Source organism: Alteromonas sp. KUL150 (genome assembly GCF_009811475.1).
Taxonomy (GTDB): Bacteria; Pseudomonadota; Gammaproteobacteria; order Enterobacterales; family Alteromonadaceae; genus Alteromonas; species Alteromonas gracilis.
The window spans coordinates 115343-166164 of the sequence record NZ_BLIJ01000050.1; the positions used below are offsets into that span (position 1 = coordinate 115343).

At 44.0% G+C, this 50822-nt stretch carries 44 protein-coding genes, 3 tRNA genes, 1 other RNA gene and 1 riboswitch; of the genes, 37 read left to right on the forward strand and 11 right to left on the reverse strand.

The features are described 5' to 3' along the window. Positions 1–165: 165 nt before the first annotated feature. Together GVO62_RS12090 and GVO62_RS12095 are read right to left on the reverse strand one after the other, a co-directional pair. Entirely contained in the window at positions 166–2241 is a 2076-nt protein-coding gene (locus tag GVO62_RS12090) for a M13 family metallopeptidase (protein WP_159119458.1), read from the reverse strand. Continuing rightward, on the reverse strand, positions 2231–3496 hold the full coding sequence (locus GVO62_RS12095; protein WP_159119459.1) for a GNAT family N-acetyltransferase: 1266 nt from the start codon (positions 3494–3496) through the stop codon (positions 2231–2233). The genes GVO62_RS12090 and GVO62_RS12095 overlap by 11 nt, the downstream gene beginning before the upstream one ends. Before the next feature lie 116 nt (positions 3497–3612). Here GVO62_RS12095 and GVO62_RS12100 point away from each other — a divergent pair, with 116 nt between their 5' ends. The 10 genes from GVO62_RS12100 (at position 3613) to GVO62_RS12145 (ending at position 12157) form a co-directional block, all read left to right on the forward strand. Beyond that, complete coding sequence (locus tag GVO62_RS12100) at positions 3613–4071, forward strand: regulatory protein RecX (RefSeq protein ID WP_159119460.1); 459 nt, start codon at positions 3613–3615, stop codon at positions 4069–4071. A gap of 281 nt (positions 4072–4352) precedes the next feature. Further along, a complete protein-coding gene (gene alaS / locus GVO62_RS12105; protein ID WP_159119461.1) occupies positions 4353–6950 on the forward strand; it encodes an alanine--tRNA ligase in 2598 nt (865 codons plus the stop codon). Between the two features lie 133 nt (positions 6951–7083). Beyond that, the gene (gene csrA / locus GVO62_RS12110) at positions 7084–7275 is read left to right on the forward strand and encodes a carbon storage regulator CsrA (protein ID WP_012517705.1); all 192 of its coding nucleotides are present in this window, start codon (positions 7084–7086) and stop codon (positions 7273–7275) included. 469 nt (positions 7276–7744) lie between these two features. Further along, a tRNA-Ser gene (locus GVO62_RS12115) sits at positions 7745–7835 on the forward strand. Between the two features lie 41 nt (positions 7836–7876). Continuing rightward, positions 7877–7953: transfer RNA gene (locus tag GVO62_RS12120), tRNA-Arg, on the forward strand. 54 nt (positions 7954–8007) lie between these two features. Then, positions 8008–8084, forward strand: a tRNA-Arg gene (locus GVO62_RS12125). Positions 8085–8225: 141 nt separating this feature from the next. Continuing rightward, positions 8226–8702, forward strand: a complete 477-nt coding sequence (locus tag GVO62_RS12130) for an acyl-CoA thioesterase (RefSeq protein ID WP_159119462.1) — start codon at positions 8226–8228, stop codon at positions 8700–8702. 215 nt (positions 8703–8917) lie between these two features. Further along, positions 8918–9184, forward strand: a complete 267-nt coding sequence (locus GVO62_RS12135) for an OadG family protein (protein WP_105930268.1) — start codon at positions 8918–8920, stop codon at positions 9182–9184. 18 nt (positions 9185–9202) lie between these two features. After that, on the forward strand, positions 9203–11023 hold the full coding sequence (gene oadA / locus GVO62_RS12140; protein WP_159119463.1) for a sodium-extruding oxaloacetate decarboxylase subunit alpha: 1821 nt from the start codon (positions 9203–9205) through the stop codon (positions 11021–11023). 3 nt (positions 11024–11026) lie between these two features. Continuing rightward, positions 11027–12157: a sodium ion-translocating decarboxylase subunit beta gene (locus GVO62_RS12145; RefSeq protein WP_159119464.1), complete on the forward strand. Its 1131-nt coding sequence runs from the start codon at positions 11027–11029 to the stop codon at positions 12155–12157. Positions 12158–12242: 85 nt separating this feature from the next. Here the strand turns inward: GVO62_RS12145 and GVO62_RS12150 are convergent, their stop codons facing one another. From GVO62_RS12150 to pspF, 6 genes are read right to left on the reverse strand one after another with little or no spacing between them, the layout of a single operon-like run. Beyond that, positions 12243–13046: an ATP-binding cassette domain-containing protein gene (locus GVO62_RS12150; protein WP_159119493.1), complete on the reverse strand. Its 804-nt coding sequence runs from the start codon at positions 13044–13046 to the stop codon at positions 12243–12245. Further along, positions 13046–14041: a peptide ABC transporter ATP-binding protein gene (locus GVO62_RS12155; RefSeq protein ID WP_105930162.1), complete on the reverse strand. Its 996-nt coding sequence runs from the start codon at positions 14039–14041 to the stop codon at positions 13046–13048. The genes GVO62_RS12150 and GVO62_RS12155 overlap by 1 nt, the downstream gene beginning before the upstream one ends. Before the next feature lies 1 nt (position 14042). Continuing rightward, positions 14043–14936 (reverse strand): ABC transporter permease subunit, encoded by an 894-nt coding sequence (locus tag GVO62_RS12160; RefSeq protein ID WP_159119465.1) that lies wholly within the window; start codon positions 14934–14936, stop codon positions 14043–14045. Beyond that, positions 14923–15954 carry an ABC transporter permease gene (locus GVO62_RS12165; protein WP_173359461.1) on the reverse strand — a complete coding sequence of 344 codons (1032 nt, stop codon included), beginning with the start codon at positions 15952–15954 and terminating at the stop codon, positions 14923–14925. The genes GVO62_RS12160 and GVO62_RS12165 overlap by 14 nt, the downstream gene beginning before the upstream one ends. Beyond that, entirely contained in the window at positions 15951–17690 is a 1740-nt protein-coding gene (locus tag GVO62_RS12170) for an ABC transporter substrate-binding protein (protein WP_159119466.1), read from the reverse strand. Before GVO62_RS12170 ends, GVO62_RS12165 begins: the two co-directional genes overlap by 4 nt. A gap of 3 nt (positions 17691–17693) precedes the next feature. Further along, positions 17694–18815, reverse strand: coding sequence for a phage shock protein operon transcriptional activator (gene pspF / locus GVO62_RS12175; RefSeq protein ID WP_159119467.1), 1122 nt, complete (start codon positions 18813–18815; stop codon positions 17694–17696). Between the two features lie 219 nt (positions 18816–19034). Here pspF and pspA point away from each other — a divergent pair, with 219 nt between their 5' ends. From pspA to maiA, 7 genes are all read left to right on the forward strand, one after another. Continuing rightward, positions 19035–19718: a phage shock protein PspA gene (pspA, locus tag GVO62_RS12180; protein WP_159119468.1), complete on the forward strand. Its 684-nt coding sequence runs from the start codon at positions 19035–19037 to the stop codon at positions 19716–19718. Between the two features lie 75 nt (positions 19719–19793). After that, complete coding sequence (gene pspB / locus GVO62_RS12185; protein WP_105930157.1) at positions 19794–20033, forward strand: envelope stress response membrane protein PspB; 240 nt, start codon at positions 19794–19796, stop codon at positions 20031–20033. After that, the gene (gene pspC, locus GVO62_RS12190) at positions 20030–20476 is read left to right on the forward strand and encodes an envelope stress response membrane protein PspC (RefSeq protein WP_105930156.1); all 447 of its coding nucleotides are present in this window, start codon (positions 20030–20032) and stop codon (positions 20474–20476) included. The genes pspB and pspC overlap by 4 nt, the downstream gene beginning before the upstream one ends. A gap of 205 nt (positions 20477–20681) precedes the next feature. Then, complete coding sequence (gene phhA, locus GVO62_RS12195; RefSeq protein ID WP_105930155.1) at positions 20682–21482, forward strand: phenylalanine 4-monooxygenase; 801 nt, start codon at positions 20682–20684, stop codon at positions 21480–21482. 214 nt (positions 21483–21696) lie between these two features. Further along, positions 21697–23253, forward strand: a complete 1557-nt coding sequence (gene tyrR / locus GVO62_RS12200; RefSeq protein WP_105930154.1) for a transcriptional regulator TyrR — start codon at positions 21697–21699, stop codon at positions 23251–23253. Between the two features lie 366 nt (positions 23254–23619). After that, on the forward strand, positions 23620–24630 hold the full coding sequence (locus GVO62_RS12205) for a fumarylacetoacetate hydrolase family protein (protein WP_159119469.1): 1011 nt from the start codon (positions 23620–23622) through the stop codon (positions 24628–24630). Between the two features lie 209 nt (positions 24631–24839). After that, the gene (gene maiA, locus GVO62_RS12210) at positions 24840–25493 is read left to right on the forward strand and encodes a maleylacetoacetate isomerase (RefSeq protein WP_159119470.1); all 654 of its coding nucleotides are present in this window, start codon (positions 24840–24842) and stop codon (positions 25491–25493) included. Positions 25494–25538: 45 nt separating this feature from the next. Here maiA and GVO62_RS12215 read toward each other — a convergent pair whose 3' ends face one another. Further along, positions 25539–26006, reverse strand: coding sequence for an Lrp/AsnC family transcriptional regulator (locus GVO62_RS12215; protein WP_071817410.1), 468 nt, complete (start codon positions 26004–26006; stop codon positions 25539–25541). A gap of 307 nt (positions 26007–26313) precedes the next feature. On the opposite strand from GVO62_RS12215, the gene GVO62_RS12220 reads away from it, so the two are divergent. After that, positions 26314–27372: a Glu/Leu/Phe/Val dehydrogenase dimerization domain-containing protein gene (locus GVO62_RS12220; RefSeq protein ID WP_159119471.1), complete on the forward strand. Its 1059-nt coding sequence runs from the start codon at positions 26314–26316 to the stop codon at positions 27370–27372. Between the two features lie 86 nt (positions 27373–27458). Next, an RNA gene (gene ffs / locus GVO62_RS12225) (signal recognition particle sRNA small type) lies at positions 27459–27555 on the forward strand. Positions 27556–27577: 22 nt separating this feature from the next. Here ffs and GVO62_RS12230 read toward each other — a convergent pair. Further along, positions 27578–27862, reverse strand: a complete 285-nt coding sequence (locus GVO62_RS12230) for a late competence development ComFB family protein (RefSeq protein WP_159119472.1) — start codon at positions 27860–27862, stop codon at positions 27578–27580. Positions 27863–28132: 270 nt separating this feature from the next. On the opposite strand from GVO62_RS12230, the gene GVO62_RS12235 reads away from it, so the two are divergent. The 13 genes from GVO62_RS12235 to GVO62_RS12300 all read left to right on the forward strand — a co-directional run bounded on the left by GVO62_RS12235 (position 28133) and on the right by GVO62_RS12300 (position 43553). Then, positions 28133–29221, forward strand: coding sequence for a tryptophan 2,3-dioxygenase family protein (locus tag GVO62_RS12235; protein ID WP_159119473.1), 1089 nt, complete (start codon positions 28133–28135; stop codon positions 29219–29221). 811 nt (positions 29222–30032) lie between these two features. After that, complete coding sequence (locus GVO62_RS12245; protein WP_159119474.1) at positions 30033–32843, forward strand: TonB-dependent receptor; 2811 nt, start codon at positions 30033–30035, stop codon at positions 32841–32843. Positions 32844–32909: 66 nt separating this feature from the next. Then, positions 32910–34040 carry a prolyl hydroxylase family protein gene (locus tag GVO62_RS12250; protein ID WP_159119475.1) on the forward strand — a complete coding sequence of 377 codons (1131 nt, stop codon included), beginning with the start codon at positions 32910–32912 and terminating at the stop codon, positions 34038–34040. Positions 34041–34045: 5 nt separating this feature from the next. Further along, positions 34046–34318 (forward strand): hypothetical protein, encoded by a 273-nt coding sequence (locus GVO62_RS12255; RefSeq protein WP_159119476.1) that lies wholly within the window; start codon positions 34046–34048, stop codon positions 34316–34318. A gap of 51 nt (positions 34319–34369) precedes the next feature. Beyond that, positions 34370–35353 carry an aspartyl/asparaginyl beta-hydroxylase domain-containing protein gene (locus tag GVO62_RS12260; protein WP_159119477.1) on the forward strand — a complete coding sequence of 328 codons (984 nt, stop codon included), beginning with the start codon at positions 34370–34372 and terminating at the stop codon, positions 35351–35353. A gap of 4 nt (positions 35354–35357) precedes the next feature. Beyond that, positions 35358–37169 (forward strand): putative 2OG-Fe(II) oxygenase, encoded by a 1812-nt coding sequence (locus tag GVO62_RS12265; RefSeq protein WP_159119478.1) that lies wholly within the window; start codon positions 35358–35360, stop codon positions 37167–37169. 406 nt (positions 37170–37575) lie between these two features. Further along, positions 37576–38274, forward strand: coding sequence for a 2OG-Fe(II) oxygenase (locus GVO62_RS12270; protein ID WP_159119479.1), 699 nt, complete (start codon positions 37576–37578; stop codon positions 38272–38274). 335 nt (positions 38275–38609) lie between these two features. After that, complete coding sequence (locus GVO62_RS12275) at positions 38610–39371, forward strand: DUF3450 domain-containing protein (protein WP_105931773.1); 762 nt, start codon at positions 38610–38612, stop codon at positions 39369–39371. A gap of 6 nt (positions 39372–39377) precedes the next feature. Next, positions 39378–40736 carry a MotA/TolQ/ExbB proton channel family protein gene (locus tag GVO62_RS12280; protein WP_159119480.1) on the forward strand — a complete coding sequence of 453 codons (1359 nt, stop codon included), beginning with the start codon at positions 39378–39380 and terminating at the stop codon, positions 40734–40736. A 1-nt stretch (position 40737) separates the two neighbouring features. Next, a complete protein-coding gene (locus GVO62_RS12285) occupies positions 40738–41262 on the forward strand; it encodes a MotA/TolQ/ExbB proton channel family protein (protein ID WP_012517736.1) in 525 nt (174 codons plus the stop codon). 11 nt (positions 41263–41273) lie between these two features. Beyond that, the gene (locus tag GVO62_RS12290) at positions 41274–41672 is read left to right on the forward strand and encodes an ExbD/TolR family protein (RefSeq protein ID WP_012517737.1); all 399 of its coding nucleotides are present in this window, start codon (positions 41274–41276) and stop codon (positions 41670–41672) included. Between the two features lies 1 nt (position 41673). Further along, positions 41674–42285, forward strand: coding sequence for an energy transducer TonB (locus tag GVO62_RS12295; RefSeq protein ID WP_120960332.1), 612 nt, complete (start codon positions 41674–41676; stop codon positions 42283–42285). Positions 42286–42287: 2 nt separating this feature from the next. Then, on the forward strand, positions 42288–43553 hold the full coding sequence (locus GVO62_RS12300; RefSeq protein ID WP_159119481.1) for a tetratricopeptide repeat protein: 1266 nt from the start codon (positions 42288–42290) through the stop codon (positions 43551–43553). A 165-nt stretch (positions 43554–43718) separates the two neighbouring features. Here GVO62_RS12300 and GVO62_RS12305 read toward each other — a convergent pair whose 3' ends face one another. Continuing rightward, complete coding sequence (locus GVO62_RS12305) at positions 43719–45995, reverse strand: GNAT family N-acetyltransferase (RefSeq protein WP_159119482.1); 2277 nt, start codon at positions 45993–45995, stop codon at positions 43719–43721. A gap of 59 nt (positions 45996–46054) precedes the next feature. Between GVO62_RS12305 and GVO62_RS12310 the strand changes: the two genes are divergently transcribed. The 5 genes from GVO62_RS12310 (at position 46055) to GVO62_RS12330 (ending at position 50612) form a co-directional block, all read left to right on the forward strand. After that, positions 46055–46480 (forward strand): acyl-CoA thioesterase, encoded by a 426-nt coding sequence (locus GVO62_RS12310; protein WP_039233250.1) that lies wholly within the window; start codon positions 46055–46057, stop codon positions 46478–46480. Between the two features lie 131 nt (positions 46481–46611). Continuing rightward, positions 46612–46715, forward strand: a riboswitch (TPP riboswitch). Positions 46716–46770: 55 nt separating this feature from the next. After that, positions 46771–48861, forward strand: a complete 2091-nt coding sequence (locus tag GVO62_RS12315; RefSeq protein ID WP_159119483.1) for a TonB-dependent receptor — start codon at positions 46771–46773, stop codon at positions 48859–48861. 17 nt (positions 48862–48878) lie between these two features. Next, complete coding sequence (locus GVO62_RS12320; RefSeq protein WP_159119484.1) at positions 48879–49142, forward strand: YkoF family thiamine/hydroxymethylpyrimidine-binding protein; 264 nt, start codon at positions 48879–48881, stop codon at positions 49140–49142. Further along, positions 49142–49786 (forward strand): nicotinamide riboside transporter PnuC, encoded by a 645-nt coding sequence (gene pnuC, locus GVO62_RS12325; protein ID WP_159119485.1) that lies wholly within the window; start codon positions 49142–49144, stop codon positions 49784–49786. The genes GVO62_RS12320 and pnuC overlap by 1 nt, the downstream gene beginning before the upstream one ends. Beyond that, positions 49752–50612, forward strand: a complete 861-nt coding sequence (locus GVO62_RS12330) for a phosphotransferase (RefSeq protein ID WP_159119486.1) — start codon at positions 49752–49754, stop codon at positions 50610–50612. Before pnuC ends, GVO62_RS12330 begins: the two co-directional genes overlap by 35 nt. Positions 50613–50822 lie beyond the last annotated feature (210 nt).

The window sequence follows — 50822 nt, forward strand, 5'->3', positions numbered from 1 at the left end:
ACAATAAATTAAAAAAGGGCGGTAAGAAATCCTTCGTACCGCCCTTTTTACCTGCTTAGATTTAATTGCTGGGCACTTATGTTGTGAGCATTAAGTACTGCCGATAAACGCCGAGCGGCTGTCGCTATCCGGCGTCAAAGGCTATCAAATAAATAAGCTAATCCATTACCAAATTCTTACGCGCTCTTCTGGCGCAAGATAAAGTGCATCACCTGGTTTCACGTCAAACGCTTCATACCATGCATCATGGTTTCTTGGAGCTTGTGCACGATAACGACCTGGCGCGTGTGTACCTGCGCGAAGTTGATTCAGCATACTTTCTTCAGTGCGTTTTTCTTTCCACACTTGTGCCCATGCAAGGAAGAAACGCTGATCGCCTGTTAGGCCGTCAATTACCGGCGCTTCTTTGCCGTTAAGGCTAAGTTTGTAGGCGTGGTAAGCCATGGCTAGACCACCCACGTCACCAATGTTTTCACCCAAGCTGTTGCGACCATTTACGAAGTTACCTTCGATAGGCTCGTACTGGCTGTATTGCTCGGCTAGCATATCTGCTTTTTCTTCAAACGCTGCGCGGTCAGCATCGGTCCACCAGTTGCGCTGAATACCGTTTGCATCTGACTTCGAGCCTTGATCGTCAAAACCATGTCCCATTTCGTGACCAATTACCGCACCGATTGCACCGTAGTTAACTGCTGCGTCGGCGTTTGGATCAAAGAATGGTGGTTGCAAAATAGCCGCTGGGAATACAATTTCATTGAACGAGCTATTGTAGTAGGCATTAACGCGCTGCGGTGTCATACCCCAGCGATTGCGGTCGGTCTTCTCCAGCTCACGTTCTATCGACTGGTCTTGGAAGAATGTGCGAAGATTACGAACGTTGCCTACTACGTCCTTGTCGCTAATAGTTACGCTGTCGAAAGACTGCCATTCGTCCGGATAGCCAATTTTAGGGTTAAATGCCATTAGCTTTTCTTTCGCATTTACCTTGGTTTCTTCGCTCATCCAATCTAGGTTTTCAATACGCTCACCTAGTGCTGTACGCAAATTCTCAACCAGTTCTGCCATCTGCTCTTTTGAACTTTCTGGGAAGTATTCATTTACGTAAATCTTACCGATGGCAAAACCAAGAGACTCTGTGCCAGACATTTGACTCACTGCGCGCTTCCAGCGAGGACGAGGCTCTTGCTGACCGCTTAGTGTACGACCAAAGAAGTCAAAGTTGGCTAGGTAGATATCTTCAGATAAGAAACCTGCATTGTTTGAAATAGTGTGGTACTTCAAGTACGACTTCCAATCGGCTAAGTCAGCTTCGTTGATAATCTTAATAACGTCTTTTACTGGCTCAGGCTGCGTAATATTCAGCTCAGGCACTTTATAGCCGGTTTGAGCAAAATACGTGTCCCAGTCAAAGCCAGGGTATTCGTCAGACAGCTTGCTACGCTCAATTTGATTAAGAGTAAGGTCGCGGTCACGGCGTTTTTCGCGCGGCCACTGAATTTCTGCAATTTGTGTTTCAAGGGCAAGAATGTTGGCTGCTTTTTCCGCTGCGTTTTCTTCGCCTGCAAAATTTAACATCTGCTCTATGTGTGCTACGTAGGCTTCACGGATTTTAACGAAACGTTCGCTATCGCTAAGGTAATAGTCACGATCTGGAAGACCTAAACCACCCACACCAACGCTTAACTGGTATTCATTCGGGTCTAAGCGGTTGTACCACATACCGCCGCCAATTGGCGTGTTAGAACCTACTAACCAGCTATTGCCAAATGCTTTGGTTAGGTCAGTTTTATTTTCAATGCTATCAATAGACGTTAGTACGTCTTTGATTGGCTCAATACCTTTTTCGTTGATGGTATCAGTATCCATGTAAGCAACAAAAAAGTCGTGAACAAGCTTCTCTTCTGCATTTAGCGAAGACTTTTCCATTAGCCCATCAATAATGTTTTTAACTTGCTCTTCACTGCGCTCGGCAAGACCGGTAAAGGCACCATAACGTGTTTTATCGGCAGGCAACTCATAGTTGTCATACCACGTGCCACTTGCGTACATAAAGAAATCGTCGCCGGGTTTTACTGCTTCATTACGCGCAGTGAGGTCTACGCCGAACGAACCTAATTCAGCTTCACCTTTCACTTCAGGTGCTTCAACTTTACTCGTCTGATCTTGCGCCTGTTCAGGCTGTCCACAGCCTGCAAGGCCTAAAGATGCCGCAATCGCTACGGCTAGAAGTTTATATTTCATCGTTTTTCTCGTTTTGATTGTAGGTGTCGTCGTTAGGTAAATTGACACTGGTTGTTTTTAAAGTAGGCACAAATTCCTTGTTAAACGGTAAAGCATTCCGTGCCTGATTAAAATAGTTAGCGATATGCGGCGTTTCACGCTGTAAAAAGTCTGCTACAGCACTATGAAACGACGCATGTTGTAATTTGTGATGTGAACGGCAGTAAATGGGTTCGAATCCTCGAAGTATTTTATGTTCACCTTGAGTTCCGGGATTAAAAAGCGGAAGCTTCTTCGCAATGGCAAATTCAATGCCTTCAAAATAACAGCAGGCAAAATGGAGGCCGTCTATTTCTTTGAGTGCTCCCCAGTATCTGCCATAAAGTCCCGTTTCATCATAGAAGAAAAGGGCACTTGCTACAGCTACGTCATTTTCGCTCGCAGTAACAATAAGCATCTTATCGCTAATGCTTTCTACAAGTTGTTCAAAGAAGGCGTCATTCAAATATCCCACGTGACCGCTTCGTTTTAAATAGGTCGCTTTGTAACACTTTGTAAAAAAGCGAAGTGTTTCAGGGCTAATTTCATCTCCAGTATAGTACGTAAAATGAACGCCTCGTTCACTAAGCTTTCGTCGAGTTTTCTTTATATCCTTCCTTTTGCGTGATGTTAGCGCGTTTAGAAAGTCGTCAAAGTCTCTGTAGCCATAGTTATGCCACTGAAATTGAACCGTGTATCGTGTAAGGTAATGAGGCAGTGTTTCATGAGACTGTGTTAGTTGTGTAGATGTTGCATCACTAGGGAAAAGCCAATGAAATGAAGACAGGACTTCATCGAACTCTTTCTTGGCGTGCTCAACAAGTGCAAGCTCAACTTCGTTTACAAGTTCGGGGGTTAAAAGAAATTGACCGTCGCTTAATAAGCGAGGGCCCGTTACAGGAGTAAAGGGTATTGCGGATATCCATTTAGGGTAGTAATCCAAACCATGCTGCACGTAGGCGTTGGCCCAAGCATGGTCGAATATATATTCCCCGTAGCTGTGCGTTTTCAAATATCCGGGAATGATAGCGCTAACGTTATCGTCTTGATTTTGCAATATAGCGATGTGACAAGGCTGCCAGCCGGACTCGTTAGTACAAGACTCGCTGTTTTCTAGCGCGTGTAAGAATTCATAGGAAAGAAATGGGCCTGCCCCCCGCGAAAGTTGCTGCCAGCGCGTTTTAGATAGCTGTTCAATGGAGTCTATAATTCTTATGCGAACGTTTTGTGCTGTCATGCAATTTACATCATGTAGAAATTAATGTGTTTATGCTGAAATAATCGCTATTTGCAAATATTTAGCGTTAAAATAACGAGATTTCTACGTTTTATACAGGATAGTCGATTTCAAAAATGTCAGATTTTGATCGAAAAATCATTACCGAAGCGATTACTCGCATGCTAGCACGACGAGAGCATAGCTTCAGCGAGATAATTCGAAAGCTTCAGCAAAAGGGCATAGAGAGCAATGCTTTTATCCCAATTTTAGAAGAATTTAGGAATGCAGATATTCAAAGTGACGTGCGTTTCGCTGAAAGTCGTGCGCGCGCACTGTATCTAAAGGGAAAAGGTCCGCGGTTAATTAAGCTAGATTTGCAGCAATACGGTATAGATGAAACTGTTGCGGAGCAAGCTCTGCAAGAGATTGAGGCTGATTGGTTTGAAAGCGCTAAAAAGGTTAAAGAAAAGAAATTTGGCGGGTTTTATGAAACTGAATTTGCGTTAAGGCAAAAGCAAAAACAATTCCTGCAATACCGAGGTTTTTATCAAGAGCATATAGACTACGCTGTAAGCGCAAACGACCACGACTAGCGCTCAACCTCTCCAAATACCAGCCTTTCGCCTCTTAACATTATAATGTCATTTTTGTATGTCGAGAATAAGTGAGTTTTGTTCCTATCTTGTTCTTGTTCCACTTAACAAAAACGCGCTTTCCGTGGTATTGTTGCGCAAATTTGTGTGCATTTTAATTTATTCAGAGAATTGTAATGCGGCATTGCACATTGCGTAATGGCAAACGCCCTGATTATAACGCTCAGTAAAACAGGCAAATAGCACTCGTCGTTAATAGAATAAAGGAAGTTAGGTTTTCAATGACATTATCAACTGCTGACTTACGTAACAAGTTTATCGATTATTTTAAAAGCCATGGCCACCAAGCGGTGGCAAGCTCGTCACTGGTACCGGCAGATGATCCCACACTTCTTTTTACCAACGCGGGCATGAACCAGTTTAAAGACTGCTTCTTAGGCGCAGAGAAGCGCAGTTATACCCGTGCGGTATCGTCTCAGCGCTGCGTTCGTGCTGGTGGTAAACATAATGACCTTGAGAACGTAGGCTACACTGCTCGTCACCACACCTTTTTTGAAATGCTGGGCAACTTTAGCTTTGGCGATTATTTCAAAAAAGAAGCAATAGAGTTTGCGTGGAATTTCCTTACCAAAGAAATTGGTCTGCCAAAAGAAAAGCTGCTGGTTACCGTTTACTCTGAAGATGACGAAGCTTTTGATATATGGGAAAACCATATTGGCGTGCCAAAAGAAAAGATTATTCGCATCAGCACGTCAGATAACTTCTGGTCTATGGGCGATACCGGCCCATGTGGCCCTTGTTCTGAAATCTTCTACGACCACGGTGCGCACATTTGGGGTGGTCCTCCAGGAACACCTGAAGAAGACGGTGACCGTTTTATCGAAATTTGGAACTTGGTATTCATGCAGTTTAACAAACAAGCTGACGGTACCATGGAGCCACTTCCTAAGCCTTCTATCGATACGGGCATGGGCCTTGAGCGTATTTCAGCTATCTTGCAGAACGTGCACAGTAACTACGAGATTGACCTGTTCCAAAACTTGATTAAATCGGCAGCATCAATTGTTGGTAGCGAAGATTTGGAAAACAAATCACTTCGTGTTATTGCTGACCACATTCGTTCATGCAGCTTCTTAATTTGCGATGGCGTTATGCCATCGAATGAAGGCCGCGGATACGTTTTACGTCGTATCATTCGTCGTGCGGTTCGTCATGGCTACCAGCTTGGCGCAAACGATATCTTCTTTTACAAACTTGTTGCATCACTTGCCAAAGAAATGGGTGAGGCGTATCCAGAACTTGTAGACCAGTTGCCGGTAATTGAAAAAGTACTTCGTGTGGAAGAAGAGCAGTTTAGCAAAACGTTAGCCCGAGGCATGGCGATTCTAAACGATACGCTGGAAACTCTAGAAGGCGATACCGTGCCCGGAGATGTGGTGTTTAAGCTTTACGACACCTACGGCTTCCCTACTGACTTAACAAATGATGTGGCGCGTGAGCACGACCTCAAAATTGATGAAGAAGGGTTTGAAGCTGCCATGCAGGCGCAGCGTGCCCGAGCACAGCAGGCAAGCAACTTTGGCGCAGACTACAATAGCAAACTCGCCATCGATCACACGACATCATTCACCGGGTACACCGATGTAGAAGGTCAGGCAAATGTTGTTGAGCTTATTGCCGACAATGCATTTGTTGATACGCTAGAAGATGGTCAAGAAGGTGTTGTGGTATTAGACAGCACGCCGTTCTACGCAGAAAGTGGTGGTCAAGCCGGCGATAAAGGCGTACTTCGCGTAGCTAACGGGGAGTTTGTTGTAACCGACACTCAGAAAATGGGCAATGCGTTTGCACATAAAGGTGTAGTGAAAGGAAAGGTTACTAAAGGCGACACGGCAACAGCTGCTATAGACCTCGCTAACCGCGAAGCAATTAAAAAGAACCACAGTGCTACGCACTTACTTCATGCAGCATTGCGTGAAATTCTAGGTGAGCACGTAACGCAGAAAGGTTCATTGGTTGAAGCGCCACGAATGCGTTTTGATTTCTCTCATTTTGAAGCGGTAACGGCACAGCAGCTTGTGGAGATTGAGCGACGAGTTAACCAAGAAATACGAGCAAATCACACGCTAGCCACTGAACTTATGGACTTAGACGAAGCCAAAGCTTCAGGCGCAATGGCACTATTTGGAGAGAAGTACGACGAAAAAGTTCGTGTGGTAACTATGGGTCCATTCTCTGTTGAGCTATGTGGTGGTACTCATGTTACCCGAACTGGTGATATTGGTTTGTTTAAAATTACGAGTGAGGCAGGTATTGCATCTGGCGTTCGACGCATCGAAGCAGTCACTGGCGAACACGCACTTGAAGTCGTGCAAACGCAACAAGCCACACTGTCTTCATTGTCTGCATTATTGAAAACAGACAGCCAAAATGTAGTCGAACGCGTAGTTTCTCTACAAAATCAGACTAAAGAACTAGAAAAAGCGCTCAATTCTGCGAAACAAAAACTGGCGAGTCAGCAAGGTGCTGATATGCTTAGTAATGCAGTAGAAATAAATGGCGTTAAAGTTCTTATAGCGAATTTAGAGGGCGTTGAAGCTAAGTCACTACGCTCAATGATGGACGATATAAAGAACCGAATTGGCGAGGGGATCGTAGTATTAGGTGTAGCGAATGAATCAAAGGTTAATTTGATTGCGGGCGTTACGAAGAATCTAATCAATAAGGTTAAAGCTGGTGAATTGGTTAACTTTGTTGCATCTCAGGTCGGTGGAAAAGGTGGCGGTCGTCCAGATATGGCACAAGCCGGCGGCGACAACCCAGAAAACTTGCAGCAAGCACTCGATTCGGTTAACGCTTGGTTACAAGATAAGCTATAATTATTTACGTATATAACGGTGAGTTTTTGAAGTGACGCAAAAACATGGAATCACCGTCGCCCCCATCGGGTCGTGCTGGTGGGTTGGTAAATCTTAGGGATGACGTTCAGTATTAAGGAACAGGAGCAAGAGAATGCTTATTTTGACTCGTCGAGTTGGTGAAACGCTTATGGTTGGTGACGATGTAACTGTCACTGTTCTTGGCGTAAAAGGGAATCAGGTACGTATCGGTGTTAACGCACCAAAAGAAGTTTCTGTGCACCGTGAAGAAATATACATGCGCATTCAAGCAGAAAAGGGCGGTCAGCCGGGTTCAGCCGAATAATTGCATTATACGCTTCATCGGAAAAGGTCAGCTATTACGCTGGCCTTTTTTGTTTTTTACTGTTTATTCCGGTGATGGTTTTCTAATAGTCATTGTGTTTTTTGGTGCGGCAGCCGATGGTGTGTCGCGTTTAATTTGTTGGCGTTGAGTTATAAAGACTTAAAGCCCGTTGCTCGCTCACTTCTGACGTTCGTTGTTAGCGCAAAGGGATAATATTGCGCAATAATAGATAAAAAGAGATATAAAGCGTTTATCATCAGCTATAATTTGAAGAGCGATTGATAATTTTTAGTATCTGACTTTAGGAAGAGCCGAGAAAAAGCAACGGGCATTTTATTTAATTGCTTGTATTGTGAGCAGATTACTGGTTTTTTGCTCGAATCGTTTAAAATGACAGCGAGCGAACACTTTCTTTATAAAAAAGGTTTGACTCACGCCAACGAATCCGTAAAATGCACCCCGCAGTCAAGGAGAGGTGGGTGAGTGGCTGAAACCAGTTCCCTGCTAAGGAACCATACGCATTACGCGTATCGAGGGTTCGAATCCCTCCCTCTCCGCCATTATCATTCGTTGGTAGTGACGGTCGACAACAAGTTTTTGCGCGTGTGTAGCTCAGCTGGATAGAGTACCTGGCTACGAACCAGGCGGTCGGAGGTTCGAATCCTTCCACACGCGCCACTTAATTTAAAAGCGTCACCTTTCGGAGTGAAATTCGAAAGTATACAAGTTAACGCGTGTGTAGCTCAGCTGGATAGAGTACCTGGCTACGAACCAGGCGGTCGGAGGTTCGAATCCTTCCACACGCGCCATATTGAGAAGCCCACCTTTAAGGTGGGCTTTTTCATTTCTGTTTATTACTATCTTTCTTTGTTAACACCTCTATAAGTGCATTGTTTAAAAAGTAAGCTAAGCTTTAACTGTTAATTGAGCAGTAATCAGCGAGGCAACTTATGTCACACCCATCCACTACTTTTCGATTTTTAGCAGAACCTACAGATGTTAACTTTGGTGGGAACGTTCACGGCGGTATCGTTATGAAATGGATAGACCAAGCTGCCTACGCGTGTGCAGCTCAATGGTCTAAATGCTATTGTGTTACGGTTTCAGCTAACGGAATCCGATTCATTAAGCCTATTAAAGTTGGTCAACTAATAGAGATTACAGCGTCTTTAGTTCATACAGGCGCATCAAGCATGCATATTTACGTTGTGGTGAAATCTGGCGATGCGACCGCAGACACAACGACGGTGGCAAATCGCTGTTTTATCACTTTTATGGCGGTAGATTGCGATGGTAAACCGGCCAACGTTCCTGCCTACATACCGGAAGACGAGCGGCACATGCAGCTCGAGTTAGTAGCCATGCACGCAAAAGATTTTGCAAAGCAGTTAGATAGTGACTTCTCAGACAATATAGGCTTTCATTAGATTATGCCTTACAAAATGAGCGATTGATGGGCGAGACCTAAATTCAGTTACTGATAGCTTATAGAGTCTTTGTTGCAATTTTATTAAGTAAAAATGCATTAAATTTCATATGGTGGCGTTCTGTAGGGTTTTTATTGGTTTTTTATGCTGTTTTGTTGTTTTTTAAAAAACCTCGTGATACTTATTCAAATACCAATATACAAACAGGATTGAATATGAATTCGGGATCCGTCAGTAGCTTGCTTGTTGAAGCGGGTTCATTAATGCTCATTGGAATGGTGTTCGTTTTCTCATTTCTCGGGCTTCTTATCGTAGGTATACACTTAATAGCGCGGTTTTGCGAAGCGTTCCCTGGGGAAATAGAAGAGCCCTCAGTTAATGTAAAAAGAAACAATCAAGCGGTACAACCTGGAATAGACGGAAATGTTATCGCAGCTATTTCCGCAGCCATCCATACCCATCGTCACAATTCAAAAAAATAAGCCTAATCAGGAGTTACCATGTCAAAGCCTCTGGCCCTTACCGAGCTAGTCCTGCGTGATGCCCATCAATCGCTTCTTGCTACGCGTATGCGTATCGAGGATATGCTTCCCATAGCGGAAAAATTAGATAAAGCTGGCTTTTGGTCGGTAGAGTCATGGGGAGGTGCTACTTTTGATGCATGTATTCGTTACCTAGGCGAAGACCCTTGGGAACGGATTAGAAAGCTTAAAGCGGCAATGCCTAACACTAAACAACAAATGCTCCTTCGCGGGCAAAACCTGCTGGGATATCGCCATTACGCTGACGATGTAGTGACACGTTTTGTCGAACGAGCCCACGAAAGCGGCGTTGACGTGTTCAGGATCTTCGATGCCATGAACGACATTCGTAATTTAAAAACAGCGATCAAAGCAACGATAGACAGCGGCGCACATGCTCAGGGCACTATCTCTTATACTGTCAGTCCAGTTCATAACCTTAAGCTTTGGTTAGACATGGCAAAACAGCTTGAAGATTTAGGTGTTCACTCTATTTGCGTAAAAGACATGGCCGGGCTTCTAAAGCCTTATGAATGTGAAGCATTGATTACTGGCTTAAAAGAGACGGTGAGCGTGCCTATTGCTATGCAGTGTCACGCAACAACGGGGCTTAGTACGGCAACGTACCAAAAAGCGATTGATGCGGGGATTGATATGCTGGACACGGCAATCTCTTCAATGAGCATGACGTATGGCCACAGCGCAACAGAAACTATGGTGTCTATTGTAGAGGGCACTGAGCGCGATACCGGCATATCGCTACCTGAGCTTGAGGATATTGCTAGCTATTTCAGAGAGGTGAGAAAGAAATATAGCCAGTTTGAAGGCAGCCTTAAAGGCGTTGATGCGCGAATTCTCTTAGCGCAAGTGCCAGGCGGAATGCTAACCAATATGGAAAGTCAGCTTAAAGAGCAAGGCGCTGAGGATAAGTTTGAGGAGGTACTTAAGGAAATTCCTAGAGTGCGCGAAGATTTGGGGTTCATCCCGCTTGTCACTCCAACATCACAAATTGTGGGCACACAGTCGGTACTTAACGTGCTTACTGGCGAGCGCTACAAAAGTATCATAAAAGAAACGGCTGGCGTACTGAAAGGCGAGTACGGTGCTACGGCTGCTCCGGTCAACAAAGCATTGCAGGAACGTGTGCTTGATGGCGCAGAGCCAATAACGTGTCGTCCTGCTGATAACATTGCACCAGAACTTGATACGCTTAGTAAAGAACTTGATGCTTTGGCAGAGAAAAAGCAACTTTCTCTGGCAGAGGATAAAATTGATGATGTGCTTACTTACGCATTGTTTCCCCAAATCGGCCTTAAGTTTATTGAAAATCGCGGTAATCCAGATGCATTTGAACCAGCGCCTGGTGAACAAGACTCAGCAAGCTCTAGTCCATCGCAGCCGGTTAAAGCCACGTCAAACGTAAAGGCATCTAACTCGTCAGAAACTTATGATGTCAATGTAGATGGTAAGGTGTATCGCGTCGAAGTTGCTCCTTCTGGTACCTTAACAAGTGTGACTCCTGCTAGCGGTGGAAATACGCAGCCCCAAGTTCCAGCGAGTAGCGCAGCACCAGCTGCTGCAGCCTCGTCAGAGTCTATTGATGCGCCATTAGCGGGTAACGTGTTTAAAATCTTGGTAAGAAACGGTGACAGCGTATCAGAAGGTGATGTGGTGATGATCCTCGAAGCCATGAAGATGGAGACTGAGATTCGTTCAGCATACACCGGGACAGTTACCGACATTGTCGTAGGTGAAGGTGATGCTGTAACAAGTGGCCAACCGTTAATCTTATTGGGGTAATGCATGGATAAGTTAATGGTACTTTGGGATAGTACCGCGCTTGCGCATTTTGAAGCGGGCCAGCTAATAATGATGGCCGTAGGCTTTGGTTTACTGTACCTAGCCATTGTGAAAAAGTTCGAGCCATTGCTTTTATTGCCCATCGGTTTCGGTGCGTTGTTGACGAATATTCCGATTGCTGGGTTTTCTGAAGCGGGTGGTTTGCTTCATTACATCTATAAAATCGGCATTGATACCGGCGTATTTCCGCTACTCATTTTTATGGGTGTCGGCGCAATGACGGATTTCAGTGCACTTATTGCAAACCCTAAAATGTTGTTACTTGGCGCAGCGGCGCAGTTTGGGATTTTTGCAACCTTGTTTGGCGCTATCGCTTTAAACCTGATCCCAGGTTTCGAGTTTACGTTAAAGGATGCAAGCGCTATTGCTATTATAGGCGGCGCAGATGGGCCTACGGCGATTTTCTTAGCTTCGAGGCTTGCTCCCGACTTGCTTGGTGCTATTGCCGTAGCCGCCTATTCCTATATGGCATTAGTGCCTATTATCCAGCCACCAATTATGAGAGCTCTGACGACAAAAGAAGAGCGCGAGATAAAAATGGGGCAGCTTCGACCAGTATCAAAGCGCGAAAAAATCATTTTTCCTTTAGCTGTGTTGTTTATGACTATCTTGTTCCTACCAGCTGCTACACCGCTTGTGGGCATGTTCTGTTTTGGTAACCTAATGAAAGAGTGCGGTGTTGTTGATAGGCTTAGCAAAACTGCTCAGAACGAACTTATAAATACGGTTACGATATTTCTCGGTTTGGCGGTTGGTTCAAAGCTATCAGCCGAAGCATTCCTTACCGTTGAAACTTTAGGTATCCTGGGCCTTGGTGCTATCGCATTTGGTATTGGTACCGCCGCTGGAGTACTTATGGCCAAGCTAATGAGCAAACTTTCAGGTGGGAGCATCAATCCACTCATTGGTGCTGCGGGTGTGTCTGCGGTACCTATGGCTGCGCGAGTGGTAAACAAAGTTGGCCTAGAGGCCAATCCCCACAACTTCTTGTTAATGCATGCAATGGGACCTAATGTCGCGGGTGTATTGGGGAGTGCTGTAGCTGCAGGGATCTTATTGGCGCTAGTAGGCTAGTCACAAATCTGGTTAAGATCGACCTGACTATTTAAACGTTAATTATAGAGAGGGGCGCGTTAGCCCCTTTCTGCTATCTTTAGGCTTATCGAAGGGTTTGTTGAGGAACAAGAGATTGATAAGCCGTAACTAATTTCTTGGTGCGAATGTGCTGCGGCCACCTGAAAATAGTTTCTGTTTTGCCTTCTTCTACAATTTCACCGTTCTCCATTACAATGATCTTATCGGCGATATGCCTCACAATACCAAGGTTATGGCTTATAAATACGAAAGCTAAACCGAGTTCTTGTTGTAGCTGCAAAATCAAATTTACCGTTTGAGAGCGTATTGAAGGGTCAAGCGCAGCAAAGGGTTCATCGGCCACTAGCACCTTAGGTTTTAATACAATCGCTCTGGCAAGGGCAACCCTTTGCTGTTGTCCATCGGACAGCATGTGGCGGTAAAAATAGTAGTGCTCTCTTAGTAGACCCACTTTCACCAACATGTCTTCTATGATTGGTTTTCGTTCGGCTTCAGACAGCCCAGTATTTAGTCGCAACGGTTCATCTAAAATCTTTCCTACAGGCACAGCGGGGTTCATGGATTCACTGCTATGTTGCAAGATCATTCGAATATCGTGGGTGCGTTTTTGCTTGTTGTCTTTCGACTGATACTTCGCTAAATACTTGTGTGTGTTAATTTCAATTTCACCAGCATCGGCGGGTAAGGCGCCAACCAAAAGTTTTGCAAGCAACGATTTTCCAGAACGGTTTTCACCGATAATAGCGATTGTTTCTCCACGCTTTACACTCAGGTTTACCGGACCGAGTTGAAACACTTCTGGGCGTTTTAACCAGCGCTTTTTCTCGTTGTGAATAAAAGTGAGGTTTCTTACCTCCATAATATCCATCACAGCTTCTCCATGTGTAACGGGTAGTGGCAGCTATAACTGTGATCATGAATCTTTCGTACGGCAGGTGTTTGAACGCATGCTCTTTGTGCGCGAGGGCAGCGAGGACCCAATCTACAGCCAATAGGTAAATGCTGAAGTGTAGGAATAGAGCCGCTCAACGTAGGCAAAAGGGATTTTGGCGGTAAGTCTTTCCTGAAACTCGGAGCACTGTCGAGTAACGCTTTAGTGTAAGGGTGAAGCGGGCGCTTTTTAATGTGTTTCATTTTTCCCGATTCGACGGTTTGACCCGCATAAAGCACCGTCATTGAGTGGGACATACTGGCAATGGCTAACAAGTCATGACTAACAAACAATATCGACAAAGAACGGGTTTGGTTCAAGCGAGTAAAAAGCTTCAAAATTTGAGTTTTGGTCGTCGGCTCCATACCGCGGGTAGGATCGTCGGCAATCAGTAATTTAGGCTGAGATACTAACGCCATGGCAATCATGAACTTCTGACCTATATCCGCGGGTATTTGATGCGGGAAAGCACTTAAGTAGTGTTTGTGGTGTTTAATCCCTACTTTGTGAACGGTGCTAATAGCAATTTTTTTACGATGCTGAGCTCTTTGCCAAAACCAACTGCCCTCCACAAACTCATCGGGAATACTTTCTTCTAGCTGCTCTCCTAGCGTGGCTGAGGGGTCCAAACTTGCCTGAGGGTTTTGAAATACTACCGCGATTTCACGGCGCATTACTTCACGACGCTGTTGTGAAGACATGCCTAAAAGGTTCTCACCATTCCAGCTCATCCTGTCGGCGGTTAAATGCCACTGATTGGGAAGGGCACCACAAATTGCTGACACAATAAGGCTTTTGCCTGAGCCCGATTCACCGACTAATGCACGAATCTCCCCAGTACTTACAGATAAATTCACTTTATCTAAGGCTTTAATCGTGCCTTCACTACTCTGCATTTCTAGCGTGAGATTTTTAATATCAAGCATCGGCATATTAATGACTCACTCTTTTTCTCAGTGCAGAACGCAAACCATCGCCCACAATGTTGACTGATAAGACCATGAAAAATATTGCCATGCCCGGAACTGCGACATTCCAAGGAGCCAAATAAGTAACATCTAAACCATCAGCTAGAATTACGCCTAATTCGGGCAGGGGGGATTGGGCGCCTAAGTTAAGAAACCCTAATGCTGAGATGTCGATAACCGCAATGGAAAGGGCAAGCGTACCCTGTACAACGAGCATTTCAGTCATATTGGGTAAAATGGAATGTACAAAAAGCTGCCATTTGCTCGCGCCATCCAGTTTTGACGCTATGATGTATTCCTTCTTCATTTCAGCGCGTACGAAGCTGCGTGTGTGATGAACAAACTGAGGGATCAACGCCAGCGTAATCGCCCACATGCTATTGACCAAGCCAGTACCTAAAATCGCTACTATGATAATAGCAATAAGCAGTGTTGGAATAGCCATTAACGCATCTAAAAGGTGGTTGGCTACGCTAGAGCGAACACCCCGCAGCATGCCGGCAAATGCGCCCAAACTAACGCCCATTAACATAGCAAGAACGACGGTGATAAATGCCGAACCTAGCGTTACACGACAGCCATATATTATCCGCGTAAATAGGTCACGCCCAAGCGCGTCGGTACCAAACAGGTAAGAAATGGAACCATTTGCCATCCAGCTAGGCGGTATCAGCAGACCATCGATGTTTTGCTCTAGCGCATCATAGGGCGTGATCAAAGGGGCAAACAGCGCAAATACAACGAAAAGCGCCAACATAATTAGGCCTAGCATAGAAATGTGGCTAGCTCTAAATGATGCCCATGTCCGCTGCCACGGCGACGGATGGAACTCTTCGTCGTATAGACTAAACTGCGGCACGTTCGTATTTCTCTCTACTAGGGTCAATGACTCGGTTAAACAAATCGACGAGAATGGTTAATGTTATGACAACGGTAGAAACCGCCATCATTCCTATCCGTAGGGCAGGGTAGTCACGCTGATAAATGGCTTGAATTAGCCAGTTACCAATACCGGGCCACGAAAATAAGGTCTCCACGATCATAGCATTTGTTATGAGGGTGGTAATCTGAATCGCCATCAACGGCAAAATTGGCAGTAAGGCGTTGCGCAAAATGTGGCGAAAGAATATTTGCCAGCTTGAAAGGCCTCTAGAAATTGCTGCAGCAATATAAGGGCGATGCCTCACATCGATAACAGAACGCCTTGTTATTCTAGCCATAGACGCTGTAGCAATTGCGCCAATAGCAAAGGTGGGCAATGCTATGTGTGAAAGCGCATCTTTTAATGCCAAGGATTTGTTTTCGATATCTGCAAATAATATATCGACAAGAATAAAGCCTGAAACAGGCTCAATGTTATACAGCAGGCTGATACGGCCAGATAATGGAGCCACGTCCATCTGTAAGCTGAATACAAGGATGAGCAGTAGCGCAAACCAAAAAACCGGGAACGAATAAATCGTGATACTGGCGCTGTTGATTAAATAATCTGAAGTTGAGTAACAACGAATTCCTGCGTAATACCCCATCGGTATCCCAATAAATAATGCCATTAGCATTGCGTATGTTGCCAACTCTATTGTGGCTGGCATCGCTATTCCCACCTCATCTCTTAGCGGTAGGCCTGAAGTAAAACTATACCCCCAGTCACCTGTTAGTAAATTGCTTACATAGTAAAAGAACTGATGTACGTAGGATTGGTCTAATTTAAACTGCTTTTCTAACGCGGCGCGTTGAATTTCATTTTGCGGTACCAAGCCTGTCAGATTTTCTAAAACGTCGCCTGGAAACAGGTAGGCCAAAGAAAACGAAATAATCGCTAATACAAGAAGCGTTAATATAAATAGCGTGCAATATCTAACGAGAATCTGGGTCACAGTGTTTTTTCTACTCCACCAAAGCGCACGCCGCCAAAGGGATTTATAGTTAACCCCTCCAGTTCGCTTCTATACGCCTGATAACGATAAGCATGGGCGATGGGTACCAGCGGTAAACGTTCATACAGCAGTCGGTTTACTTGTCGATAAATGGCTTTGCGCGCTTCAATATCATCAGTCTTAAGGGCATCGTTAATTAATTTATCATAATCTGGGTTACACCACATGGCTCTGTTAGTGCCAGAGGGAATAGCGCCGCAGCTCAATAATGGGCGGTAGAAGTTATCGGGGTCACCGTTGTCTGCGGACCAACCTATTAGCACAGAGTCGTGTAACCCTTCTCGTAAGTGCCGCCTAAACGTAGCCCAGTCGTAACTTACAATCGTTGCTTCAACGCCCACATCTCTTAGATATCGCTGGATCAGTTCTGCCATTTTTGTTGCATTAGGGTTATATGCGCGCTCTACCGGCATGGCCCAGATAGTCATTGAAAAGCCGGGTTCTATTCCTGCGTCAGCAAGCAGTTTGCGGGCTAATACAGGGTTGTAGGCGGTGTCGTCAGCATCATTTTGAAATGCCCAACTGGCCGCGGGTAACAAAGTTTTTGCCCGAATAGCACTGTCAAAGTACACGGCCTCTAACAAAGTATTTTTATCGATAGCCGCTGCCAGCGCACGCCTTACATCTGGGTTGTTAAAAGGAGGGCGTTGAGTATTAAACGCCCAAAACCCGATATTCAACCCCGGTTTCTCTGCCAGAATCAGGTCTTCCTTCGCACGAATAACTTCAAGTTCGGTTTGCGCCGGAAAGGCGGTGGCATCACACTCACCGGTCATTAACTTAGCTAGTCGAAGTGAGCTTCGAGGCGTAATATCAAAAATAAGCTGTTCTACGGCCGAGTATTCGCCCCCATTTGACTGAAAGCTAGAAGATGCGGGGGGCGAGGCATTCTCAGGTTCTTTGCTAATTTCAGTATTAGTTTGTTCAGACGCGTTTTCACTGTCCTCTGAGGATAAAGACAAACGCCAATAATCTTCGTGGCGACGATACTTTATAAAGTGATCTTTTCGATAGCTTTCAAACTTAAATGGGCCTGTTCCAACAGGCAGTTCATCAATTTTACTTGGGCTACCGGCTTGCGATAGCTGGCTGGCATATTCTTCCGAAAGGATCACCGCAAAATCAGTGGCTAGATTAGCCAGAAAAGAGCTATCGCGGCGCTTAAGCGTAATTTCTACCCGGTAGCCATTTACGCGCTCCACTGACTCAATGTTTTGTGCAAGGCCAATGCTTTCAAAATACGGATAGCGCCCGCCTGATATATAGTGATAGGGATGAGATGTGAGTCTCCACCTGTCTATACTAAAAAGAACGTCATCAGCGTTAAAATTTCTTGTCGGCGTAAAGTAATCAGTGCTGTGAAACCACACATCTTTTCTTAGTTGAAATGCGTAGGTCAGGCCGTCGTTAGTCACTAGCCAACTGCTCGCTAAACTTGGCACTATCCGTCCAGTCTCCGGGTCAAAGTCAAGCAGACGGTCGTAGAGTTGATGGGACGAGGCATCTGATGTTGTGCTTGAGGTATCTAATTGAGGGTTGAATGTAACTGGGTTGCTTTCCGAGCAGTAAATAATTCCCGTATTGTAGAACGCTTGTTTATTCTGTTTAGCGCAGGATGCAACGACAAGCGCCGTACACAAACATAATGACAAACGCTTCACCAAACCATAGGACATGCTTTACGCCTCGACGTTTTCAGCGGAAGAATCTAGTAAGTTATATTTCTTGAGATAGCCTCGGAGCTGATGGTATGTCAGGCTCAATTTCTCAGCCGTTTTCTTTTGATTAAACTGACTGTCTGCAAGAGCCTGTTTTATCATATCTATCTCATATTGTTGAGAGCGTTCTTTCAAATCTATGGGATATTCGACGATTTCTTGCTGATTATTGGGTGCTAGAGGAGAAACATCAGCTTTTTCAACAACAGCATTTGCTATAGGTGTGTCGGTTTGGGTATCGTGCTGGGGCAATTCAGCGCTTTTCACTCTGTCATTGGTCTTTACTCGACCTTTAGGGCGAAATGCAGATTCAAAAGGATCCAAAATAATTTCATGCACAGGTAAATGAGGGTTATTGGTTCTATATACTGCTCGTTCGACCACGTTTTTAAGTTCTCGGATATTACCTGGCCAGTCGTATTCTAGAAGCGTTCGTTTTGCTTTTTCCGTAAAACCGCTAAATAACTCCATCTCCATTTCACGTGCCATATTGATAGCGAAATTTTCAGCCAACATCATGATATCTTCGCGACGTTCGCGAAGAGGGGGAATAGTAATCACGTCGAAGGCAAGTCTGTCGAGAAGATCAGCGCGAAACTCCCCTGCTTCAGCAAGCGCGGGCAAGTCTTCGTTAGTGGCTGCAATAAGGCGGACATCAGTTTTTACTGATTTACTGCCACCTACGCGTTCAAACTCACCGTACTCAACCACCCGGAGAAGTTTTTCTTGAATAAGCCCAGATGTGTTTGCTAACTCATCTAAGAAGAGTGTGCCGTTGTGGGCTACCTCAAAGCGACCTTCACGGCGTTTTGATGCACCAGTAAACGCGCCCGCCTCATAGCCGAAAAGTTCACTTTCGAGCAGGCTTTCGTTCAGCGCTGCACAATTGAGTTTGATGTAGTTCTGATCCCAGCGCTTGGATAGAAAATGCAGACGCGCTGCAATGAGTTCTTTACCCGTGCCTCTTTCGCCAATAACGAGTACCGGTTTATCGAGCGGTGCAATTTGTGAAATTTGCTCCAGAACTTCTAAAAAACTATTCGCTTGGCCAAGCAAATTATCTTGTTGTCGATACCTACTCATTAAATCCCTCAAAAGTTAGTCATTTCGACCAATTAATAGTGTAGAGCAAAAATTATTGATAAACGAGTATTATTTGAATATAAAAAAATCTATTTAAAATAGAAGGTTAGCGCGAGAGTAAAGTTGGCAAGTATATTGAATACTATCAATACCAAGAGAAATCTATTTATCACGAGTGGTGTTTTTAACACTGACTATTTTTAGCAAGAGGTAATTATTATGGGTATCTTCTCGCGTTTTACAGATATTGTGAATTCAAATATTAATGCGCTTTTAGACAAGGCGGAAGATCCTGAGAAAATGGTTAGATTAATCATTCAGGAAATGGAAGACACATTGGTTGAGGTACGCTCAGCATCTGCGAAGACATTGGCCAATAAGAAAGAAATCGTCAATCAGATTTCAAAGTACGAAAGCGACGCAAGCGACTGGGAAGCGAAAGCTGAACTAGCGTTAAGTAAGGATAGGGATGACCTGGCGCGTGCTGCACTGCAAGAAAAGAAAAAGTCCGCTGAAGCTGCCGAAGTATTGAGCAAAGAGTTGGCAATTGTCGATGAACAAATAAGCAAGCTTCAGGATGAAATTGGTCAACTTCAAGAAAAGCTGGCCGATGCGAAGAGTCGTCAAAAAACGATTATTATGCGCCAAAAGACGGCGAGTTCTCGTCTTGAGGTGAAAAAGACGCTAGATAGCACTAAAGTAGATAATGCAATGGGGCGTTTCGAACAATACGAGCGCAAAATTGATGACCTTGAGTCGCAAGTCGAAGCCTACGATTTAGGGAAAAAGACATTGCAGGATGAGTTCGCTGAGCTAGAAGCTAGCGACAAAGTAGAAGACGAACTTGCAGCACTTAAAGCGAAAGTAAAAGGTGCAAGTAAAAGCACTGAAAAATCAGAATAAAAAGAATAGGGTGGGCCCTCCTGATGTTCGATTTACAGGAGGGTAAGTACATCAGAGTTTGTAGGAGAGATTGAGATGGATGAAGGTACAATAGCAGTGTTGGTTATGCCCCTTGTGGTGTTCTCAATATTTGTTGCTCCGATTTGGCTTATTTTGCACTACCGCAGTAAAAAACAAGTTAATCAAGGACTAAGTGTAGAAGAGCACGCCGCTTTACAGGATCTAGCTGAAAAAGCTGAAAAGATGAGTGAACGCATCGAGACGCTAGAGGCAATTCTAGACAGTGAGGCGCCTGAGTGGAGGAATAGAGCATGAGAAACGGTAAGCAGCTCTATCGTAATCCAGAGAATGCGCGAATAGCTGGGGTGTGTTCAGGTGTTGCCGAATATTTTGGTTTAGAAACGTGGTTAGTAAGGATTTTAGTTGTTACCGGATTCTTTCTACTAGCCGGACCTTTCATATTTGTCGCCTATATCGCCGCGTGGTTTATTCTCGATAAAAAACCAGCGGGATTGCAGAGTAACGCGGCAGCGCCAGTATTCTCAAAAGGGAAAGGTTGGACAAACCCAAACGCCGGTCAGGTAAAAAGCGCCAAGGTAGAGGTAAAGACCAAAGTGTGGCAGGCTGGAGAGCCTCCGAAACAAGCGTTCCATGACATACGCAATCGTTTTGAAAAAGCTGAAGTACGTCTTCGTAAAATGGAAACATATGTGACCTCTCGAGAATATCAGCTTAACAAAGAGATAAGTCGCCTTTAATTTTGTCTTAAATCTCGCAAGCTAAACGCATTTAAGCCGCTTCTTTGAAGCGGCTTTTTAGTATGTAAAACAATACCTTAAATCTGCATTGTAAAACTCTTGTTACAGCTAAATCATAAGCCACATTAGGCCGGCTGCTTTTCGCCGTCCGGAATTTCATTACACTGATATCCAAGTTACACAACACTTATTGGTTAAAGAAGTTATGCCAAAAGCTACGCAATATCAGTCGAGACAATCGGATGACAATGGCATCATTCATTGGTCAGATGAAGAGAATCAAATCTGGTCCGAACTTTATGCTAGACAAATACCATTAGTAAAAGAAAGAGCGTGCCAGCAGTATCTGGACGGGCTTGATTTACTAAAACTCGACGAAAAAGCAATTCCTCAACTACCGGATATCAACAAAGTATTGATGGAGCAAACAGGTTGGCAAACCGCTGAAGTTCCAGCGTTGATTAATTTCGGGGAATTCTTTAGGTTGCTGGCTAACAAACAGTTTCCAGTAGCAACATTTATTCGCACGAGAGAAGAGTTTGACTATCTTCAGGAGCCGGACATCTTTCACGAGGTATTTGGCCATTGTCCGTTGTTAACGAACCCTGCGTTCGCGCACTTCACACACACCTACGGAAAATTAGGCCTTGCTGCGAGCAAAGAAGACAGAGTATACCTGGCGCGCCTTTACTGGTTCACCGTAGAGTTCGGTTTAGTGAGAGCTAGAGATGAACTGAAGATATATGGCGGCGGCATTCTATCCTCCCCTGGTGAGACAATTTATGCGTTAGACAGCGATACGCCTTTGCGCAACCCGCTTAGCGCAATCGACGCGCTTCGCACTCCATATCGCATTGATATTATGCAGCCGCTTTATTACGTATTGCCTGAGTTTGATTATCTTTTTGAGCTTGCCGAAATGGATATTATGGCACTTGTAGAAAAAGCAAAGTCTCTTGGGTTATTTTCCCCGCTTTTCCCTCCGAAAGAACAAAAAGCAAGCTAGCACTATTGTTAAAAAAATGTGTTTTGTATAGGATGCCGCGTCAGAAGAGCGGCATCTTTGTTTCTGATGTTCAGTGACCCTAATTTACTTGCCTTTAGAAGCTTTAGCGCCTTGGTTCCTTAAAATTTAAACTTCTGTAACATTTCTCTTGTTATCTTTTTGTAAAAGTATGATACTCTGTACATATATGTTTACAAAGTAGCCTTAGCACCCTATGCGTCTAGAAATAAGTTGTCAGGACCGTCTTGGGATCACTCAAGATGTATTAGATATTCTCGTTAATAAAGAAATTGATTTGCGCGGTATAGAAATCGATCCGGCGGGAAAAATTTTCCTAAATTTTCCCAACATTGAGTTTGCCGATTTTCAACACCTCATGCCCCAAATTCGTCGAATAGATGGAATTGATGATGTTAAGACCACGCTTTTCATGCCAGGAGAGCGAGAGAAGAATCAGCTATCTGCTATTTTACGCACCTTGCCAGATCCTGTTTTTTCTATCGATGCTAAAGGTAACATTTTACTTTGCAATGAAGCCGTATGTGCAGGACTTGAAATTCCATACAGTGAAATTGAGGGCACCGAGATAGGCGAGGTAGTGAAGGGATTTAACTTTACTAAATGGATGGACGGCAAATCTCCGGGGCCGCAATCTTCAAAAGTAAAGTTCATTCAGCAGGATTATCTTGCCGATATGCTTCCTATTACCGTACCTGATGGCGATCAAAACATGATCATGGCAGGCGCTGTGGTCATATTGAAATCTGAAATGCGACTAGGTCAACAGTTCACTGCGTTTCACCAGTCGCCAACAGATAGTTTCGATCGTTTCGTTGCTCAATCACCGTTAATGAAGCGCGTGGTTCATGAAGCGAAGCAAATTGCTGACTTAGACGCTCCAGTACTCATATTTGGGGAAACCGGTACGGGAAAAGAAATGATAGCCCGAGCCTGCCATCAGTCTAGCCGTCGCAGTGAAGGGGCATTTTTAGCGTTAAATTGCGCTTCGTTACCGGATAGTGTGGCTGAGACCGAGCTCTTTGGTTATGCGGCAGGTGCCTTCAATCAACCGAATGCAAAAATAGGACTGTTAGAGCAGGCCAAAGGCGGCACACTTTTACTGGATGAAATAGCCGACATGTCTTCTCAGCTGCAAGCTAAGTTACTTCGGGTTTTAGAAGATGGTGAATTCAGAAGAGTGGGAGACTCAGAGCCAGTAAAAGTAGACGTTCGATTTATCTGCACGACATGTCGCGACCTTGGTCAACTTGTAGAAGAGGGACGATTTAGAAAAGAGTTGTATTATCGCCTAAACGTGCTCAGTCTGGTTATGCCGTCTTTAAAAGACCGCAGGCAAGACATTGTGCCATTAGCTGAGTCTTTTATCGTTCAGCACAGCACTAAATTAGGGCGACGCCCAGCAAAACTGAGCAAGTCATGCGTTGATTTTCTTCAGCAGTATCCGTGGCCTGGCAACGTAAGGCAGTTACAGAACGCCTTGTATCGTGCTTTGTCACTGCTGGACGGAAAAGAAATTACAAAAGAAGATATCCAGCTTCCAAGTTGCGCACCGAGTGTTACCTACATTGATGAAAACTTTGAAGGTACATTAGACGAAGAAGTGAAAAAATTTGAGAAGGACTTGTTAAAGCGTCTTTATCCTTCCTATCCAAGCACACGGCAGTTGGCTAAAAAACTTGGGCTTAGTCATACAGCTATTGCTAATAAACTGCGTGAGTACGGCATAAACAAAGCAACGGTAAAGTTATAAATTTTCGCAGACGACGCGCTTTTTCTAGTGTTTAAATATCACACTAAAAAAAGCGCGCCTGTCTATTGCTAGCAGGCCCTCACGAACGCCTCGTATTCCTGTTACGAAAAATTTACATCCTGCTCGACGCCTGCCCAATATGGCTGCAAGAGTATTACGCGAACTTACAGCGTACACCCTTTATTACAGCTAAATAAAACTTCGTACATTGAATGCTTCTCAATGTGTATCAACTAATGGCATAACTATACCTATGTAAATATAGTTGCTCGTTGGCCCTTTTGAATAGTGTGTACTTCTCAATCGACTAAGCCGCTTTAAGAAAACGCAAAGGCCAATTGAACGACAATCTTCGAGGGAATTTTAATGAAACTAGCCACCTATAAAAATGAAACACGAGACGGCTGCCTTATGGTGGTGTCGAAGGATCTTTCTCGAGCGTGCAGCGCGCAAGATATTGCACTGACAATGCAAGATGCTTTGGATAACTGGAAGGAAATAGCGCCTCAGCTACAGATGAAGTATCAAGCGCTTAACGATAATAGCTGCGACAGCGTGCCGTTTGATGAATCTCGCTGTGAGTCACCGCTGCCAAGAGCCTATCAGTGGGCAGACGGAAGCGCGTATGTTAACCACGTAGAGCTAGTAAGAAAGGCGCGCAATGCAGAAATGCCCGAAAGCTTCTGGACTGACCCGCTAATGTATCAGGGTGGTTCAGATGATTTTATTGGACCAAAAGACGACATTATTTTACCTAGCGATGATTGGGGAATTGACTTTGAAGGTGAAGTTGCGGTGGTCACTGACGACGTGCCGATGGCTTGCACACCTGAGCAGGCTTCAGAACAAATTCGACTAATTATGTTAGTCAATGACGTGTCGCTTAGAGGGTTGATTCCTGGCGAATTAGCAAAGGGTTTTGGTTTCTTTCAGTCTAAACCCGCATCGAGCTTTTCACCTGTTGCTGTAACACCAGATGAACTAGGCGATGCATGGAAAGAGAGCAAAGTACATTTGCCTTTACGTTCCACCTATAACGGTGAATTGTTTGGAAAGCCTGAAGCTGGGCAAGATATGACTTTTGATTTTGGTCAACTTGTAGCACATGCAGCTAAGAGTAGGAATTTAGGTGCGGGAGCTATAATTGGTTCAGGTACCGTGTCGAATAAACAAGGCACTGACCATGGCTCAGCGATTGCTGAAGGCGGTGTGGGATATTCCTGCATAGCTGAAGTACGCATGATTGAAACAATCAGAGACGGAAAGCCATCTACACCGTTCATGCAATTTGGCGATCGCATTCGTATAGAAATGCTGGATAAAGAAGGAAACTCGGTTTTTGGTGCTATCGAACAGCAGGTAAAACCGCTTAGTTAGTTTTACATGTGGAAACTACCTCAGCATTGGCAAGTCTATATTTTTAGCTGGGGCAGTTTCCAAAAGGCTTTTTCAATACTGCTGGTCTATCGCTATTTCTCGGCGATTTGACAGATTATGCTTAGGCAATGGAGTCGTTTATCAGGCAAACGTAACATTGTTTAAAGCACTGTAATTAACGTGTAATCAATGACAGGTGTTGTTATTTCATGAGTATTAAACTTTACGGCTACTGGCGCTCAACTGCGTCTTATCGAGTTCGCATTGCGCTTAACTTAAAAGGCGTCGAGTATGAATACGTGCCGATACATCTTGTAAATAACGGCGGCGAGCAGCATAGCAGCGAATACAGCCGTCTTAATCCCGCACACTTGGTACCTACCTTCGTTGACGAAGATGAAGATATCATTCTGAATCAGTCTCTATCGATTATTGAATATCTTGATGAAAGATATGAAAGCGATTATCAACTTATTCCAGAGCACCGCACAGAAAGAGCAAGGGTAAGAGCGCTGGCGCAAGATATAGCCTGTGACATTCAGCCAATAGGAAACCTTCGCGTATTAAACGCTTTAAAAGGAAACTTTGAAGCAACACAAGAGGATGCTGAAAGATGGGCGGCCCATTGGATAACACTGGGTTTTGACGGAATTGAAAAACGACTTCAAACCCAAGCTGGTAAGTATTGCTTTGATTTTGATGTGACGCTTGCTGATATTTGTTTAGTACCGCAAGTTTACAATGCGCAGCGGTTTAATGTAGATATGAGTCGCTATCCGCTGATCAGCAAAATAGCAAAAAACTGTAACGAGTTGAGTGAATTTGAATTGGCTAAGCCCGAGAGTCAAATCGACGCGATTTAAATAGTTGAGTCAGAGTAGTAATGTACTCTGACCCTATAATTTTGATTACTGGCGTTTTATTGGTAGTTCAGTCGTATTCTTAACTTGCTTCAGTGCAAACGTAGAGCTTATATGGTCTACCAAAGGAAGATGTGTCAATTTCGTCTTCAGTAAAAACTCGTATTCTTCAATACTCTCCACGATGACTTTCAATAAGTAATCTTTTTCGCCGCTTGTGGTATGACACTCCACTATTTCGTCGATGTTCTGCACGGCATTTTCAAAATCGGTTAACGAGTCACCGTCGTGGTTTTTGAGCGTCACATAAATAAAAACCGACACACCCAAGTTAAGCTTTTTACTGTTAAGAAGAGTGACTTTACCAAGAATAATGCCATCAGCTTCCATTCGTTTTACCCGCCTCCAACATGGAGTATGAGACAAGCCTACACGTTGGCTCAAGTCAGCCATTGACACCGTGGCGTCTTGTTGAAGAACGCGCAAAATCTCACGGTCAAATTTATCCAATTTCATTAACACTGTTTCCGTCATTTTTATGATGTTTATTATATATCAAAAAAAAATCTAGGATAGCCATCCTAGAAAAATTGTATTCAATTCTATTGCGTTTCAGTTTGTAAATTTCATTAACAAACTTTGCAAGGCCTGTCCTCTGAATTATCGGATACACTTTGCAAATATTGATGATCCTCGCGTGGCCGGTAAGTGTAACGCAAAATATCATCACACTCTCATATCAGCCCAATCTGGATGCGTGTACTTTTCGTGACAGCATCATATTGGGTAGGTTTCAACTCATCACGGTTTTAATAGGGAATATATGTCAGTTTTTGATCACCCAGAGTTCGATAAACACGAACATGTTGCGTTCTATCACGATGAAAAAGCGGGCTTAAGTGCCATTATTGCTGTGCACAACACCAATTTGGGACCAGCACTCGGTGGTTGTCGCATGTGGCCCTACGTAAATAGTAGTGAGGCTTTAACTGATGTGTTGAGATTATCTAAAGGCATGACCTATAAAGCGGCAATGGCTAACCTTGCGCTTGGTGGTGGTAAATCTGTAATTATCGGTGATCCGAGAAAAGCAAAAACGCCTGAAATGATGAAGGCGATGGGTAAGTTTGTAGAGTCTCTTGGGGGCAAATACTTCACCGCGGAAGATTCAGGTATATCGGTAACTGATTTACAGACAATGGCGACTGAATCTGATTATATCGCTGGCGTTAATGCAAAATATCATTACTCAGGCGAAGTGCCTGATGGCAACCCTGCGCCCTCAACTGCTTACGGGGTGTTTGTAGGGTTAAAAGCGACGGTAGAATATGGTTTGAAGCGAAGCTTGGATGGTGTGAGCGTTGCTATTCAAGGTATGGGCCATGTGGGCTATCGTTTGGCGAAACATCTGCACGAACACGGGGCTAAACTCTACGTTGCTGACATTTACCCAGAAGGTGTGGAGAAAGCAGTTGCTGAGTTTGGTGCGACAGCTGTGGCACCGGAAGAAATATTAAGCTTAGATGTTGATGTACTCGCACCTTGTGCATTGGGAGCAGCTATCAACGACCAGACCTTACCGGCAATAAAGGCAAAAGTCATTGCCGGCGCTGCGAATAACCAACTTGCCCGTGAAGACATGGGAGAGCTACTTCAGCAGCGTGGAATTCTGTACGCGCCTGACTATGTGATTAATGCAGGTGGTGTTATTGATATTTTCCATCAGCGAATGGAATCAAGTTCCAATGAAGCGTTGCGCGCACACATAGAGCAAATTGGCGATACGCTCAAAGAAATTTATGAGCGTGCAGAGCAGGACGGCGCAGCAACCAACCGCGTTGCAAATGTCATTGCAGAAGAGAGATTTACTATAAAGGGTTGAAAACTCTCGGCCAAGTAGTCATAATGCGCCCCGCACTCAAGCAGGGGCGAATGGCTCTGCACTGAATGCGATTTTCTATGGTGGGCTTTTGGTCCTCCCGCAATGATACTCTGTGAACTCGGTCAGGCCTGGAAGGGAGCAGCCGCAGCAGACGACTCATGTGCCGGGATGTGGCTGGAGGCCTGCCACCCAAAATCCTCTATTCTTAAGTTCTTTCGCTTTTCTTATTCTTCTCTGTTTCATCCAAGTATTTCAGTGCTTTACTAATGGCGTGCTCCACGTTCATTTCCATTTGATTACGCTCGCTTTGCGGTAAATAAAAAGCCATATCTACCTCATATCGAATATAACGAGGTGGGACTTGATTTAATGCCAAACAACACAAGTCGGCTAGGTAGTCAGGGCTTTTGGTTGTATCCAATCCTAACTTGGTAATTCGTTCTAATACCAGGTGCTCATAATAATTATGAATGTCGTCATCTAGCTTCATGATTCTTCCCCATATAAATCTGACAGCGCTCTAATGTTGTCGTTTTGACCTAAGCTACAGTAATTTTTATCAGATGCAGCATCCATTTTTAGCTATGGACACATTTTTATACGCACACAGTGGTATAACACAGCATTTGGATGTATGTCCTTATAATGTATAGCTTGTATTCTGTGGATGTCGAGGTGACGATAATAGAATTACTACCAGTCCGCATAGATAATCACCCACTCAGCGAGACTTAAATAAGCGCAAAAAGGCGAGAACGACATGAAAAAGAATATAGAGCCCTGCTACTACGGCGACTACCTCCAGTTAGATAAAATACTGGGGGCGCAAGACCTCCAAAGTGAAAAATACGGCAATGCGGCGCACGAGGAGATGTTGTTCATTATCGTCCATCAAGTTTATGAACTATGGTTCAAACAGGTACTTCACGAGCTCAATGCGGTTATTGATACCTTCAATCAAGAAACGGTGAAAGATCAGCAGTTGACCTTGGTTGTGCATAGACTACATAGAGTCATACAAATTCAAAAACTAATGAACGATCAAATTGCCATCATGGAAACCATGACACCGCAGCAGTTTCTGTCGTTTCGAGATTACCTTGTCCCTGCATCTGGGTTCCAAAGTATCCAGTTTAAACGTTTAGAGATTTCGCTCGGCTTAAAACGAGACTTTAGAATCGACTTCGATAAACAAAGCTTCTATAACCGCCTTACAGACAAAGATAGGGCACTACTCGAAAACCTTGAAAGTAAGCCTAGTTTGTTTGAGCTAGTAGATAAATGGCTGTCGAGAATGCCACTTTTAAAAACCGAGGGGTTCGACTTCTGGCAATATTATAAAAATGCGACAGACGAAATGTTAAATGATGATCATCATACCATTTCAACCAACGACATGTTATCTGAGACAGAGATGCGCCAAGAGTTAAAAGATTTGAAAGCGACTAAGGAGAACTTCGATGCTCTGTTTGACGACGCTAAATTTGAAAAACTGAGGGGCGAAGATAAATTTCGTTTAAGTCATAAAGCATTGCTTTCGGCGCTATTTATCAAGCAGTACTCAGAAGAACCCATTTTTAATCTTCCTTTTCAGCTCATCACTGCTCTGACTGAAATCGACGAACAACTCACTATCTGGCGCTATCGCCACGCGATGATGGTTCAGCGAATGCTGGGCACTAAAATTGGCACAGGAGGCTCTTCTGGACATCATTATCTCAAGAAAACGACTGAATCAAACCGCATCTATTTAGACTTCTTTAACATGGCGACTTTTCTACTACCTAAAAGTGCGTTGCCTGACTTGCCAGAGACTGTAAGAAAGCAATTGGGCTTTTATCTGCAGTGATAAAAGAACGAATGGCATATTTTACGGTGATTTACCAAACGACAGACGTCACCAAGTGAAGTTGTAGGGCGCTTATGCTGTAACTGAAGACCTAACCCTTGGTGCCAACCTTCATTTCTGGACCGGTCGTCCAATCAATGCGTTTGGTTACCACCCAACAGATATTTTTGCTCAAGCTTATGATTCAGAGTCATTCTTCGCAGGTGGTGAGCCAGCACCGCGTGGTTCTCGTGGCCGTACTAGCAGCTATTACTCTATCGACGTTTCTGCTTCCTACAATATCGATATAGGTGAAGAGCAGAAGCTGGTTGTTAGAGCGGATATTTTCAACCTTCTTAACAACGACCGCGTTACAGAAGTTAATGAAATATATGATGATGAGGGTTCAGCTGATCCAACAAATCCTGACGTGAACCCGAATTACGGTCTGCCAACTGCGTGGCAAACTCCTAGATATGTTCGTTTCAGCGTGAACTACTCGTTCTAGAGAGCAGACTTAATCAACATTTAGGGCAGGGGTGAGGTGATACTTTAGTTGTATCCCTTGCCCCCATTAATTGGAATACAAAAATTAAACTGTCAGTTCGTTTTTTGCACTGCAAATGTTAAATGTAAGTTAATATTTACGGAAAAAGGCGAAAAGACAAAAAAAAATTGAACTTTTACGGAACACCCGTCTGATCCCAGTTGACCGCTCGCTTAGGATGTGGTTATTATCAAAGTGAGGCTTTGACCTTACTAATAATAATTCGTTATATAAACGATTTAAGAAACACACACTAAGAGTTTTAGTGGTCCAGGGAGACAATACATGTTTACAAACTCTAAGCTGGCTAAGTCAGTGAAGTTAGCGTGCGCATTCGGTGCAGCATCAACTATCGGCTTCACAGGCGCAGTTAACGCACAGGAAACCGAAGAAGCAGCGGACGCAGTAGAAAAAATCGAAGTAACGGGTTCTCGTATCCGTCGTACCGACATTGAAGGTGCAAACCCAGTTACAGTAATGTCACGTGTTGACATAGAAAAATTTGGTGTTACGTCAATCGGTGACGTTCTTCAAGCAATTCCTTCTGCAGGTTCTGCTATCAACACCAACAATAACAACGGCGGTAATGGTACAACTACTATTAACATCCGTGGTATTGGTTCAAACCGTACACTAGTTCTTGTTAACGGCAAGCGTTGGGCCCCAGGTATTGGCGGTTCTGTTGACCTTAACAACATTCCAGCTGCAATCATTGAGCGTATCGAAGTACTGAAAGACGGTGCTTCAGCGGTATACGGTTCTGATGCGATTGCGGGTGTTGTAAACATTATTACTCGTCAAGATTTCGAAGGCGTTCAAGCATCTGGCTACATTGGTCAGTGGGATGAAGGCGACGGTAATAAAGAGCAGTGGGACATTGGTTTCGGTACAGCTAACGACAAAGGTAACGTTTACTTCAACATCTCTTACGTTGAAGAAGAGCCAACACTAGCGGGCGACCGTGAAATCTCTTCAGTGCCTACCTTTGGTACTCCTGCAGGTTTTGGTGGTTCATCTGCTCCTCCTCAAGGTCGTTTCTTTACGTTTGACCAAGATGACAATGCGTTCAGCCAGCAGGGTGACGGCAATGGCGGCCTAGAGCCATGGGTTGAGCCTACAAGTCGCTTCAACTTTGCACCGTTTAACTATCTATCTACGCCGCAAGAACGTACAAATATCTACACTCAGGCACGTTATGAGCTTACAGATAACGTATCTGTTAACGTAACGGGCTTCTACGGCAATCGTAAATCAGAGCAGGCTCTTGCGCCTACGCCACTGTTTTTGGGTACCGCGTTTGCTGAAGATGCTACATTAGCTGCTAATCATCCGTTCAATCCATACGGTGTGACAGTAACGACGGATCCAACTATCCTCGCGTCAGATCCTACATCTCGTGAAATGTTCTTATTCGGCCGTCGTATGATGGAAGCGGGTTTCCGTAGCTTCAGGCAAAACGTTGACCAGTTCCAGTTCAACGGTGGTTTTGACGGTGTATTTGAATTTGCTGACCGTGAATTCTTCTGGGATGTTAACTACACTTACGCAGACATTACGCAGAACACGTCAACTGAAGGTCTACTTAACATGGACCGAGTGAGAAGCGCACTTGGTGATCCTGCAAATTGTACTGGAGAGTGCGTTCCACTGAACTTATTTGGCGGTGCACCTGAAGTAATCGGTGAAGGTACAATCACGCAAGAAATGCTTGATTACATTACTTTTACTGCGCAAGACGAGCTTAACTCATCGCTTGAGAGCTACTCTGCAAACATCTCCGGTGAAGTATTTGAACTTCCAGCAGGATACTTAGCATTCGCTGCGGGTTACGAGAAGCGCTGGCAGTCAGGTTACGACCAGCCTGATGCAATCATTGCTGCAGGTATCACTTCTGGTAACGCGCGTTTACCTACCTCAGGTTCGTTCAGTGTTGAAGAAGCTTACCTCGAGCTTGCAGTTCCGCTACTTTCAGATATGCCTGGTGTAGAGCAACTAGACCTAGAACTTGCTACTCGTTATTCTGACTACAGCAACTTCGGCGATACAACTAACTCTAAAGTTGGTTTGAAGTGGCGTATAAACGAAGACCTACTTGTACGTGGTACATGGTCTGAAGCGTTCCGTGCACCTTCTATCGACGAGTTGTTTAGCGGTAACAGCGACGCATTCCCACCGCTAACGGATCCATGTAACGGCGGTGCAGCGGGTAACCCTAACCTTCCTGGTTGTGCGGGTATTCCAGCAAGTTATGTTCAGCCTAACTCACAGATTCGCATCACCGTTGGTGGTAACGCAAACTTACAGGCAGAAGAAGCTGAAAGCTTTACTTATGGTTTCGTTTACTCACCTGCGCAAATTGAAGGCTTGTCAATCACGTTCGACGTGTTCGATATCGAAGTTGACCAGGCTGTATCTTCAGTGGGTGCGCAAACCATCCTTAACGCGTGTGCTGAGACAGGTGAAACACTTTGCTCACTAATCACTCGTGGTGCCGGCGGTAACGTTGTTGACCTATTCAACGGTCAAATCAACCTGGGTGGTCAAACGACTTCTGGTTTCGATTACAACGTAGCGTACAACTTCGAGACTGAATACGGTGATTTCCGTATAAACTGGGATGGTACATACATTGATGAGCGTTCATTAATTGTTGTTGACCCAGTAAGCGGTACTTCAGAGACCTTTAACGATGCAGGTCAAGCGGGTGACCGTGACGTTGTTCCACGTCTACGTACTAACTTAGCACTTACTTGGAACTACGACGATTGGACAGCTAACTGGTTAGTGCGTTACATCGGTAACACGACTGAGCTATGTCAAATCGACGGCGGTGCACTTGATCAGCAGCTATGTAGTGATCCGGTTGATCCAGCTGCAGAAGAAGGCGATAGCTTCAACGAGCTAGAAGCAATGGCTTATCACGATGTATCGTTAGGCTATGCAGTTAATGATAACCTTCGCATTACTTTAGGTGTGAACAACTTGTTCGACACCGATCCAGAAGTTTCTTACTCGACGTTTGCTAACAGCTTCGATCCGTCTATGTATGAAATCCCTGGACAATTCTTCTATTCACGCGTAAACGTGACCTTCTAATAGAAGTGTAGAATGAACTAAGAAAAAGCCTCTTCGGAGGCTTTTTTGTTGTGTGGACAGCAGGAAATGAATATAGAACAGTGCATCAAGTATGCTAATGAAGCCCATTCGTCGGGTAATACCGATGAGGCGATGCATTGGCTAAAGCAAGCAGGTAGCTTGGGAGATCTCAATGCGGCTTTAGATTATGCCTATTTTAAGTCAGGGGAGAACCCAGCAGAATCGGTTGAGTTCTTAAATGGTATAGCGTGTGCAGACAACCCCGTGGTTCAGTTCCACAAATTGCAAATTGGCTATTTTGGTGGCGTAATAACGAGTACTAGTGTAGTTGCCAAGACGCTAGTTACACTTGGCAATAAAGGTGTAATTGAGGCTTACTTAGTCGCGTTATCCTATCTATCGGTAAAAAGCGCAACTTTTTCCTACATTGCAGACAAGGTATCTTGCCTAGCACCTAATATCAGTAAACAGCTTAATTTGGTTTCATCTACAGAAGATATTATTGACGCAGGCGTTCGACAAGAAGCCATTGAACAAATATCCGTATCACTGAATAGAGAATATAAACCTTCTAAAGTGCTAGATAAATCCCTGCCTATTGAAGTGTACGAAGGCATACTATCTGAATACGAATGTCACTATTTGATCACGAAGTTTAGCGCGCTGCTGCAACCTTCAATGGTTGTAGATCCTTTAACGGGAGAGGGTAGGGTTGATAGTGTCAGAACAAGTTATGTAGCGATAATAGCACCTAACCATTGCGACTGGATTACCCGCAAGCTAGACAAAGTAATATCACAGGTAACGAACACACCAAGGTGTAATGGTGAAGCATTGAATTTGTTGAGATATGAGCCGGGCCAGCAGTACAAATCCCACTATGACGGATTAAACGAAAAAAACGATGCGCTAATGTTTAAAGATGGCAAACAGCGCATACAGACTGCGCTTATTTATTTAAACACGGTCAAAGAGGGTGGAGAAACCCTTTTTCCAAAACTAGATATTAGCATAGCGCCAACAATCGGAAATATGGTTGTTTTTTCTAACACGGACGAGCATGGTGAGCTATTGTTAAATAGCTATCATGCTGGTGCGCCATCTATTTCAGAAAATAAATGGTTAGTTACAAAATGGATTAGAGAATGTACAACCATTTATGGTAACGTAGTTTACGGTACTTATACTAAGGGATAACACGGATGAAAAAAGTAGCAAAAATAATTCTTGCATCAAGCCTTGCTTTAACACTAGGTGCATGTGGTTCAACCAGTAATCAAAGTTCTCAGTATGCGAAAGCTGATGCCAATGCTGAAGACGACGGCATGGTCTGCAAAATTGAGAAAAAGATTGGTTCAAACCGCATGCAACGGGTTTGTTACTCAGTAGAAGAACGCGAGCAAATGCGTGAAGCAGGTCGTGAAGCCTGGACTCGTATGCAGGGGCGAAATGAAACTGGTGGTGGCGACCAGTAATTCAAAACTTTGTAAGGCTAGTATGGGAAGCGAAACACTTCCCATTGTTATATGAATAACAATAATAATCACATTACTCAATTAATTGAAAGCATTGCGACAATGGTTGAGAAAGCAGAGTATGATTCAGCACTCTCGGCCTACGCGTCTGTGTTCAAGCAATACCCCGAATTTTTATCTCCAAAAGATGAAGAGCCTCTTACAAAGTTCAGGGCCACACATATTCATAATGCTGCTAACTTGTCTCGTAGGGCACTGTACAATGCTTGCCATCACATAGGGAGCACGTCCAGAATAAAGCAGGCGGTGAATATGTTGTGTGGCGTTGAAAGAAAGGTTTATCAACACGAAGCACAAAAACCAAGTTTCCTTTTTATACCTGATTTGCCCTCGTCGCCATTTTCTGAAACTAGCGAGGTAGAAGGGCTTCAAGACTTGGTTAATAAGCTCTCTACATCTAAGGAAGCTTTTCTCTCTTGTATAAAATATGCAAATGACAACTATGTTCATGAGATAGGAGAGGTGCCAAAGTCAGATGATTGGAAAAAACTGAGTGAAAATTGGTCTTCCATGCATTTGATGAAAGGAGGGCACGTTACAGAGCACGCTAAACGTCTGCCGCATGATGTCATATCCTTGTTTAATTCGCCTCTGTTAGCACACTGTCCGACCCACGCACCTGAAGTCGTCATATCGGTATTAAAGCCAAAAGCCTATATTCCTCCACATTACGGTATATCGAATATAAAGTGGACACTTCATATCCCACTTGTTGTTAACGACAACGCTTATTTAGATGTCGCCGGTGAGAAAAGAACGTGGAGTGCCAAAACAGAAGCTTTACTATTTGACGATAGTTTTGTACATAGTGCAGAAAATCCAGCTGACGCAGCACGAGCGGTATTGATTATCGATATCTGGAACCCTCATTTAACCGAAGTAGAAAAGCAAGACATACAAATGCTGATGCGCGAATATGCTAATTGGTCCGCACATTTTGGTGCGCTTGCAGTGTTGGACAAGAGGTTTTACTAATATTATGCATGGCCAGCCAAATATTATTATTCCCCAGCTTATTAATGCATTTAGGCAAGGCAACTTTTCAAACGTTGTTGACGCTATAGAGGCATCGCCTGCGCTTGTTAATGTAGACCCTGTTGTCGTTCAATTATACGGAGGGTCCTTACGTAAACTGGCAGAGCACAAAAAAGCGGGAAAAGTTTTTGAAAAAGGGTTGAAAAAGTTTCCTTCATCGACTGATCTGATGAATAGTTATGGAAACTTTCTTCTAGAGAGTGGAAATGCAGTAAAGGCTTCACAGCTTTTTAGAAAGGCAAGCAGCATAAATGCGGGGTCTTTCGATTATAAATATAATCTTACAAGATCTCTTTATGCTGAAAAGAAATACCGTGAGGCCTTGCAATTAGGAGAGCAACTAGTAGAGGCTCGTTCGAATCACGTTTCATTACTTATCTTACTAGCCGCTATTCAGGTTGAACTAGGCAACATAGCAATTGCTGAAGCCCATTTGGTTTCAGCGCTTAATATTGATAATCGCAATGTTACAGCTTTGAATAATTTAGGTAACCTGAAGCGGGGGCAGGGAAAGCTCGTTGAAGCAATTCGCAATTACGAACTCGCGTTAACACATGCTGTTCAAGCCAAGGCCGATACACCACTAATTTATCAGAACTTAGCTGCGGTTATAGGGCTCAATGGTGATACTGATTCATCTTTAGCGGTGTACCAAAAAGGGCTGTCGCGTTTCCCCACCAATAGCGAATTGAACAAAGAATATGCCCATTTTGCATGGATAAAGAACGTTTCTTCGCCATTCGCTTTTTTCGAAGAACAATTGTCAGGCGAAAATGCGGATCTTGTACTCGTATATTGTGAGTTGATGTTACGTATTGGCGAACCATCAAAAGCGCGTTATTGGCTAGAAAAGTTAGTAGGCCATACAGATAAGAGTATTAGCATTGCTGCAACTGCTCATTTAAGTAGTGCCCTTAGAGATTTAGGCGAATTTGAAGCTGCACTAACGTTAAGTGAAAGCAAATTGAAAGAGACACAAGGCGACAACGTCGCACTTCTCGTTGAAAAAGGATACGCGCTATTAAGCTTAAGAAAATATAAAGAAGCAATTGTAGTATTTGAAAAGGTTTGTCGTATTGCGCCCCTCAATCAAGGATACTGGACACTGCTTTCTACAGCGTACAAGGCGAACGGCAATAGTAACAAATACAAAAATCTGTGCAATTATCAGTGCTTTGTCCACGCTACTAAGCTTCTGACAGACAGCGCAGCAAATAATAGCTTTGTGCAGGAATTGAAGGACCATCTTTCTACCTTACATAATGACGAAAGACACCCAATTGGGCAATCTTTAAGAAACGGCTCGCAAACGTTTGAAAATTTGTTAGACAACAAACATCAATTACTGCAAGCGTTAAGGAGGGTTCTAGAAGAAAGGGCGCAGGAATTTATAGGCAGTTTGAAAACCGAGAAGAAACACCCCTTTCTTTCTCGGTTAAGTGATAATCTAAATTTTATAGGAAGCTGGTCTGTAAGCCTTCGTCGGTCGGGTTTTCACAAATCTCATTATCATTCTGAGGGCTGGTTGAGTGGCGTGCTTTATGTCGACGTTCCTGAAGAAGTTAATCAAGGGGGCAATGGATGGCTATGCTTTGGTCGCCCTGATATAAACGGCGTTGTTATGGATGAAGATTATGCGATTAAACCAGAGGCTGGTACCGTTGTTTTCTTTCCCTCATACCTATGGCATGGGACCAACCCCATTGAAACTGAAAGCCAGAGAATGACTGTAGCTTTTGATATTGTGCCAAATTAACAAATTCTCGATAAGCTCGATATTTTTTCCCTGTTATTTCAGCAATTTGTGCCATAGCCCGTTGATAAACGGGTAAACCTGCTATCTGTGGTTCGCTTAACCCTACGGCCCAGTGTTTATATTCTGCAGTATCTGGCCGTGCGACTTCGTTAAGACGGAATGCGCTTGCTTCAAGACCCTTGAACACGGAAGTTGCTTCATCTTTTGAGCATAAGTTATCGAATACCATATCGGTTTGTCACCTACGGTATGACTGTAAGTCGGTTTTGCCATTGTATTGTTCTTGATTTTATTTCTATGAGACTATGACGTCATTAATATCAAATTGTGTTGTACAATCCAACGCTATTACAAGAAAAAACGCTTCGTAAGAAATGCGTACAGATTAAATAAAACAGGAAAATCAATGATTGATGGTATGAATAGTCAGTTGTCTCAAGCTGATATAAAAGCCGCTTTCGACAAAGAAAAAAAAGTGCGAATAAAGAGTTTCCTAACCCAGGAACATGCAGAAAAGCTCTTATTGAGCTTAACTAACGACGTATCATTTGAGATGGCGTTGGTACGCGGTGGTCGCTACGAGTCAATTTCTCAAAGCGCCTGGAAAGCAATGGATAACCAAGCAAAACAAGCAGTGAATACAGAAGTAATGTCAAATGCGGCTAAAGGTATTGGCTTTGTGTACGGGCGACATCTAGTAACGTCAACAGAACGGATTGCCCAAATGAGTAAGTTTTACGACTGGATTAATAGTGAAGCAATACTTCAATGGGCGAGAGAACTCAGTGGCTTCGATGATATTTGTACAGCAAGTGTTCAAGCAACCCGCTATACACCAGGCCAATTTCTTACTCGCCATCAAGATGTAGTTGAACGAGAACAACGCCGCCTTGCTTATGTGGTTAATTTGGCACCACAATGGCATCCAGACTGGGGAGGCTTGTTACAATTTTACGAAGAGGATGGTACGACCACTGAAAGTTGGGCGCCAGAATTTAATACATTAAGTCTCTTTGACGTTAAACATATTCACAGCGTGAGCTATGTTACTCCTTTCGCACAGCAGCCGCGTTACGCGCTAACAGGTTGGTTTAAAGCAATTTAATAAACTGTATTCTGTTAGAGCGACAGCGAAATAAGTAAAAGTTTACATTTATCGATTAAGGAATATACGGATGTTCACAATTGCTCTGAGTTGTTACTTCGCTGAAAAGTGATTGTAAAACCAGCAGATAGCAGTGTTTCTGTAAAGTGTAAACAGGGAGTTACTTGACTAAACGTAACATTCCATGTGAGTATACTACGTTCGTAGTACTGAACATTGACGTCAGTGCTACATTCCTGAAACAAAATTGTGAAAGTTTTATACGCCCCTTGCCCGAATATTTTCCTTATCGGCGAGGATTCAAATAAGAAATTTGGTTGGGAACTATGTCCAAAATGAGCAAGAGAACTCTTATTGCTTCTACTGTTATGGGTGCATTCGCACTAACAGGTAGTGCAGTCTCTGCAGATACGCTTGAAGATCTTCATAAAGAAGAAGCGAAAATCCACGCGGCTGCAGCGAAATCTCAAGAAAAAATCAACACGTTGTTTGAACAGTCTCAAGAACTACTCGTTGAGTATCGTCAAACAGTAGATGAGACAGAAAACCTTAAAATCTACAACGATTATATCGCTAGCCTAGTTGCAGACCAGCAGCGCGGTATCGATTCACTTCAGCGTCAAATCGATAGCATCGAACAAACTAAGCAGGGCATTGTTCCGCTTATGTTCCGTATGATTGATAGCCTGGAGCAGTTCATCAAGCTAGATCGTCCTATCCGTTTGGAAGAGCGTCTACAACGCGTTGAGCGTCTTCGTGACCTTATGGCTAACTCTAACGTTACTGTTTCTGAACAGTTCCGTCAGGTGCTAGAAGCCTACTTAGTAGAAGTTGAGTACGGTACTAAGATTAACTCATACCAAGGCACTATTGATGATGCAGGTACAGAAGTTACTGTTGATTTCTTTAACCTAGGTCGTACAGCGTTACTAGCTCTTTCACTTGATCAAACGCACGCGTGGGTTTGGAACAATGAAAGCCGCTCTTGGGAGAAGCTAGGTGATGAGTACCTTTCTTCGACTATTGACGCAGTGAAAATGGCGAACGGAACCATTCCTGCGGCTCTTGTTAAACTACCAATTAGCGCAGCGGAGTAATTGTTAATGAAACCAGTATTCAAATCTCTTTTAGCCGCTGTGACAGTTGCAGTTGCGGCAACCGGAGCGCAGGCTCAGGAAGCAAAGAGCCTGAAAGACCTTCTAGATCAGGTTCAGCAGAACCGTGTTTCTGAAGCGAAACTAGATAAGCAACGCGAAGCTGAATTCCAATCAGCTCGTGCTGACAAGCAAGCGCTTCTTCGCAAGGCTCAAGCAAATCTTAAAGCCGAGCAAGATCGTGGTGATCGTCTACAGAAGCAATTCTCAGACAACGAAGTAACACTTAACGAAAAAGCGGCTGAACTAGACCAAGCTACCGGTACACTAGGTGAAATGTTCGGTGTGGTACGTCAAGCATCTTCTGAAGCTTACGGCCGTATCTCTACGTCGATCGTAAGTGCACAATACCCAGGTCGTGGTCAGTTCTTAGCAGAAATGTCTGAGGACTCTAAAGGTCTTCCAAACATTAAAGAACTAGAAGACCTATGGTTTGCGCTTCAGAAAGAAATGACTGAAGGTGGTGAAATAGTTAAGTTCACTACAGAAGTTGTTAACCTTGACGGCGGTTCATCACAGCAAGAAGTACTGCGTGTTGGTACATTTAACCTTGTCGGTGAAAACGGTTATTTAGCGTATGATGCTGAGTCTGAAGTTGTTCAGCCTCTTGGTCGTCAACCAGACAGTCACTTCGTAGCGTCTGCGGAAAATCTAATTGACGCGACTTCAGGTTTTACGCCTTTCTACGCTGACCCATCTCAAGGCGGTATTCTTGGCCTATTGAAGCAGAAAGCGACAATGTCTGAGCGCTACCACGCTGGTGGTCCGGTAGGTTACACAATCACGCTAATGCTTGCTGTTGGTCTATTGATTGGTTTGTACAAAATGATCACATTGACCATCACTGGTGGAAAAATGCGTTCACAGCTTAAGAACGTAAACAATCCTTCAGAAAGTAACCCGTTAGGTCGTATCCTTAAAGTTTATCAAGAGAACAAAACTGCGGATGCAGAAAATCTTGAGCTTAAACTTGATGAAGCGATCCTTCGTGAACTTCCGAAAATTGAAAGCGGCATAAACGTTATCAAGATTTTCGCAGCGATTGCTCCACTACTGGGTCTACTAGGTACGGTACTAGGTATGATCGAGACATTCCAAACCATCACATTGTTCGGTACAGGTGACCCTCGTATGATGGCAGGAAGTATCTCAATGGCTCTTGTAACTACAGCTCAGGGTATTATTGCGGCTCTGCCTCTAATTCTTACTCACAGCATCGTAGCTTCTCGTAGCAAGTCAATCATCCACATTCTTGATGAGCAAACTGCTGGTATCATAGCTGCTCACTCAGAGTCGGAGAAAGCGTAATATGAATTACCTGATTGGATTATTCGAATCGGTCAGGGACTTTATCGCTACCGGCGGTGACGTACTTTACTTCGTTGCTGCCGCGCTCTTTCTTATGTGGGTTTTAATGATTGAGCGTTACTGGTATTTAACCTCGGTCTTCCCAAAGGTGAAGAAAAACATCATCGCGAATTGGGATGCCCGAGCAGATACCACATCATGGTATGCGCATAGAATCCGTGACGCGTGGATTTCTCAAGCGTCAGACGATCTAAACGCTAGAATGCTGATTATAAGAACCATTATTGCAATGTGTCCACTAATCGGTCTACTTGGAACAGTAACCGGAATGATCAGTGTTTTCGAGACAATGGCAACTCAGGGCACCAGCAACGCACGTCTAATGGCTGCTGGTATCTCTATGGCAACTATCCCGACAATGGCGGGAATGGTAGCTGCGCTATCTGGGCTGTTCATCAGTTCACGTCTTGAAGCGAAAGTGAAGCTGGCAAGAGAAGGGCTAGTTGATAGCCTGCCACATCATTAGAGAGAGAGATTATGGCTCGAAAAGTCAGAACCGAGGAAGAAGATGCACAGATCGACATGACGCCAATGTTGGACATCGTGTTTATCATGCTGATCTTCTTTATCGTTACCACTGTTTTCGTTAAAGAAGCAGGGATCGAAGTCAACAAGCCAGATGCGAGCCAGGCGATTCTTCACAAAAATGCAAACATTTTCATCGCCGTAACTGAAGACGGAAATGTGTGGCTAGACAAGCGTGAAGTAGCGCCGGACAGCGTAAGAGCGAATATTGAAAGACTGCTAACCGAGCAGCCGACTGACTACGTAATCATTCAAGCTGATGTCAAAGCAAAGCATGGTTTAGTAGTTGAAATTATGGATCAGGTTAAAGCCGCTGGCGTTAACCGAGTCTCGGTAGCGGCAAGGGGATAAGATGTTACGTATACTTGTATCTATTGTATTAGGTGCTGCGGTTGCATTTGCCCTTTTCGTTCTAATGGCCAAGTTGATTGAAAATTCATCTAGACCAGCAGACGAGGTACCGCCTGCACCGGTTATCGATATTGTAATGCAGGAACCAGACGACCAGACGCAAACGCGTACTCGTGTTCCACCACCACCGCCGCCTCCGCCTCCACAGCCTCCAAAGATGGAGCAAGTTGAGCCGGAAACAGCGGAACCTGATGCAGATGGCTTTAGCTTAGCTATTCCAGCTATCGACACAGGTGGTGTTGGTGTAAACATTGGTGGTGTTGGTGCAATGCAACGTGACGGTGAAGCAACACCAATCGTTCGTATCGACCCGAAATATCCACCTGACGCAGCCCGTGACGGCCGTGAAGGTTGGGTAAGACTGTCTTTCACTATCAACGAAGTTGGTGGTGTAGATGACATCGAAGTTATTGATGCTGAACCTAAGCGTATTTTCGACCGTGAAGCACGTCGTGCTCTACGTAAGTGGAAATACAAGCCTAAGATCGTTGATGGCAAGCCGGTTAAACAACCAGGCATGTTCGTACAGCTAGACTTTAAACTGGAGCAATGATCATGATGAAACGTACATTCAAAATGTCAGCCGTTGCTTTAGTGCTAGGTGCAAGTGCGGTGCTTTCAGCACCCGCTGCCCTTGCGCAGACATCACCTGTTGTTTGTCCTGGATATGAGAAGGGAAAAACGACGCTTGTTGGTGAGCGTACCGGTAAAAAGGTTCAGAAGGCGTTTGAATTCTACAATGAAGACCAAGTCACTGAAGCATTAAATGTACTTTACGAAGCCGACCCGTCAGACGATTTCGATAAAGCTTACGTTAAGCGTTTTATTGGTAACTTACTTGCTGCGCAAGAAGGTCAAGGTGGCAAAGCGTTAGGATATTTGGTTGAATCAGTCGAACCAAAAGTGCTTAACGACCTTGAGCATTCTCAAACACTTAAATTGTTAGGTGATTTGAGTATGCAGGAAGAGAAGTACACGGATGCCATAAAGTGGTACAACGCGTGGATGGACTTTACTTGTAAAGAAGACGCTGATGTTTATACGCGTTTAGCTCAGGCTTATTACGAATCTAAGCAACTAGCTAAGATGGTCGAGCCAGCAGACAAAGCTATTGCTTTGTATGAAGAGCCAAACAAAAACCCGTATGTGTTGAAGTTGACTTCTTACTACGAGCGTAAGATGTATCCTGAGACGGTTGCTGTGGCGGAAGATCTTGTTAGAACTTTCCCTCAGGAAAAGACTTGGTGGTCGCGTTTAGGCTTTTTCTATATCTTGGTTGAAGACTACAATAAAGGTCTTTCAACACTAGAGCTTGCTTATATGCAAGGCTATCTAGAAAAAGAGTCAGAGATCAAAACGCTTGCACAGCTGTATCAAAGCAACGGCATGCCTTACAAGGCGGCTAAATTGCTTGAGAAGCATATGAAAGGTGGCTTGCTCAAAAACGATGCTGATATGCTAGCTAACATTGCTAACGCATATCACCAGGCTAAGAACTTTAAAACAGCGGCAAACTTGTATGCACAAGCTGCAGCTAAGAGTTCGGATCCTGAGCACTATCGTAAGCAAGGTACGCTTCTACTTGTAGCGGAAGACTACAAGGGTGCTATTAAGGCATTGGAAAATGCTTTAGAACGTGGCGCCGAGAACCCTGAGAAAATTCACTTCACATTAATGGAAGCGAATTTCTATGCAGGTAACTTTAGGTCTGCGTACAAGCATGTTCAAGAAGCCAAAAAAGACCGCTCGCTACGTCGTAATGCGGCAGCGTGGGAACCTTACATAAAGGAAAAAGCGAAAAACCGTGGTATTAATATTTAATAACCGGTATTAGCTATAAAAGCCTCCCTCGGGAGGCTTTTTTTTGCTTTTAATTTTAGTTTGTTACTTCAAATTAGAAACTGAATTGTCGTGAAAGTGACTTGTTAGAATAGCGACAGCGAATGTTGGATCTAAAGGTATTTCACTTAACAGTACCCAAGAAAGTTACTCGAATGCGGGGCGCAATATAGCCCTAATTGCTGCCGTTAATCCTTTCAACCCATTTACCTTAACACCGTTGTCTTCTAGCACCTCTTTAATAAGCGCCATATTCATATCTGAGACATCGCATAGCGATATTAGGTAACTATTCGTATCCACTATTTTTATAAGCTTATTGAGTACGTATAGGTCAGTATTAAGTAATTCAGCGTCATTACTGCGTTTGTTTTCGTGCCTGTCACTAATCGCTTTAGGGCGGCGCTTTGCCTCGCTCGCTAATTTATTCAATATAGGCCAAATTTCATCAAGCGTTCGCGTTCCCTGGGTAAAGTGGTTTAGCTTACTTATATAGATTTCAAGAACAGAAATGGGTAGCTCGTGCAGACTAAGTGCACTAATGAAACTCGCTTTGAGGGCTACGACTTTTTCAACCAGTTCATCGGTATAAACGTTTAAAGGTAGCACAGCCAAAGCGCTGGTTTCACCACTGGCTTTATTAGGCTTTCGGCCATAATCAACGATGTAGAAGCCATTGTTAGACCAAAATCCATCAAGTTTATTTGTCGTTCCGTAAGACGTTAATATTGCATCAATAGTGCGCTTACGGGCTTTTTTCACTATTTTTTTGATTAGTTGGCTACCAATACCTTTATCTTGAAGCTTTGGGTGAACAGCAATGCGGTTTATTCGCCAATAGCTCTGTGTTGCAGCATTAAAGTCGGCAGATAGGAGTGTTAATCGTTGCGCTCCTAAATGACCTTTGGGGCGTCGCTTACCCTCTGCTATACCAAGAGCAACATCGCTTAGGCAGTCTCCGCCTTCTATGTTAATTATTGCTGTAGCAAGTACTAGGTCTTTAACTTTAAAAGTCACGACCAGAACATCTGGACTATCCATCAGGCGCATAAAATCGTCAGGGGTGGTCTGGTAGTGAGCAAGTGAAAGCAAAGACATGATTTGCCGCAGCATGTTTTCGTCTACATTCTCAAAAGAGCAAATATCAAATTCGCATGCCGTTATTAGCTCAGAGGTATTGAGTGATGTAAGAAAGGCTATGCTATTTTGTGAGTTTACGTTCCAACCAGCATCGTTCATGCAATCATTTTCAAACAGGCAGGTGTTATTAAGAAAGGCCTCAACAGGATCGTTTTCAAACCAACGTAAAGGTGTTGTCAGCGTTAGATGTAAAGTCTCGTTTGGTAAGTTGGGAATGAGTTTATGAATAAACCCTCTTCCTGAGCCTTCGTAGCCTAAAAGTGTGGTGCTTAACACCCATTGTGGGTTATACGCCATTATTCGGTTAATAACGGGAAGTGGCATGGACGCAGCCTCATCTACTATAACGAGGTCATATTTCGTGTTTTCTTTGCCAAAAAGCAACTCACTATCGGGCGGCACCCACTTAACCAAACCTTTTGGCGCAGTTTGCTGTTCCGCTCGTTGTGTTTCCATACTTGCCACTTGCGACGTATACAATTTTACGTTCAGGTTGTCTGCTTCTTCAGATTCTGCAAAGCGGGATAAAACGTTTGTTACGTTTTCAGAACGTTCGCTGGTAAGCAAAATGTGCTTACCTTCTTTTACAAGGCTATCGATAAATAGGCCTAAAAGGGATGATTTGCCTCTACCTCTTGGTGCTGTGATAAGCGCATTAAGATGATTACGCATGTATGCTTGATGCAACTGATAGTAGGCGTCTTCTTGCTCAACAGAGCGAAAACGGGTATTTGCGTGTTCGTTGTGAATTGATCCTTGTTCTACGCTGTAAATGGAAACATTGGGAAGAACAGTCTCCGTTTCAGTATGAAAACCCACGTATGGGTTTTTACGCAAGTTCTCAATGAAGCGAGAAAGATATCGACTGTGGTTAAGCGTAAACCCTTCTGATAAGAAAGGCACCGCTATATTGTCGACCCATGCGTTAAATTCTGGGCAAATGAGTATTAAGCAGCCACTACGTTTAACAATGCCCGCCACAGCCATAATATCACCTGGCTTAAAGGAAACGCGGCAATCCAATAAGGCAATGTCACACTCGACGCCAAGCACTTGTTTTCGCATCTTTCCTTTTAATGCGTTGCCAGTGAGGTTCGAAATACTTAACGATGATAGCTCATCCGTTGAGCTTTTAAGGCTAGATATCGCAGCTTCACAAAAGTCATTACCTCCTGAAATAACCAGCATTCTTCGGTGAAGCAGGGGAGTAGCCTGTGAGCCGTTTTTGCAGCTGTCTTCGCGATAGGGGGCTAGAAGCCATTCGCGTAATTGAATTAGCGCCATGAATCAGTTTTTTCGGTATAATCTAACGCTATAGTAGCGATTTATTATGAGGAATTCGAATGCGCTTTCTTTCTCGGCGTCTAGTTATGCCAAACGACCTTAATTACGCCAATTCTTTGTTCGGTGGCCGCGCGTTAGAATGGATAGACGAAGAAGCTGCAATTTGGGCAATTTGTCAGTTAGAAACCAACTGCTTGGTAACTAAGCATATTGGTGAAATCAGCTTTGAATCACCCGCTATGCAGGGGGATATCGTAGAATTTGGCCTAGAAACTAAGGCTGTGGGCCGCACGTCTATTACTGTAAGCTGCTTGGTTCGTAATAAAGCCACCAAGAAAACTATTTGTTTTGCAGACGATATCGTTTTTGTAAAAGTTGACCCAGATACGCGTCAACCAACGGCACACGGCAAAACGTTGGAAGTTTTAAAAGCACAAACTGACGATGAAGTACGTCGCCTAAATATGAATATTGACGCTGAATAGCCGCAAGCTTTCAACGCCTTATATCATATATAAAAACCTTACGTTAGCTTAACGTCTTATCTGCTTGACGGCGTGTATCGAACTGGTAGACTCCGTCGCAGATGTTAAAGCCTATTTTTATAGTGCTTTAACGCAATACCAAGGGGTGTCCGTTTTCGGTCTGAGATCCACATGTGTGGGAACCCTTAAACCTGATCCGGATAATACCGGCGTAGGGATGGTTCACAATATAGCCTTATCACCTGCCGTTAGACCCGGATCTTTTTTCTTAAATAAGAACAAGAGATCCCATGTATAAAACACTTTTCACGCTTTCATTACTTGCGAGTTCTGTTGCAGCCTATGCGCAAGATACCAATGTAAGTAAAAGTCCAAATAGCGCGCCAACCGATATTGAACGCGTCGTTGTTACTGGCGATTTTCGTCAAACCACACTGGATCAGTTAAGCGCCAGTGCGACTATTTTAGACCAAACGCGTCTTCGCAGTAGGCAGCCTAGCCATATCGACAGTGTGTTAAACAGTATTCCAAACGTTAATTTTGCTGCTGGCGCGTCTCGTGGCCGCTTTGTGCAAATTCGCGGTATTGGAGAGCGTAGCCAATTTGCCGAACCAATCAATCCTTCTGTGAGCTTTATTGTCGATGAATTCGATTTTTCTGGTCTTGCCGCAGCGGGCCTTATTTTTGATACCAATCAGCTAGAAGTCTATCGCGGGCCTCAGGCCACGCTGTATGGTACTGGCGCACTGGCAGGGGCAGTTAAACTTTCCAGTAACAATGTAGGCAGCGATGGGCCAGACTACGTTGAGGCTCGCATTGGTAACAAAGATAGCTACCGTATTGAAGGTGCCACTGGCGACGATATTAATTCTGATTGGGGATACCGCGTTGCGCTGGTTCATGACCGTAGCGATGGTTTTGTAGAGAACACGTTTTTAGGTAGAAGCGATACAAATAATATCGATGAAACCGCATTGCGCTTCGCTGTAGAAGGCAGCGTCGACGAGAGAACCACACTTGCGCTTACTTATCGCTGGTACGACATTGATAACGGCTACGATGCGTTCTCGCTTGATAACGACAACAAAACACTGTCTGACGAGCCAGGTTTTGACGAACATCAAACTCACGCAGTAAGTGCGCGCTCAACAACGAGTACGGCCGCGGGCGATCTCATTCTTATTGCTACTCATGCTTCTCATAACATCGCTTATGGATATGATGAAGATTGGACATTCACCGGTTTTCATCCGTGGGGTTACACCTCTTTTGACGCGTACTACCGCGATGTCGAAACCCAAACAGGTGAGTTGCGTTTTGTCTCGTCTGACAGTGCCGCGCTTTTCGATGGTATGACCGACTGGACCTTAGGTGTATTCTATAAAAACACAGAAGAAAAGTTGCTGCGTCAGTACACGTATTTAGACAGTGACTTTGCCAGTGAATATACACCAACAACCACTGCTATCTATGCACAAACAGAAAGCCGTTTGAATGATAACCTAGCACTTGTAGCGGGTTTGAGAGTAGAAAACTACGATTTTGATTACGCTGATAATAATCAGCTTACACGTGCTTTTGATACCACCATGGTCGGCGGAAAAGTAGCGCTTCAGTATACACAAGGCGAGCACTTCTATTACGGCAGTATCTCGCGCGGCTACAAAGGTGCAGGCTTTAACCCCGACAGCCGCGTGAATGACGACCAGAGATTCTTCGGCGAAGAGTACAATTGGAACTATGAAGTAGGCGTAAAAGGCCCGCTATTAACGCCTGACCTTGTTGCTCGTGCTGCAATTTTCTATATGGATAGAAAAGATACTCAGGTGAGCGATTTTGACGTAATCACTCGTGATGACGGTACGGCAGGGTTCGTAGATATTATTGATAATGCTGATTTAGGAACAAACAAAGGAGCCGAGCTGGAGCTTAGCTGGATTGCTAGTGATGCATGGCAGCTTGATGCAAGTGTTGGTTACCTAAGCGCTACCTTTGAAGGGTATACGCTTGCAGACGGCACTGAAGTATCAGAGCAACGACAGGCTCAATCACCTAAATGGACGGCAAACCTTTATAGTGAGTACGCACTTACAGATGACGTGCTTTGGCGCGTAGACGTAGACTATAAAAGCGAATACCGTTTTTCTGACGGCCATGATGTAACCGCACCAAGCACAACACTGGTTAACTCTGAAATCGTAGTGTTACACGGTGATTGGCAAACCTCGCTGTGGATCCAAAATGCATTTGACCGCGAGTACTACACTCGAGGTTTCGGTGGTTTTAGTAACGACCCTCGCGATGAATATGCCTTTGAAGAGCCATATTACCAAATAGGTAATGGTCGTCAGTTCGGTATCACTGTTAAATACGCGTTTTAAAATAAAAGGAAACGAGCATGCAAGTTATGGTTGAGTTGTCGTTGTACCCACTGGTAAACGAATATATTCCGCCTATTCAAGATTTCATAGATAGGTTAAATAGCTACAGTGAGATCACGGTTTCAACAAGTTCAACCAGCACGCAGGTTACCGGTGACTATGGTGTGGTAATGAATGTACTTAGTGAAGAAATGCAAAGAACCCATGAAGAAGTGGGGCAGGCTATTTTCGTGGCCAAGTTTCTTAACTTCGATGCCATGCAATCCAGAAAATCGTCTTAATGGCTAACTTATTTTCTGAGTTTACCTCACAAATTGCCGCTACTTCACTATTAGAGTGGGTAGCGGTTGTCCTTGCTATTGCCTACGTACTGTTAGCTGCAAAACAAAATAGCTGGTGTTGGCTATGTGCTTTTGTAAGTACGGCGATTTACACTTGGCTATTTTGGCAGGTGACTTTGCCATTTCAGTCTGCGCTTAATTTCTTTTACATGATAATGGCGGGATACGGTTATTATCAGTGGTCGAAAGGGGCGGAAAACGGCGATATTAAGCCGGTACGTCACTGGCCGATTTGGGTACATTTTCTCATTGTACCTAGCATGTTACTGCTCGCATGGGTTTTGTCTGAAGTAGCAGGCTCACAGTTTAATAGTGAGTACCTACTATTAGATGCAGGCATTAATTTACTTAGCGTAATAACCACATTTATGGTGGCACATAAGATTCTGCAAAACTGGGTTTATTGGTTCTTCATCAATTTAGCTTCTGCGTATTTATACCTGCAAGTGGGTTATGCATTGTCAGCTTGCCTATTTTTGGGTTACGTGGGCTTTGCGGTATTTGGCTATTATCAGTGGCTGGTGCAATATAAGAAACAAGGTGAACAAGTTGGATATCATCGCCACGCTGCAAAAGGCGCTTAACCTTAGCGACAGTGCTAAAATTTCTATACATCCAGCTGGTGCGGTAAATCGTGTTTATCGCGTTCAAGACCCGGTGACTAACCCATTACTTTCAAGGAACGGCAATCATCGAAGTAATAATAATCAGAAGCTTGAAGATACCCCTGTCGATTTAGCCGTTAAATGGATGGGCGATGATGATTTTAGCGGTGTGGAACGTCAGCATCAGTTTGCTTTGCAGCAACAGCTTTACGGATTGGGTGTAGCGCCACAGCCCATATGGTTAAGCGATGATGAAACCATCTGGGTTGAACGGTGGCAAAGCCACAGTGAAAGTGCAACGTTTTCTTCGCATAGACTTCCTTTATATACTTTGGCAAAGGCTCTCGCGCGTATTCATTCACTACCTGTAACCGCTAGGCCATTAAATTTAGCCGCAAGATGGCTCCATTACAGTGATGCTGCACAGCTCGATATAAGCAGCGAGCTTTATTTAAAGGCGCAGGCGTTTCGTAAAAAAGCAATAAAGAGCGAAGAAGACGATGATGACTATGTGTTGTGCCATAACGATTTGCTGATTAATCACCTGTTAATAAGTGCAGACAACACTGTAACAATTATTGATTGGGAATATGCAGCAATGGGCAATCGCTACTTCGATTTAGCTAGCTGCTGCCTTATCAATAAACTCGATAATAAAGAAAGTGATGAGTTGATGCAGCATTACGCCGCCATCATGAATATAGATGAACATAAGGCGCTCGAGAAATTTGAACTGCATACCGAGATTGTCGCTATCACGAATGATTTGTGGTTTGCAGCGCTCAATGCAACGAAACATGTATAGGGAAAGCAGGGGAGACTTCTATCTAATAAACCCTATGTATTGCCTTTTTCAAACTTGGGTAGAGGGCTGAATGAAAAGTTGCGCATCACTTAAACTCAGCACTATTCGATTGAAAAAACAGCGCATTGCATGTTAATTAAGCATGCAGTTGTATGTGATGATAAAAAGGCTTTACCTTTTTAATGTCATCCGTATAATGCACAGCGCGCT

Coding starts and splice junctions, on each gene's coding strand:
- GVO62_RS12090 (WP_159119458.1), bottom strand. CDS start 2,241: ATGAAATATAAACTTCTAGCCGTAGCGATTGCGGCATCTTTAGGCCTT.
- GVO62_RS12095 (WP_159119459.1), bottom strand. CDS start 3,496: ATGACAGCACAAAACGTTCGCATAAGAATTATAGACTCCATTGAACAG.
- GVO62_RS12100 (WP_159119460.1), top strand. CDS start 3,613: ATGTCAGATTTTGATCGAAAAATCATTACCGAAGCGATTACTCGCATG.
- alaS (WP_159119461.1), top strand. CDS start 4,353: ATGACATTATCAACTGCTGACTTACGTAACAAGTTTATCGATTATTTT.
- csrA (WP_012517705.1), top strand. CDS start 7,084: ATGCTTATTTTGACTCGTCGAGTTGGTGAAACGCTTATGGTTGGTGAC.
- GVO62_RS12130 (WP_159119462.1), top strand. CDS start 8,226: ATGTCACACCCATCCACTACTTTTCGATTTTTAGCAGAACCTACAGAT.
- GVO62_RS12135 (WP_105930268.1), top strand. CDS start 8,918: ATGAATTCGGGATCCGTCAGTAGCTTGCTTGTTGAAGCGGGTTCATTA.
- oadA (WP_159119463.1), top strand. CDS start 9,203: ATGTCAAAGCCTCTGGCCCTTACCGAGCTAGTCCTGCGTGATGCCCAT.
- GVO62_RS12145 (WP_159119464.1), top strand. CDS start 11,027: ATGGATAAGTTAATGGTACTTTGGGATAGTACCGCGCTTGCGCATTTT.
- GVO62_RS12150 (WP_159119493.1), bottom strand. CDS start 13,046: ATGGATATTATGGAGGTAAGAAACCTCACTTTTATTCACAACGAGAAA.
- GVO62_RS12155 (WP_105930162.1), bottom strand. CDS start 14,041: ATGCCGATGCTTGATATTAAAAATCTCACGCTAGAAATGCAGAGTAGT.
- GVO62_RS12170 (WP_159119466.1), bottom strand. CDS start 17,690: ATGTCCTATGGTTTGGTGAAGCGTTTGTCATTATGTTTGTGTACGGCG.
- pspF (WP_159119467.1), bottom strand. CDS start 18,815: ATGAGTAGGTATCGACAACAAGATAATTTGCTTGGCCAAGCGAATAGT.
- pspA (WP_159119468.1), top strand. CDS start 19,035: ATGGGTATCTTCTCGCGTTTTACAGATATTGTGAATTCAAATATTAAT.
- pspB (WP_105930157.1), top strand. CDS start 19,794: ATGGATGAAGGTACAATAGCAGTGTTGGTTATGCCCCTTGTGGTGTTC.
- pspC (WP_105930156.1), top strand. CDS start 20,030: ATGAGAAACGGTAAGCAGCTCTATCGTAATCCAGAGAATGCGCGAATA.
- phhA (WP_105930155.1), top strand. CDS start 20,682: ATGCCAAAAGCTACGCAATATCAGTCGAGACAATCGGATGACAATGGC.
- tyrR (WP_105930154.1), top strand. CDS start 21,697: ATGCGTCTAGAAATAAGTTGTCAGGACCGTCTTGGGATCACTCAAGAT.
- GVO62_RS12205 (WP_159119469.1), top strand. CDS start 23,620: ATGAAACTAGCCACCTATAAAAATGAAACACGAGACGGCTGCCTTATG.
- maiA (WP_159119470.1), top strand. CDS start 24,840: ATGAGTATTAAACTTTACGGCTACTGGCGCTCAACTGCGTCTTATCGA.
- GVO62_RS12215 (WP_071817410.1), bottom strand. CDS start 26,006: ATGAAATTGGATAAATTTGACCGTGAGATTTTGCGCGTTCTTCAACAA.
- GVO62_RS12220 (WP_159119471.1), top strand. CDS start 26,314: ATGTCAGTTTTTGATCACCCAGAGTTCGATAAACACGAACATGTTGCG.
- GVO62_RS12230 (WP_159119472.1), bottom strand. CDS start 27,862: ATGAAGCTAGATGACGACATTCATAATTATTATGAGCACCTGGTATTA.
- GVO62_RS12235 (WP_159119473.1), top strand. CDS start 28,133: ATGAAAAAGAATATAGAGCCCTGCTACTACGGCGACTACCTCCAGTTA.
- GVO62_RS12245 (WP_159119474.1), top strand. CDS start 30,033: ATGTTTACAAACTCTAAGCTGGCTAAGTCAGTGAAGTTAGCGTGCGCA.
- GVO62_RS12250 (WP_159119475.1), top strand. CDS start 32,910: ATGAATATAGAACAGTGCATCAAGTATGCTAATGAAGCCCATTCGTCG.
- GVO62_RS12255 (WP_159119476.1), top strand. CDS start 34,046: ATGAAAAAAGTAGCAAAAATAATTCTTGCATCAAGCCTTGCTTTAACA.
- GVO62_RS12260 (WP_159119477.1), top strand. CDS start 34,370: ATGAATAACAATAATAATCACATTACTCAATTAATTGAAAGCATTGCG.
- GVO62_RS12265 (WP_159119478.1), top strand. CDS start 35,358: ATGCATGGCCAGCCAAATATTATTATTCCCCAGCTTATTAATGCATTT.
- GVO62_RS12270 (WP_159119479.1), top strand. CDS start 37,576: ATGATTGATGGTATGAATAGTCAGTTGTCTCAAGCTGATATAAAAGCC.
- GVO62_RS12275 (WP_105931773.1), top strand. CDS start 38,610: ATGAGCAAGAGAACTCTTATTGCTTCTACTGTTATGGGTGCATTCGCA.
- GVO62_RS12280 (WP_159119480.1), top strand. CDS start 39,378: ATGAAACCAGTATTCAAATCTCTTTTAGCCGCTGTGACAGTTGCAGTT.
- GVO62_RS12285 (WP_012517736.1), top strand. CDS start 40,738: ATGAATTACCTGATTGGATTATTCGAATCGGTCAGGGACTTTATCGCT.
- GVO62_RS12290 (WP_012517737.1), top strand. CDS start 41,274: ATGGCTCGAAAAGTCAGAACCGAGGAAGAAGATGCACAGATCGACATG.
- GVO62_RS12295 (WP_120960332.1), top strand. CDS start 41,674: ATGTTACGTATACTTGTATCTATTGTATTAGGTGCTGCGGTTGCATTT.
- GVO62_RS12300 (WP_159119481.1), top strand. CDS start 42,288: ATGATGAAACGTACATTCAAAATGTCAGCCGTTGCTTTAGTGCTAGGT.
- GVO62_RS12305 (WP_159119482.1), bottom strand. CDS start 45,995: ATGGCGCTAATTCAATTACGCGAATGGCTTCTAGCCCCCTATCGCGAA.
- GVO62_RS12310 (WP_039233250.1), top strand. CDS start 46,055: ATGCGCTTTCTTTCTCGGCGTCTAGTTATGCCAAACGACCTTAATTAC.
- GVO62_RS12315 (WP_159119483.1), top strand. CDS start 46,771: ATGTATAAAACACTTTTCACGCTTTCATTACTTGCGAGTTCTGTTGCA.
- GVO62_RS12320 (WP_159119484.1), top strand. CDS start 48,879: ATGCAAGTTATGGTTGAGTTGTCGTTGTACCCACTGGTAAACGAATAT.
- pnuC (WP_159119485.1), top strand. CDS start 49,142: ATGGCTAACTTATTTTCTGAGTTTACCTCACAAATTGCCGCTACTTCA.